Genomic DNA, 56,861 nt, shown 5'->3' on the forward strand with positions numbered 1-56,861 from the left:
CAGCACCGGCAGCGCGGTGCCCGCGTAGGCGAACACCAGCGTGTACACCGTCGAGGCGATGTGGTCGCGGCCGATACGCATACCCGCGGCGAACAATCGGGCCCGCGACTGCGTCGGGTCCGTCTGATACAACTCCCACACCGCGGAGGCCTGGGTCACCGTGACGTCGTTGAGCACACCCAACGAGGCGATCACCAGCCCGCACAGCAGCAGTCCGGACAGTTGGATCTGCCCGGCGAACGCGGACAGGTACTGATCGTCCTCGCTGCCCAACCCGGACAGGTGGAAGCCGGCCACCGCCACCCAGCCGAGCAAGGCGGTGGTGGCCAGGCCGAGCAGCGTGCCCAGCAGCGCGGTGGTGGTGCGTACCGAGACGCCGTGCGCCACGTAGAGCACCACGAACAGAATTGCCGCGCCGCCGACCACGCCCACGGCCAACGCGGAGCGCCCGTCAAGTAAGGCGGGCAGCATGAACTTGGTGAGGACCAGGGCGGCGACGCCGAGGCCGGCCAGTGCGGCCAGCCCGCGCAGTCGGGCTACCGCGACCACCAGCACCGCGAACAGCACCCCGAGGGCGACCATCGGGGTGCTGCGGGCGAAGTCGGCGAACGCGTAGCTGTCCGCAGGTGCGACATCCGCACCCTGGTCGACCTTCGACACCAGCAGGTCGTCACCGGGGTGCACACCGGCGCGGTAGATCTCCGGTTGCACCAGCACGGTGGCCTGCCGGCCGGCGTCGGCGCCGTGCCGAATACGCACCACCACCTTGCCGCAGCGCACCTGCGTGGGCTTCCCGTCCGGGCCGATGGTGCTGCCGGTGCTCTCGCAGTCGTACGGCGTCACGCTGAGCGCGGTGGCGTGCACCAGGTGGGCAGGTTGCTCGTCGGGGGACAGCGGCAGCGCGGCCCGCGGACCGTGCGGCCACAGCACGATCATCGCGACCACGGTGACGGCCGCCAGCCCGCCGACCAGTGCGGTCAGCCAGATGACCAGACGGCGATCCGCCGGACTCGCGGATCGCCGGTGTTCGTGGCCATGACCGTGTCCGGATCCGTGGTCGTGCCGCCTGGCGCTCACAGCTCCGAAATGATAATCGTTGTCAAACAGGTCACGGCCACCGGCACGGCCGCGGCGGAAGGAGAAATCGGTGAACTCTCGGTGGTGGTGCACCAGACGCGTCGGGTTGTGGTCGGTGATCGGTGCTCTTCTACTGGCCGGTTTCGGTGCCGGCCCCGCGCGGGCCGGCGCGACCACTCCGTCGACGCCGGTGACCGACCCGGCCGGTCAGCCGGGGATTCCTGTGCTGTCCGAGCACACGACGTACTCCCTCTCCCCGCAATTGGCCGCAATGCTCGGCACCGATCGATTGACCCCGGAGGGGGTGGCCAGGCTGCGCGCCGCAGCGCGGCCCGAACTGGCGGGGGAGAAGACCCCACCGATCGGCACCACGCTGCTGTGGCCGGCGCTGGACATCGTCAAGGGCATCCCGCCGGGCATCTACCTGAAGCCGTACACACTGCGTGGCATCGGGGACAAGATTGAGGTCTGGGTGGCGTCGGGCTGCGACCTGACGTCCTGCGGCACCGCGTTCCCCGCCGGTGACTGTCGCGACCGGGACGTGCCGGGCTCCACCACGATCACCGACGATCAGGTGCAGTACCTGATCCACACCTTCGACGGGACCATCTACCCGAAGGAGACCAAGGCCTTCTCCACCCCGCCGGACCACAACGGCAGCTCCACCATCCCCGGACTGGTCCCGCTGGGTCTGGACTTCTCCGGCAACGGCGAGCACACGGTCACGCTGGTGGACAACGTCCGCGACGAGAACTTCTACGACTTCCCGAAGAACCAGACCTACATCGCGGGCTTCTTCGCCCCGGTGTTCAACCAGCTCACCGACCGCAACGTGATGACCATCGACGCCTTCGACTGGGTGCACCGCACCGGCGCACACCCCAAGGACGAGCCGAACGACGACCCGTGCAAGTCCCGACCCGCACACCCGTTCACCTATGAAGGGGTCTTCGGGCATGAGTGGCAACACCTGCTGGAGCACTATCAGGACCCGAACGAGTTCACCTGGGTGAACGAGGGGCTGTCCATGTTCGCCGAGGCACTCGATCACTTCGCCGACGTGCGGCCGCGGGTCAACGAAGTCAACGGTCAATCTCAGATGCTGTGCTTCCAGGGGTGGGGCACTGTCAAGGGCAAGTCCAACCACAACCCACGTCCGTGCGGTGGACCGCAGAACTCATTGACCGTCTGGGGTGATGAGAACTCCGTCGACCCGGATTCGATCCTCGCCGACTACGGCAACGCGTGGTCGTTCATGCTCTACCTCTACGACCACTACGGGTTGGCCTTCATGTCGGCCCTGCACCGCGACGCCGCCCACCAGGGTCTGGCCAGTGTCCAGTTCCTGCTGAACACCTACGCCCCCGGCACCAAGGTCGCTGACCTGCTGCACGACTTCCAACTGGGCAACCTGCTCGGGGGATTCCTCGACCACCGGGGAAAGAAGATCGCCACCGTGTCCGGCATCGCCCGGGACAAGCTGCTGAGCACGGACCTGGACGCGACGCTGAATCTGGACGACGACACCTGCTACGCGTTGCCCGGCGCGTCGCCCAACGGTGCGGACTACGTGCGGCTGCGCGGCGCCAACGCCGGGGAATATCTGACGGGTGCCCAGCTACGGTCACTGCAGTTCACCGGCGACGCCAAGACGATCGCGGCCTCCTCTGCTGCCTCAGACCAACCGTTGAACCTCGGCGGGGATGACGCCGGGGGCCCGGCCGCGGTGGAAGGTTGGTACATCAGCCTGGTCGGGATTGACGTCAAGGACCACCGGGCGTTGGTGCTCTCCCACCCCGGCTTCTCGTGGACCCCCTCGGCCAGACAGCTCAAGCGCTTCGCGGCCTACTCCGAGGTGGTCGCGGTGGTCGCGCACGATGCCACCGCGGACGCGACCGACGACACCGGCGGTGGCGAGCAATCCGCGGACTACCAGCTGACGGCCGACGGCACGGCCCAGCCGGGCGGCTGATCCCTCGCAGGTGGGCGGTACCGTCGCGACAAGCCACGATTGTGTTTCCGCCCGGCCGGGTAGCAGGGCTGACAATCGTTTCCCACCAACGAGGTACCCGAATGACAGTTCTGGCAACCGGCCAGTTCACCGACGCCAATCGCTGGGTCCGCGGCGACGGGCTGCAGATCGTCATGGTCGTGCTCGGGGTGATCCTGCTGTCGCGCGCGGTCGGCGCGTTCGGCCGGTTGATCACCGGACGCATCGACTCCGGCACCGAACAGCAGCAGGCCGATTCCGTCAGCAAGTCCGAAGATCTGCGGCACCGCCACTCGGTGGCCCAGGTGCTCACCTGGCTGGCCAATGTGCTGCTGATGAGCATCGGCGCGGTGCGGGTGGTGAACCTGCTCGGCTTCTCCATCACCGGACTGGTCGCCCCGGCCGCGGTGCTCGGCGTCGCGCTGGGCTTCGGTGCCCAGCGCATCGTGCAGGACCTGCTGGCCGGCTTCTTCATCATCACCGAGCGGCAGTACGGGTTCGGCGACGTGATCCGCATCGCGGCGCTCGGCGACGCCAAGGGCGTGGAGGGCACCGTAGAGGAAATCTCGCTGCGCATCACCCGGATGCGCTCGGTCGACGGTGAAGTGATCATCGTGCCGAACGGACAGATCGTGCAGGTCACGAACCTGTCCCGGGACTGGGCGCGGGCCGTGGTGGACATCCCGCTGTTGCCGTCCACGGACATCGCCGAGGCCAACCGGATCCTCCAGGAGGTGACCGCGGCCGCCTGGGAGGACGAACGGCTGCGCACGCTGATGTACGACAAGCCCACGGTCATCGGTGTGGAACGCATCGACGTGCGGCAGGTGACTGTGCGGATCGTCGCGCGCACCGTGCCGGACAAGCATTGGGAGGTGCAACGCGCCCTGCGCGCTCGGGTGATCACCGCGTTCCGCAAGCACGGCATCATGCTGCCCTCGGAGGCCATCCTGCTGCCCAACCCGGTGGCGGCCCCATGAACGAGCGCAGCGAGCGAATCATGGGCACGGCATGAAGCGGTTGCCCAGCACCCTGGCCGGCGGGCGAATTCGCACATCGACGGTACTGCTCCTGATCGCCTTTCTCGGCGTGCTGACGCTGTGGGTGTCGGTGCGCCCCACCACCGAGGAACAGGTTGAACAGGTGGCGGTCCGACACAAGACCACGCACCGCACGGTGACCCGAACGATTCGACCCACGCCGACCCCGACGCCCAGCGCGGTATCCACCGCTCCGCCGGCCAAGGGCGGGCCGGCAGAGGTCCCCGCGCCACTGCCGGTCGCACCGGCGCCCACCACCACGCCGGGGCAGACGGGCCCGCCCGCCGGGTCGATCTCCCACGTGTTGGCGCCCGGCCATTCCGCGCCGGCGGCAACGCCGCCGCCGGACGGCTCAACTCCGGCCCCTCCGCCGCCGGCGCCGAACGCCCAGCCCGCGCCCTGAACTACAGCACGAGGTCGAATAGCCGGCCCAGCGCGGCGCGCCCACCTTCCTCCACGGCCTGCCGGTCGGCCTCCCGGATCTGCACGCCCGCCGGCAGGTGCGGCGCCCAGGCCGTAGCCAATGCCGCGTCCAACTCGACGTGGAACTGCAGGCCCCAGGCCCGCTCGCCGACCCGGAACGCCTGGTGCGGGTAGTGCGCGGAGCGAGCCAACAGCCGCGCGCCGGCCGGTAGGTCGAACGTGTCGTGGTGCCAGTGCATGACCGGCAGCATCGCGCCCGCGGGCCCCAGCACCGGGTCGTCGGCGAGCACCTCGACCTCGCCCAACCCCACCTCGTACACCGGCCCCCGATATACCCGCGCACCCAGCGCGGCGGCCAGCAATTGCGCACCCAGACACACCCCGAGCACCGGAATGCCGCAGGCCACCGCGGCGGCGATCAGCGCCCGCTCGGCCGGCAGGTTCGGGTGGTCGGTGTCGTCGTTCGCGCCCATCGGGCCGCCCATCACGACCAGGCCGTCAAGCTCCTCGGCGGCGGGCAGCGGATCGCCGTTCGGAATCACCCGCACGTCCACGGTGATGCCACGTTCCGTGGCCAGGCTGCTGATCAGCGCGCCGGGTTCGTGTCTCACGTGCTGGATGAAGGCCCAGGTGGGGGTCATGCTGCCGGACCCGATGTGCCGGATTCCGGCGGCCACACAAGCGTCGGCATGGCCGCATCCTGCCGGCCGGTCGTCGCGGTTACCGTTGCGGGCGTGACGATGTCGGGCGCCGGGACCGCAATGTGACGCAGCGTCGGGTAATCGTCGCGCTGCTGGCGCTGACCGCAGCCACGGTGCTGGCCGACTCGGCGGTGGTCACGCTGGCGCTGCCGCAGATACTCCGCGAACTCGGCGGCAGCGTGGCCGGGGTGGCCTGGGTGTTGATCGCGTTCAACTTGGTCCTGGCGGTTGTAGCGGTGCCGGCCGCATGGCTGCTCGCGCGACGTGCGCCCGGGCCGGGCACGGTGCTGGGCATTGCGGTGTTCGCGGGTGCCTCGGTCGCGTGCGCGTCGGCTTCCGGGTTGGGCGTGCTGATCGCGGCGCGGTGTGCGCAGGCCGGTGGCGGAGCGGTGGCGTTGGTGGGCTGCCTGGAGTTGCTGGTGGCGGTCACCGACGAACGTCGCGGGGTGCGGCTGTGGACCGTGTCCGGCGTGGTCGGCACCGCAGCCGGTCCGATGCTCGGCGGGCTGCTCACCGAGGCGTTCTCCTGGCAGTCCATCTTCATCGTGCAGGTGCCCCTGACTCTCGTCGCCATCCCCGCGGCCCTCATGGCAGGACGCACCCAACCGCACGCCGAGTGTGTTGGCTTCGCCCCACGCTCGACCGGGTTGCGGCCGGCGATCGCGCCCAATGTGGCGTTGGCGTTGCTGTCCGCGGCGTTGACCGCGGCGCTGTTCCTGCTCGTGCTGTTGTTGGTGGAGGGCTGGCGTACCGAACCGGCGACCGCCGCGGTGACCGTTTCGGTGATCCCGGTGGCGGCCTTCCTCGCGCCGTGGATCGCCCGGGCGGCCGGGGCCGGACCGCAGTCGGAGAACATCGCGGGTTGCCTGTTGGTGGCCGGTGGGCTGTGCGGGCTGGCGTTACTGGCCGGCACCGATGCGGTCGCGACGCTGGCCCCGCAGGCCTTGATCGGCCTGGGCCTGGGGTTGACGGTGGATTCTCTCACCGGGCAGGCGCTGCACGAACGGTTACCCCGAGCCCACCACGGCGCAGGCACCATCACCGCGCGGCACGCCGGGGTGGTGCTCGGCCTGGCCTTGCTCACCCCGATCATCACCGTCGATCTGAGGGATGCTCAGCTGCCGGCGCAGGAGGCGATGACCGCGGCCGTGTTGGATGCCCCGTTGCCCGGCACCACAAAGATCGCACTGGCCCAACAACTCGGGGACCGGCTGCTCGCCGAGCGCGGGCGAGTGCCCGACCTGCACCCGGCCTTCGCGGCGCTGCATTCGCCGGCGGACCAGCAACCTGCCGCAGCGGCACTGGAAACGAAACTCGACGAGCAACTCGACCGGGCCGCGCTACGTGCCTTCCGGCATTCCTTCCTGGCCGCCGCGGGGTTGGCCGCGCTGGCCCTGGTGCCGTTGTTGGCCACCCGCAGGAGGGCGGCATGACTGTCCCGCCGTTCGTGTTGCCGATGGGGGCTGCGGTGCTGGTCGCGGTGGTGCTCGGCGGTCAGGTCGCGGCCGGTGGATGGGACCTCGGTCCGGACCGCGCCGTCAACCCGTGCCGGGTGCGCGCCGTCGCCGCGGTGTCGCCCGGCCTGGAGGGCCTCGGGGAGGCCCTGGTGTTGCTCGGGTTGGACGGCGCCGCCTGTCGACTGCACATCACCCGGGAGACGCTGGTGCTGGGTCTGGCCCAGCCGGGTGCCCGCACCGACGCGGAGGTGAACGCGGTGCGCGGCGGCCTGCGGGACGCGGTGGACCGGATGGATGTCGAGGGCAAGCTGCCGCCCGCCTCGTCGTTGCTGGACGAGGTACTGGACAGCTCCGGCCTACCGACGCTGGCCAGAACCGCGGTCCGCGCTCTGCCGGACAGCCTGATCAACAACCGGTTGCCCACTGCGGACGTTTTGCGACGCGCGGTGGCCGACCTCGACGTGCGCGCGCTGCTGACCCGGGTCAGCGATCCGACCGAGGTGCAGTCCCTGGTGGTGGCCGCGGTGCGCAAGGCGGTCAAGGAGCAGTTGCTCGCCGGCCTCCCGCACCCGTTCGGCTGACGCGGCGGTTGGCGATCATGCGCCGGTCGTGAAGTGCAGGCGTGGGCCGCACAGCGGTGTGTCGGCCCACGCCTGCTTGTTCGATGGCGTGCGACTAGCGCTTCGCCTGGGGGTCGTTCGCCGCAACCATGTCCGTGCAGACCGGGCTGTGCGTCACGGCCTTCCACCCCGAGTCGTCGTCACTCGACACTGCCGAGAACAGGCAGTACGGCACCCGCGGGTTCTGGTCCTTGCCGAAGGTCCGGGGACCGGTCAGGCCGCCGAGTTCGGTGAACTTCTGGCCCTTGAACTGCCACAGTGTGTCGAGCAGTTGTTGGGTGGTCGGCTTGTCGGGGGACAGTCCGGCGGAGGCGGCGACGAGCATGGCGCCCGCTGTCCAGCCGAGGCTGGCCGCACCGCCGGTCGTGAAGCCGGGGTCGAATTTCGCAACCTGTGCCTGGTAGTACTTCTCGGCCGGTGTCGAGTCCGCCATCCAGCCGAAGACGTTAAGCGGGATGTACGTGTTGCCGAGCCACTTGCTACCGAGGAACTGCTTTTCATTGCCGACGCCGAGCGGATGCCCCAGCACCTTCGGGAAGAACCCGACTTGCTCGCAGGACCGGCCGATCCGCTTCATCGACGCGGCGTCCATGTTGAGGGCGACCGCCTCCACGCCGGCGTTCTTCATCTGCAGGCACTGTTGAACGAACGAGGGCGCGGTCAGCGAGACCTGGGCGTCGACCTTGTCAACGAGCCCCATCTTGGGCGCGAGGTCCTTGAACGCGTTGTAGGTGTCCGTGCAGGAGCGGGGCACCTCGATGCAGTAGAACAGGCCGACGTTCTTGACGTGGAAGTAGTTCTTGGCTCCGTACAGGAACCCGTAGGCCAGTGATTGCTGGGGGGCGCCCTGCGGGAACATCAACGGGTTGGTGAACCAGGTGCTGTTGGTGATGTCCGAGCCTATGATCGGGATGCCGGTGCGCCGGATGATCGGGGCCACCGCGTCGATGGTGAGGACCTCGATGTTGCCGACGAAGGCCAGGATCTTTTTATCCTGGATCATGTTCTGGACCTTCGTGGCCGCCGTCGACGGATCGCCCTGGTCGTCATCGAAGTACATGTGAATCTTGTGTCCGTTGAGCCCGCCGCACGCGTTGGTCGCGGCGACGAAGACGTTGAGCGCGTTGACCACGGGTCCGAAAAGCTCACCGAGTACGCCGGAGAGCGTGCTCACGTTCCCGATCGGAACCTCGGAAAGAGTCGCCGGCTTGCAAGGTGCGTTACCGCCGAAGATCCGGTTGCCGGAGACCAGATTCTGCACAGCGGCTGCTGAGGACGAGGTGGTTTGCCCGGTGCCGACGGCAGCCGGGGCCACCCCGGCGGCCGGCTTGCCGGCGTCGGCCGGCTTGGCGGCCTTACCGGTCGTTCCGGGGGCCTTGTTGTTCTTCTCCGGCGCCGCCGCAACCCCGCCGGCTGCCGCCGCGGCCTTGCCGGCGGTAGCAGCCGTGGCATTCGTCGGGTCTGCTGCCGTACCCGCCGCGGGTGCGGCTGGCGCGGCGGCAGCGTCGGGTGATCCGGCGGCTGTGCCCTGATCTGTTTGCGCGACCGGGGCGCCGGCGCTGGTTGCAGTGTCGGTGACGGGTTTGCCGCAGCCCGCGACGAGCGTGAGCGCGGCCACACCGGCGACCACAGTGGTCGTCAGCCTCCGCCAGGTGGGCGTGGTCATGTGGACTCCTTCATGCAGGGACGGCCGCACGGACGGGACGCCGTCGGCACCGGTTCGACGTTCATGAGTTGTCAGGCTCCTCTGCGCGCGACGGCGAAACGACCGAACAGGAGGTGGCCACCGAGCACACCCGCGCCCGCCAGAAGCAACATGGCGTAGAGCCAACCGCTGTTGTTCCCCCGCTGGGCCGCCGCCGAAACGAAGCCGAGCGTCCTCGGTAGCGCCTGTTCGGCCGTGGTGTTCACGATTCCGTCGGTAGCGGGGGCCACCGTTCCGCTCTCGGTGATGGCCGAGACAGTGGTGGGAACATTCGCTGCCTGCGAGGCAAGGCTCGGCGGGAGCGCTGCGGCGTCGAGCCCGGTTGGGATCGCGTCGGCGCCGGTGTGCGTGGTCGAGGCCCTGGCGCTGTGATCCACACCGGCGGAGGTGGTGCCCCGGGAGGACCCGTAGCCCAGCGCGGCCACGACCGCGCCCACCTGCGCGCGGCCCAGGATGTATTTGTACGTGTAGTTGCCGGCGCCGCTCGGGCTGGCCTGAGTAGTAGTCACTTCCAGGCCACCGATGGAGTACGTGGTTCGGCCGCTGGGGTCTTTGGCCGTGGTGACCGGCGCGAGACCGATCTGGATGTGCGCGTTCTGCAGCGCGGTGTTGGCCTGACTGAGCGCGTCCTGGCCGGACACGTCCTGGCCCAGGTAGTGGAAGCCGCTCTGATCGAAGCCGAACTGTTGCCCGTTGACCGCGAACCGACCGAAGGTCTTGCTGTTGATCGTCGCGGGCTGGCCGACTGCTTGCGTGATGGAGGCCACCGCGGTGGAGTTGGCGACCTCGAGCGGACCTTGAACGAAACCGGCGGAACTGCCGGACGCCACGGCGGACACCGAGTCGCCCTTGCTCTCGGTGGTCGCGTCCGCGGTCTGTTGCTGGTTCGGCGCCGGGATGCTGCCGGGCGCACCGTATGAGGCGGACGAGATGGCGCCGGTGTCGGCGCTGGTGGATTTCACCCGGCCGTAGCCGAAGTCCTGCTCGGCCTGCGGGGTGCCCTTGGATGAGCTGGACACGTAGCCCGGCAGCTGGGAGATCGGCAGCTGCACCTGGCCCAGGCCGAACTGATTCGGCACGCCGTTCACGGTGCCCGGCGCGTTCTGCGTGGTACTTCCGTAATACGGCATGCCCGCAAAACCCTCGCTCCCACCGGCGTTGGAGGTCTTGGCCGAGGCGGTCAGCGAGCCTGCGTCGTTGTTCGGCGAGACGGGAATCTCGTCGCCGTCAACCTCGAAATACCAGGCATCACCGCGGGCCTCCAGGCTGTACCGCGTGTCATCGGCGGCCGCCGAACCCGGCAGGCCGAAGACGGCTGCAGCAGTACCAACGGCAGCCAAGGCGGTGAAAGAGGCTGCCCATCGTGGCGCCTTCATGACGCCAACGACCCGAGGTAGCTGTTCAAAATGGTCTCCTCACTGATTTCCTTGGGGTCGCCCGCGAAGGTGATGCGTCCGCGATCGAGGATGTAGACGTAGTCGGCCATCTTCAGGGCCTTCGCGACGTACTGTTCGACGAGCAACTGCGCGATGCCTTGATTTGCGAGTTCGGTCAGATGGTGAAAGATCTCTTCCACGATCTTCGGCGCCAGCCCCATCGACACTTCGTCGAGCAGCACGACGCGCGGATCGCCGACGTATGCGTGCGACAGCGCGAGCATCTGTTGTTCGCCACCGCTCATGGTCCGGGCGATCTGGCGGGCCCGTTGCCCCAATTTCGGGAACGTCGCCGTCGCCGTCCGGAAGCCCTTCTTGAACTCGCCGGGCCGGCACTGCAACAAGAGGTTGTCCGCCACGTTCAGCGACGGGAATATCCCCCGGCCCTCGGGGACGTGGACGATCCCCTTCCTGGCCATCTTGTACGGCGGATAGCCGGTCACGTCCTGACCATCAATCAGAATCTGACCGGAGTAGGGTTTCAACAGGCCGGACGCCACCCGCAACAGCGTCGTCTTGCCGGCGCCGTTCGGTCCCAACAGCGCCACGGTGGCGTTGTCCGGCACTATCAGCGAGACGTCACGCAGAACGGACCCGGTGGAGTAGCCGGCGCTGATGTTCCGCAACTCAAGCAACGGAGACCTCCCCAAGGTAGGCGGCCTTGACCAGGTCACTACTCAGGGCGTCTTTCGTGGCGCCTTGATAGATGATCTTGCCGAAGTCCAGCACGTAGATCTGCCGGCAGATCTCCGAGACGAGCGCCATGTCGTGCTCGACAATCAGAATTCCGCAGCCGGTCTGCGAAACCCAGTCCGTCAGGACCTTGCCGAAGGCGTGAGTTTCGGCAACGTCCAGGCCGGACGACGGCTCGTCGAGCAGCAGAAACTTGAAGGGTGTGGCGATGACGCGGGCCAATTCGATCAGCCGTCGCTGACCGGTCGAGAGGTTGCCTACCACCTCGTTCGCCAGCCCGGCGATACCGCACCGATGCATGGCCTCGTCGGCCCGGCGGTTGACCTCTCTGGTCTCCTTGCGGGTGGAGTACACCAGACCGAGCGGTCGAAAGCTGCTGTAGTAGGCCGACGGACCACAACGCACGTTGTCGGCCACGGTCATGCTCTCGAACAACTCCATGCGCTGGAATGTCCGACCGAGCCCGTGATGCGCGCGGTTCGAGGCCCGGTGGCCGTGCAGGTCGTGGTCGCCCAGTCGTACGGTCCCTGACTGCGGGCGGTTGCGCCCGGTGCAGGCGTTGAAGAACGTCGTCTTGCCCGCACCGTTCGGACCGATCAGACCGGTGATCTCACCGGCCTTGGCATACAAGGTCGCGTCGTCGACCGCCACCACGCCGCCGAATCGGACGGTGACGTTGCGGGCGTCGAGGTCGATACTCATGACCGCGCGCCTCCCGCCCCGGTCAGCGCGGGCTCCCGGTGGTCCGGACGAACCACGGGGCGAAGCGCCGTGGCGTCGAGTCGGTCCTGCAGTCGACTGCCCGCGTCCGGGTCTTCTCGCTCCCGAGCTCGGCTGCCCAACAGCCCGTCTAGCTTCAGCGCCGGCCAGATCGCCACCAGGATCGCGAGCGCCCCGAACATGACGCCGCGGTACTTGATCATGGTCGGGTCGTCGAACGGCGGGTAGATCTTCACCACCTGGAAGGCGAACGCGGCCAACAACGGCGACAGGATGGAACGGCGGCCACAGAACCCGAGCACCGCGACCAGGATCAGCGAGCTTGTGTAGTCGAACGTCCCGCCCGGCACGCCACTCGCCGATTGGGTCACGCCCGCGAGCACACCGCCGCCAACGCCGGCCATGAACGCCGACAGACAGAACACGGCGATGCGCATGGCTTGTGTGTTCGCGCCGTGGGCCTCCAGCGCAGCCGGTGAATCGGCCATGGCGCGCAACAGCACGCCCAACCGGAGCCGGCGCACCAACAACACGATCGCTGCCATCAGCGCGAGCACGGTCAGGGCGAGGTAGTAGTAACTCTTCTCATTGTTGAAGTCGATGCCGAACAGGCCGGTCGTCTTGCCCTGCACCGGTTCCGCAGTCCCGGCGCCAGGGATGTAGAACTCCGTGCCCGGCCGGGGATGCTGGACGAGCGCGCTGGAGCTGAACATGACCGGCGCCAGGTAGAACGCCTGCTGCAGGAGGATGCCGAACCCGAATGTCGCGACCGCGACGTAGATGCCGGCCAACCGGATGGCGGGAATGGCGACGATCGCACCGAACGGCACCGCCATCACGCCGCCCAACAAAATGGCGATCGGCCAGGAGACCGTCTTGCCACCGATGCCGGGCAGCCAGTGGAAGAACCCGAGCGTCATCAGCTTGCCCGAGACCGTGGCCCCGATGGCCGCGAAACCCATGTGGGCCAGGGAAATAAGCCCGGAGGAGTACAGGAGCATGCCGAGCGACAAGAAGATGATCGCGTAGGCGAGGAAGGCGCTGTAGGTCGTGACATCGCTGCCGTGGACGATCTGTGGGATTGCGATCAGCAGTAGGACAAGTGCGCCGAGACCACCGGTGGTGACGGGCCGGGAGAACGACGTCGGTGGCTTGAACCGCCGGGCGTTGCGCACCCCGCGCTCGGTGAGCATGCGAGCGGGGACGAACAAGAACACCAACAGCAGCACCAGGAACGGGATGTTCCGGGGCAGGCTCTGCAGGAACAGCGAGTGGGTCTTCTGTGCCTGCGAGGGGAAGTAGTTGACCATGATGCCGATGGCGAACGCGCCGGCGACGGTCAGTGGCAAGTTCTCGAACAGGCCGATAGCGGCCGCCCCATAGGCCGCGATCACGATCAGCACGAGGACGTTGACCGAGACCCCGAGGTTCGGCGCCAACAGCATGCCGGAGATTGAGGCGAAGCAGGCCCCGAGCACCCAGGACAACCGTCGCACCACGGTTGGGTTGGACCTCTGCAGCCCGAGGAGATTGGGGTCGTCGACGACGGCGGTCATCGCCTTGCCCATCCGAGTGCGGCCGAAGTAGAGGAACAACAGGATCGATGCGCCGATGCAGAATCCGGTGACCATCATGTCGCCGTAGGAGACGGTTACGTCGCCGACCGTGGGACCGTTGGTGGGCAGGAAGTCGCCGCTCTTCTTGTCTGCGGACCCGAAGATCGCCGTCATCAACGACTGCAGTAGCACCAACAGACCAACCGTGGCCACCACGGTCGTCACGGTGGGCGCCGCGGCCAGCAATGTCGCCAACCGCTCCAGGAGCAGGCCGCCCACAACGCCGACCAGCAACAGGCTGAGCAGGAAGGCCACCGGCCAGGGCCAGTGCTGGTTGACGTAGCCCTCGTAGAAGAGGTAGGCGGCGGTGGCCGCGAGCGCCCCGTGCGCGAAGTTGAACACGCCGGAGGTCTTGTAGGTAAGGACCAGACCCAGCGCCGCCAGGGCGTACACCGAGCCGTCGGAGATGCCGGGGATCAAGTAGTTGAAGAACTGGTTCATGGTGTGCACACTCCGCAGGGCCGCCGCCCGGCACGCTGATGGGCAGCCAGGTTGCCGGCGGGCCAGTTGCGGTCCGCGGCCATCGGGCAGTCGGAGCGGTGGAAGTGAGTGAGACCCTCGCCGCCCACCAGGGTGGCGGAACTCGCCGGTCCAATAAGGACCTGCACCCGATTCGGCTCGGCAGCCGCGGCGCCCAACACCGCAACCCTACGGGCCGTGACGGATCGGCGGCCGGCCAGCAGCAGTAGTGCGCCCGCGGCGTTCGCCAGGACGGCACCGGCGATGGCGGCGTTGATGCCGGGCACCTGATCGTCGTAGACCGTCTTGTCCGCGACGACGCCGATGCCGATCAGGTAAACCACGGCGCCGAGGGCGGCCAGAGCCCCGTAGCCGACGTAGATCTGCGGCTGCCACGGAGAGAGCGACACCGAAGTGGGCGAGGCAATATTCCGGCGGGAGGAACGGCCTCGCTGCTGGCTACGCGTGCTCACGGGAGTACGCCACAGGAGCCAGTCCGTTGCTGTCGGCCGGAGCTTGGTGCGGCTTGACGCTCTGGTGTGCGCCTGATTGCGCAACTCGCACGTCGGCACCGGCGGACGGCTCGTTCGGTCGGGCCACAACGCCGACACTCAACGTCCGCTCGATCCGGTCCAGTTTGCGCCATTCGTCGCGCAGGTCCGCCGAGATCCACAACGTGGCACCGAGGCCGAGCAGGAAAATGCCGCCGATTCCGCCCGTCGTGATGTACCGGGTCTGTTCGGCGAGAAGTACCGAGTTGTTGACGCCCAGACAACCGCCGATCAGGAACGCCACGCCCGCGATAGTCAGGCAGATGGCGACGACGCGATCCCACTGAGCCTTGAGGGCTCTCAAGTTCATGACCACTCCGGGATTAGCAGGCCAAGTGACGAACGAACGCCCGTTAGGTGGAGTTTTGCCGACGAATCCGCCCGTGTCAACACAAGTCGGGCACCCAGAGCGCCGCCGACGCCACGGAGTTGCGCCCATAACAATCGTTCGTTAGCTTAATGGTAGCGCCGCTGGCACTCCCGACCCGAGGTGACCGATGTCCGTGCTGGAACTGTTTCGGCTCGACGGCAAGGTGGCCGTCGTAACCGGCGCATCGGCAGGCTTGGGCGTCGCGATCGCCCGGGCCCTGGCCGAGGCAGGCGCGGACGTCGGCCTGGGCGCCAGGCGCATGGACGGCCTGGAGACCACCGCGGACCTGGTGCGGGCGGCCGGCCGGAACGCGCATTGCGTCGTCGCCGACATCGCCGAGCCCGGCGACTGCCAACGTCTGGTCGCCGAAACGGTCGAGCGGTTCGGGCGGGTCGACGTGCTGGTGAACAACGCCGGTGTGGGCCGTGCCATCCCCGCCTCGCGGGAGACACCGGACAGCTTCGATGAGGTCATGCGGATCAATGTCCGCGGCAGCTTCTTGATGGCGCAGGCGGCCGCCGCCGCGATGGCGGACGGCGGCTCGATCATAAATATCTCCAGCATCATGGCGTTCTGGTCGGTTGGGATGCCGCAGGCCTCCTACATGGCCAGCAAGGCGGCCTTACTGGGGATGACGCGCGATCTGGCCCAGCAGTGGGGTGGCCGTAAGCGCATCCGCGTCAACGCGATCGCGCCGGGCATCTTCCGGACCGAGATGACCGGGCACTTCTTCGACGAACTCATGACAGCGCAGGGTCCGCGGATCCCGCTGGGCCGGGCCGGTGACCCGGCGGAACTGGCCGCCGCGGTGCTGTTCCTGGCGAGCGACGCCGCGTCCTACATCACCGGTGAGACCTTGGTCGTCGACGGTGGCCGAACCGTTCTCTAGCAAGGGAGTTATTCATGGCAACGGCATTGCTGGTCGTGCTGACGAGCCCCGTCGAGGGCCGCGAGGACGAGTACAACGACTGGTACACGAACGACCACCTTTCCGACGTCCTGAAGGCGGCGGGCTTCACCGCCGCGCAACGCTTCCGGTTCACCCCCTCCAAACTCTCCCGCCACCCCGTGGCGCCCTACCTCGCCATCTATGAGGTGGACGCCGCCGATCGCGAACAGGCGGAGAAGCTGCTCCTGGAAACTGCCATGACCCCGGCCATGCCGATCAGTGACGCCCTCGGGCCGCGCCCGATCACCTGGTGGTTCGAGAGCCTCTGCGACCGGGTCGAGGCCGTCGCGGATTCTTCCTGAAGGTCGGGTCAATCATGGGCCTTCCGGGTTGGCGCGAGGTGTTCGACAAGGTCGAGCGGGCGATCGGGGCTCCGCTCGAGGACGCGGTGGCATCACCGCGCTACGGGACGGCGGTGTCCTTCTGGGTGAAGGGGCCGGCTGCGGTCCAGCGAGCGGTGCGCCGGCAGATCGACAACAAGCTGGCCGCTGTCCTCCATCTGTTGAACGTACCGGCCCACACCGACGTGCAACGGCTGAGCAAGCAGCTGACCGTGTTGGCCTCCGAGGTGCGTGCCCTCTCGCTCCCCGCCGACCGGATCTCGACCTACGTCGAGCAGCGGCAGGCCGAACTCGACGCGCCGAAGAAGCGGGCGATCGGATCGGTCGATGGCGCCTAGGCTCCCGACGCCCAAGCTCGGACTGCCGTCGGTCTTCGACGACGTCCGCAAGGACCTCGAGCGCAACGCGCTCCGCGTGCGCAACGGGATCAAGTGGGTGGCGGGCGCGGAGTTCGCGCCGCCCGCTCCCACGCCCAGCGACTTGATCTGGTCGGACGGACCGGTCCACGTTCGCCGCTATCGGCGGGGGACGCCGGCCCGGTGGGCGCCACCGTTGGTGACCTTCGTGGGTCTGGTCGGGCGCTCGTATGTCTTCGACCTGTGGAAGGGCAACAGCGTCGTCCAACTCCAGATGGACCACGGCTTCGACGCCTTCGTTTTGGACTGGGGCGTACCCGGCGAGCTGGACTCCGGCAACACGCTGGAGACCTACCTGCAGGGCTACCTGCCCCGGGCGATCCGCGCGGTGCTCGCCGAAACCGGCGCCGACGAGGTGAACCTGATGACCTACTGCATGGGCGGCGCCATGGCGCTGCACGCGTTGGCGGCGCAGCCGTCGCTGCCCGTCCGCTCGTTGGTCACGATGGCGACGCCGGTCAACTTCGCGAACCTCGGGCCGCTGATCGACGCGCTCCGCAGCGGCGACATCAACCCGGACGATGTGCTCGACTCGACCGGCAATCTGCCGGGCTCGGTGGTCCGGGAGAGCTTCAAGTCCCGCAAACCGACCGGGGATCTGGTCAACTACGCCAACCTGTTGCAGAACCTCTGGAACGACGAGTATCTGGAGGGTCACCAGGCGATCGGGCGGTGGCTGCACGACCACATCCCGCTGCCTGGCGCGCTGTTCAAGCAGGTCGTGCCGATGTGGCTGCAGGCCAACGGTTTCGTCGCCGACTCGCTGCGCCTGGGCGGGCGACCGGCTCCGTTGTCGAACATCACGGCGCCGGTTCTCGGTGTGGTGGCGACCCGCGACGACATCGCCACCGAGCCCTCCACCTCGGCGATCACCGACATCCTGCCCGCGGCCGCCGTCGAGCTGATGCGGGTCGACGCCGGTCACGCCAGCCTGTTCAGCGGACGGCGGGCGGCCAAGACCGTGCTGCCCGGCGTCTTCGACTGGATCAGTTCTCACTGCGAGGAGATTGCGTCCCATGCCGCTTCGTGACGTGACCGGCGACGACACTGTCGCCGTGGGTGCATTTTTCGCCGCCCTGACCGACGGGGACCGGACCTTCTTCTGGGACGACATCACCGACCCCGCGGTGGCCGCCCGGTGGGTGGGAGATCCTCGCCGCAACCCGATGTGCGCCGTCGACGACGACGGCATCGCCGCGTTCGCGGCCCTCGTGCCCATGACGAACTGGAGCGACCACGTCGCCGAACTGGTGCTCGTCGTGGGTGGCTGGGCGCGGCGGCGCGGGCACGGTCGGGCCTTGGCGAGCGCCATGCTGCTCGGGGCATTGCGCGGGGGCTTTTCCAAGGTGACCGTCAACGTGGTCGCCGACCGGCCCGGTGCGATCGCCATGTTCCAGGGCCTCGGGTTCCAGGCCGAGGCGCTGCTGCGTGACCACCTGCGCACCCCGGCGACCGGGGAGCTGCACGACCTGATCGTCCTGTCCCACCTGGCGGAGGAGACCTACGCAACCATGGTCACCGCAGGCCTCGATTCGGTGACCGAATGACCGCCGTGGCCACCGAGGAACGGGTCGCCTTCGGGCGGGAGCAGATCTTGGTCCGCGAGGTGGGCGAAGGCCCGCCGGTCCTGCTGATCAACGGCATCGGCGCCCACACCCGGATGTGGGGGTTGATGGAGCGAACACTCACCGGATTCCGCGTGATCTCCTTCGACGCGCCCGGGGCAGGGCAGTCGTCCACGCCGTGCGGGCTGACCTCGATCTCCCGCCTCGCGGTGCTGGCAACCAAGGTGCTGGACCATTTCGGGATCTCCCGGGCCGACGTGGTGGGCTACTCGATGGGCGGCATCGTTCTCCAGCAGCTGTGCGTTGATGCGCCCTCCCGGGTCCGACGCGCCGTCCTGGTGTCGACCACGCCCGGCGTCGGTGCGGTGTACGGCAGGACGCGGGACGTGCTCAACGTCAGCACCCCGGTTCGCTTCCTGTCCGACCGGTTGTACCTGCGGACCGTCGGGTCGCTCCTGGGCGGTCGGGCCCGGACCGACCGGGATTGGGTCGCCGAACATCTCCCCGTGCGGCTGCTGCACAAGCCCGGCCTCCTGGGTTACAGCCAGCAAATCCTCTCGCTCGCCACCTGGTCCGGACTCGGGCTGCTCGAGCGGATCCACCACCCCGTGCTGGTCATGGTCGGGGACGACGATCCGCTCGCGCCGGTGGCCAACTCGATGCTGATGGCGCACCTGTTGCCGGACGCGCGCCTGTACGTGCTTCCCGGCGAGGGTCACCTGATGCCGCTCGATGAGAACAGTGCTACCCCCGGCCTCATCCGGGACTTCCTGGCTGCGCCCGACCACACGAGTGCCTCCGGGTGGGCCCGCGGGGAGGTGGTCAGCGCCGCGGATCTGGACTCGGCATTGGCCGGTAAACGGATGCAGATTCAGCCGCTGCCCTGGGGAGCGATCAGCACGTTGGTTCGCCGGCGCCGGCTCGGCCGCTGATGACCCCCTCGACCACGGCGCGCCGGGCCGCCCTGGAAGGCCGTCATGCGACCTGGGTGCCGCGCACCATCTCCGGCCACTTCGACCACGCCGCGGCGCAGTTCCCGGACCGGCCGTACCTGATGACCGCGGACCGCATCTACAGCTACGCCGAAATCCGGGAGTGGTCGCGCACCATCGCCTCGGGGCTCATCGCCCGCGGCATCGCGCCCGGCGATCACGTCGCGATGGCCCTCGCGAACCTTCCGGAGTTCGTCGCCATCAAGCTGGCGATCTCCCGGGTCGGCGCCGTCGCCGTCCCGATCAACTACAACCTGCGGCGCAACGAACTCGCCTACATCCTCGACCAGTCCAAGGCCCGCGCCCTGTTCGTCATGGACCAGTTGCGCGACATCGACTACCTGACCGAGCTTGACGCGATGGTGCCCGGTTGGGAAAGCGCCGCGGGCGGCGGCGTCCTGCCGGAACTCGCGCACGTGTTCGTGATCGCAACCGCCGGTGGCGAGCCGGCCCGCGGCACGGGAATCAAGGCCCTGACGCAGAGCCGGACCGCGGGCAGCGACGTCGTGCTGTCGGCTCGCGAAGCCGTCGGGGATCCGCACTTCCGATCGGACGTGATCTACACGTCGGGGACCACGGGGCGTCCGAAGGGCTCGATGTGCACGCACGACATGGTGGCGCGGATCGCCTACGCCTCGGCCTACACGCGGGCCTTCGACGACGGTCGGCGGATCATCTTCGCGCTGCCGCTGTACCACGTCTTCGGATACGTCGAGTGCATGATCGCGACGACGTTCGTCGGGGGCGCGATCATCCCGCACGTGGCTTTCGACGCTGAGCGGATGCTCGCCGAGACAGAGCGATTCCGGGCTACCGAGTGGGTCGGCGTGCCGCTGATGACGATGGCAATGCTCGACCTCCTGAAGAACCGGACGTTCGACCTGTCGAGCCTGGTCGCGGTCTTCAACTCCGGTGGGCTGTCCCCGGCCTGGATCTGGGGGCAAATCCGCACCGCCTTCGGCGTCGACGAGATCTGCACCGCGTACGGCATGACCGAAACCACTGCGTCGACCACCTGCGTCATGCCCGAGGATCCCGACGAGCGCTTGCAGAACAGCCACGGCCGGATGAAGCTCGGCGGCGTCGCCGGTGACCCGTCCCTCGGCGGAGCGCTGGCGGAGTACCGCGTGGTCGAGCCGGACACCGGGCAGGACGTGACCTCCGGGGAGCCGGGCGAGCTGATCTGTCGAGGTCCGGTCGTCACCCTCGGCTACTACAACAAACCGGAGGAGACCGCCGAGGCCTTCACGGCCGACGGTTGGTTCCGCACCGGTGACATCGGCCGGATCGACGCCGACGGCTATCTCACACTGACCGGTCGGCTCAAGGAGTCCTACCGCTGCAACGGGGAGATGGTCATGCCGAAGGAGATCGAGGATCTCCTCAACGAACACCCCCTGGTCGCCACGTCCTACGTGGTTGGCATCCCGCACGAGAAGATGGGCGAGGTCGGCTGCGTCTGTGTCGTCCCCGCGGGCCGCACCCGGGTGGACCCCGAGGAACTCATCGAGCTGTGCCGGGCCAACCTCGCCAGGTTCAAGGTGCCGCGCCACGTGGTGTTCGTGACCGCCGACGAGATCCCGATGACTGCGACCGGCCGGCCGCAGAAGTTCAAGCTGATCGAGTTGGCGAAGACTCGGCTCGCAGAGCTCCCGCCGGACTCGGTGCGGTGATCAGGGCAATCTCGTCGGCCGAGTAGCCGGCTTCGGCGAGTACTTCCTCGGTGTGCTCCCCGACGGCGGGCGGCTGTCGCATCGGCGCAGTCCGTGCCACGTCCATCGGCAGATGGAGTTGTTGGAGGCCGGGGATCCGGCCGGGTTCGGCGTCGACCACCAGCTGACGTTCGCCGGTCAGCGGGTCCGCCAGCGCCGCGGCAAGGTCGTGCACGGGGCTCGCCGGAACGCCCGCGGACCACAGCGCGTCCAGCCATTCCCGGCCGCCGCGAGCCTTCAGCCGGCTGCCGATCAGCTCGGCGAGTTCATCGCGGCGAGCAATGCGGTCAGCCAGGGAGTGGAACCGGGGATCGTCCGCCAAGTCCAACGCCCCGAGAACCTCGCACAGCGTTCGAAAAGTGCGGTCCGTGGAGGTGGCGATCATGATCGGGGAGTCGGCCGTATCCCAGACCTGGTAGGGCGCGGCGCTCGGGGCGGCCGAACCGAGCCGACCGGGGAATTGCCCACTGCCGAGATAGCCCATGATCTGATGACTCATCAGAAACAAGCCACTGTCGACGAGGCTCGCTTCGAGGGACTGCGGCCCGCACGCCGGGTCGGCGCTGCGTCGGCGAAGCGCCGCTTGGATGGACAGCGCTGCCCACATCCCCGTCGTCATGTCGATGATGGAGGGAGCGGCACGGCAGGGACCGCCGTTGGGCTCCCCCGTGGCCTCCAGGATTCCGGTGTACGCCTGAATCAGCGCGTCGTAACCGGCCCGGCCGTACCCAATGGGGCCGGTGCCGAAGGCACTGACCGCACAGTGCACAACGCTGGGATTGACGGCGGCCAGCGCGGCGAAATCCAGCCCCAGTCGGCCGGCGACCCCTGGCCGGAACGATTCGACGACCACATCTGCGCGCGAGGCCAGCCGCAGGACGGCGTCGCGGCCTTCCGGGCGGCGCGTGTCGACGGCAAGACTGCGCTTGTTGCGATTGAACGCCAGGAAGACCGTCGCCTCGTCGGGCTGCCCCGGACGGCCGGACCAGCGGGGCGGCAGACTCCGGGTCGCCTCACCCACCCCGGGGCGCTCGACCTTGATGACGTCGGCGCCCAGGTCGGCCAGGATGAGGCAGGCGAGGGGGCCGGCGATGTTCTCGCTCATGTCCAATACGCGGACATCGGCGTACGTCTCCTCGAAACGCATCGGGGGGCCTCCGAACGGACGGTCGTTAGGTGGTGATGTCGCGATGGTGCCACACCACCACGTCTCGGGGAAGTCGCAGCCGGTCGGCCACGATTGACACGTCCGCAACCTGCCAACTAACGTTCGTTCGGTGGCGGTGGTTCTGCCGCGAAGGGGGTGCGGAGTGGCCGATACGTATCTCGCCGGTGCTGCCATGACCCGCTTTGGCAAAGCTGTCGGCACGATCCCCGAGATGGCCGGCGCGGTCGTCCGGGACGCCCTGGCCGACGCGGGCGCGACGCCGGCGGAGGTGCAGCAGGTTTTCTTCGGCAACTCCGCCGCCGGCCTGCTGCAGGGTCAGGAGATGATCCGCGGGCAGGTCTACCTCGCCGAGACCGGGTTGCTCGGGGCCTCGATCGTCAACGTGGAAAACGCCTGCGCGGCCTCCTCGTCGGCGTTCGCGCTCGCCTGCGCTGCGGTCTCCTCCGGACAGGCTGACATTGCCCTGGCGGTCGGCGCCGAAAGGCTGATGGTTCCGGACAAGGTGCGGGCCTTCGCGGCGTTGGTGTCGGCCACCGACCTGGAGCGGCGCCCGGAGATGCGCGAGCTGGTCTGGGACCTGGCGCTGGGCGGCAGCCCGGAGCCGGTGATGCCGTCGAGCTCGCCGCTGATGGTCCACTACGCGGAGAAGGCAGCCGCGTACCTGGAACGGGCCGGCGGCAGCGTCGAGGACCTGGCGCGCGTCGTGGTGAAGAGCCGTCAGGCCGGTTCACTGAACCCCAATGCCCAGTTCCGGACCCCGGCCACCGTGGACGAGGTCCTGGCCGGTCGACTCATCCACCCGCCGCTGCACATGGCCATGTGCTCACCGCTTTCTGACGGTGCAGCAGCACTGGTGGTGATGAGCGAACGCGCCGCCCGCAGCCGCGGCCGGACCGGCCTACGGGTGCGCGCCACCTGCATCGCTTCCAACAATCCGCTGGCCGGGGTGACCCCGACGCAGGCCGCCTCCGCCGCCGCCTACCAGCGCGCGGGCCTTGGACCGGACGACATCGACGTGGTCGAGGTACACGATGCGGCGGCCTCCGCCGAGCTGATGCTGGTGGAAGAACTCGGGCTCACCCCACCCGGAACCGCCATCAAGCTGCTTCGCGACGGCGAAATCTCCTTGGGTGGTCGGCTCCCGGTGAATACCGGTGGCGGCCTGCTCTCGCGCGGACACCCCATCGGCGCCACCGGCGCGGCACAGCTCGTGGAGCTCGCCGACCAGCTTCGCGGGCGCGCCGGAGCACGCCAGGTCCTAGGAGCGCGGATCGGATTGGCGCAGAATGGTGGCGGGGTTTTCTACGGTGACGAAGCAACTGTCACCGTCACTATCCTCGAAGCGAGCGCCGGTTGACGAGAGGAGGACGTATGGCGGCCATGGCAAACGGTTCGGCAGCCGGGGCGTCCAACCGGTCTGTGGTGCCCGAAGCGATCGTGCGGGAGTCGATCCGGCTCTTCGCGGAGCACAGCTACCCGGTCGTGGGCATGCGCGACCTGAGCAAAGCAGTCGGCCTGCAGCCGGGCAGCCTCTACGCGCACATCAGCAGCAAGGAAGACCTGCTGATGCTGATCGTGGAGGAGGGCATCACCAACTACATCGATGCCATCTCGGCGGCAATCGACACCGACGAGCCCGCGGACGTGCGCCTACGTGCGGCCATCCACGCGCACATGCGGGTACTCGCGGATACGCTCGAACAGACGAAAGTCACCTTCAACCAGTGGCGTTATCTCGGCCCCGAAAACCGTGAGCGAGTGGTCGGTCTGCGGCACCAGTACGAGGATCTCTTCTTCTCGGTCACTGCGCAGGGCATCAAGAACGGCGAGCTACGCCCCCTGCCACACCTCAAGGCCTCGCTGCTCTCCGTGATCGGTGGGCTCAACTTCGCCGCGGAATGGTACTCGCCCGATAAGCCGGAGACGCCGGAATCCTTGGGCGACGCGATAGCAGACCTGCTGTTGGAGGGGATTGTCACGACCCGAAGGACGACACCTACTCGTCGAGCCCGACGTTGAATCGTGGAGATCTCTTCTCGAGAAACGCCGTCACGGCCTCGAGCAGGTCGGGCTGCCGGTGCAGCGCGTCCGTGACCTGGTAGCTGGTGTTCATCGCGGTCGGGAAGTCCTGAGTCCAGGACGCCCGTAGCGCCTGCTTGGTGGCCTCCAGCGCGCGCCACGGCTTGTTGGCGATCTTTGCCGCGAGTTCCAACGCGGTGGGCACCAGGTCGTCGGGCTCGACGACGCGGGAGACCAAGCCCAGGGTGAGCGCCCGCTGCGCGTCGATGACCTCACCGGTCAGGGCCAGCTCGGCGGCGATGCCCGCGCCGACCACTTTCGGTAACAGCCAACTCCCACCGTTGCCGGGCGCGAGCCCCATGTTGATGTAGGTCTCCCCCAGCTTGGCCGCGGTCGAGGCAATGCGCAGGTCGCAGGCCAGCGCGAAATCCAGGCCGCCCGCCGTCGCGCCGCCGTTGATGGCGGCGAGGAACACCAGCCGGGAGGCGACGATGCGCTGGGTGAGCGGGAAGAGCGCGCGTGCGTTGAACGGCTCGCTGCGTATGGGTAGCTCGTTGATCAGGTAGTCGCGCATGGCGACCAGGTCGGCCCCGGCGCAGAACTGCTTACCCGCTCCCGTGAGGACCACGACCCGCACCGACGGATCGGGCTCCCACGCGTCGAGCAGGCCGAACAGGTCACGGACGAACTCGACGACCACGCCGTTGCCGCGATCCGGCCGGTTCAGCGTCACCAGGGCCACGCCCGGCGCGGGCCGCTGGTAGTAGAGCGTCTCGAGATCAACGCGATCGTCCGCCATCTGACCCACTCTCAGGCCCCCGCGCCACCGGCGATGGCGCGATCTGTGGCCCAGTATCGGGCGCGGACCTCGCGCCGCAGGATCTTGCCGTAGGCGCTGGTGGGCAGATCGTCGACGAAGTCAACGTCCTTGGGCTTCTTGTAGCCCGCCAGGTACCCGGCGCAGTAGTCGATCAACTCGTTGGCCGTCGGCGCGGTGCCCCCCTCCGCCACCACGACGGCCCGCACCGCCTCGCCCCAGTATTCGTCGGGAACGCCGACCACGCAGACGCCGGCCACCGATGGATGGGTGATCAGCACCTCCTCGACCTCGCGAGGGTAGACGTTGTTGCCGCCGGAAATGATCATGTCCTTGGTCCGGTCGAGCAGGAAGAGGTAGCCGCCGGCATCGAACTGCCCGACATCGCCGGTGTGCAACCAGCCGCCGCGCAGCGTCTCGGCAGAGGCCTCCGGGTTGTTCCAGTAACCGGTCATCACAATGTCCCCGCGCACCACGATTTCGCCGCTGACGCCGGGCGGGCATTCGTTGTCCTGCTCGTCGAAGATCTTCACCTCGACGTCGGTTCGGGTGAACCCCGCCGAGGCCAGCCGAGGGTCGTCGTTCTTCACCAATTCCACATGCTCTGAGCGCGGGAGCACGGTGGCGGTGATCGGGCACTCGCCCTGGCCGTAGATCTGCACGAAGACCGGGCCGAACGTTTCGACCGCTTTCTTCAGATGCTCGACGTAGATGGGGCCGCCGCCGTAGCAGACGGCCTGCCACGACGACAGGTCGTACTTGCCGGGTTCGAATTCCTCCAGGCATTTCACGATCTGCGTGGGCGCCATGAACGCGATGTGGGTGACCCCGAGGCGCTCGACGTCAGCGAAGGTGGCGTCCGGAGAGAAGCCGGTCGCGGTGCAGATCGCGTTGTTCGCACCGCGGGCCACGGCGGGTAGCGCCACGATGCCGCTGCCGTGTGAGAGCGGCGCGACGTGCAGCATCACGTCCTCGTGGGTGATGTTGTAGCAGTCGGCCAGATAGTTCATCACGCACACCCGAACCACGCGGTGGGTCCAGGTCGCGCCCTTGGGCTTGCCGGTCGTGCCCGAGGTGTAAAAAAGCCAGCAGGGGTCGGTCTCGGTGACGTCGATCGGCGCGGACAGGGGATTCTGACTGCCGGTCAGCTCGGTGTAGCTCGCCAACGCCGCCGAGCAACCGACCCCGAAGCGGTGCTCGATGCCGGCGAACTCTGCCCAATGCTCGTCCAGCGGGCCCTCGAACTCGGCGCTGTGCACCAGCGCTCTGGCCCCGGAGTTCTGCACCAGGTACGCCATTTCCAGCGGGTGCAGGCGCGCGTTCATCGGCACCACCACCAACCCCGCCGCGAAGCACCCGAAAATCACCTCGAGTATCTCGGGCCGGTTCGACATGACGAACGCGACGCGGTCGCCCTTGCGCAGCCCGCGGGCCAGTAGCTCCCCGCCGAGGGCGAGCGAACGGTCGGCGAATAGACGGTAGGTGGTGATCTCGTCGCCGAATTGCAGCGCCGGCCGGTCCGGGAACCGCACCGCCGACTTGGTCAGGAACGTCGCCGCGTTCACGTCGTCAGGCGGCCGTGAACCATGCCGCGGGTCGCTGTGCGACCTCCGCGGCGTCGGCCGGCGCGAAGCTCACCCGCTGGTCGCACACGTAGGAGTTCCAGGTGCCGTCCGCGCCCGGATGTAACCGGCACATCAGCTGCGGCCCCTCGTCGAGCTTCACGATGCCGATGCAGTACGGCGGTTCGACGTCGAACGCGCTGGGCGCACCCATGCGCAGAATCGTGAAGGTCTGTAGTTGACCGGCGCCGCTCACCTGCTGCCAGTCGAGGCTGCCACTGAAGCAGTTCGGGCAGCGGTACTTCGGGTACATGATCGCCGTCGCGCAGTCGTTGCATTTCTGCACGATCAACCGGCCCTCGGCCAACGCGGCCGCGAACGGCCCCGTCAGCTCGTCGGCATTTTGGATGTAACCAGTGTCGACGCTCATCGCTGCACCCTCGATCGCCCGCGCGGGCCGTAGGTGGCGGGCACTGTGACATTGATTCGTTCGCTACGCTCGCTCATCGGGTCGCCCTCTCCAGCATCATGATCTGCGCGTCCATGTACGAGCCGCCGCTGCCGCCGACGATGCACCGTTGCGCATTCGGCACCTGGCGCTCCGGGCCGGCCCGATGCAGCAGTTGGCGGATACCTTCAATCAGCAGCGCGGTGCCGCCGCCGACGCCGGTGTGCCCGGCGGAGAGCAGACCACCGTTGGTGTTCAACGGGAACTGCCCACCCGGGGAGAACCGGCCCTTGTAGAACTCCCGCGCCGCCTCGCCCTTCGGGGAAATGCGCAGGCCTTCCACGGCGATGGCGAGCACGGCGGCGTAGGAGTCGTAGACCTCGCCGAGGTCGGCGTCCTCCGGACCCCAGCTCGCCGCCTCGTAGGCCTCCTTCGCCGCTTCCACCCAACCGAGCACGCCCAAGTCCGCGTCCTGACCGGCGGAGTAGTGCGACACGCAACCGCCGGAGCCGCCGATGCGCACCCACGCGTCGTGGCGCTTCGCGGCCTCCGTCGCGCTGGTCATCACGAACGCACCGGCGCCGTCGGCGAGGAACGGGCATTCGTAGGCGTGAATCGGGTCGGAGATCAACTTGGAGGCGAGAATCTTTTCCGCGGTCAGCGCCTTCTCGTAGTACATGGCGTTCGGGTTCAGGTTCGCCCAGGCGCGCAGCGCGACGCAGATGGCGGCCATTTCCTCGGCGCTCGATCCGGACTGGTGCATGTACCGCTGGGTGATCAGACCGCCGATCGCGTTGAATTGCAGGCCGGTCGGCGCCTCCCACTCCTTCGGAATGCCGTTGACCGAGAGCATGTCGATCATTGCCTGCAGATCGGCCGAGCCCCACCGCTCGGAGTACACGACGAGCACGTTACGGGCCTGCCCCGAGGCAACCAGGCCGGCGGCCATCCGGGTGGCGTTGTCCGAGGTGGAACCCCCGGAGTGCACCATCACCGAGCTCTTCACCCGGCCGTGCAGACCGAGCTCCTCGGCGACCCGGCTGAAGATCAGGTCGGCCTGGTCCGCAATGCCGTGCAGACAGGGAATGAGCACGATCTGGTCGATGTCCGTGTGCGCCAACTGCGCGTCGGAGATCGCCCGCGCGGAGGCCTCGACGATTTGCGCCATGAAGCCGCGTTCGCGGTACACCCCGGACGGGATCTCTCCGATGCCGATGAATGCGGCGTCGTTGGCGCTGCCCGGCTCTGGATAGGGCGGGGTCCACACTTCGGTCATGTCTCAGCCCTCCAGGGGCGTGCGGCGGCGGGCGAGCATGATCCAGTGGAACGTCATCACCGTCTCGTCCTTCTGATTGATCACGTCGTAGTCGACGTGGAGAACTCCGTACTTCGGGCTCTTGTGCGCCTGGACCTCGGAGACCGTGGCCCGTACCCGCAGCGTGTCGCCGGAGATGACCGGCGCAGTGGCCTTCAACGAGCGGCACTCCAGCAGCGCCTCGATGCAGGTGCCGTACCAACCGCTGGTGCCGACCAGGCCGACCGCGATGCACATGGTCAGCGGACCGTGTGCGATTCGAGTGCCGAATCGGGTCCCGGAGGCGTACATCTCGTCCACGTGCAACGGATACTGATCACCCGTCAGACCCGCGAACAGGTTAATGTCGGCGGTGTCCACGGTCCGGCCGTTGGTGATGATGAAGTCGCCCGCCGCGAAGTCCTCGAAGGCGCGCTGCGGTGGCGCCCACTGGCGTTCGGTCATCCGGACAGCCCCATGTGGCGCGCGATCACGGTCTTCTGGATCTCGTTGGCCCCGCCGCCGACCATGCCGTGCTTGGCCTCGCGGAAGTACCGCTCCATGTCGTACTCCGGCAGTTGGGCGTAGCCGCCGTAGGCCTGCATGCCGTTGGTGGCGATCCGGAACGCGGTCTCGGCAGCGAACACCTTCGCCATTGACACCTCCTTGGAGGCCTTTTCGCCGCGCTGCATCTTGGTCGCCGCGTTGAAGACCAACAAGCGGGCGGCAGTCAGCGCCGTTTCGTCCTCGGCCATCCGGTGCTTGAGCACCTGCAGGCTCGACAGCGGCCGGCCGAAGGCGATCCGCTCTTTCGTGTACTTGATGGTGTCGTCCAAGGCAGTGCGCGCGTTGCCGACATAGCTGGCGGCCAGGCCGAGGCGCTCGTAGTCAAGGTGCTCGCCGATGTACTTCCAGCCCTCGCCGATCGCGCCGACGACGTTCGAGTCCGGCACCCGCACGTCGGTCAGGAAAATCTCGGTGGTGCCCAAGCTCCGTCGCACCATCGTGGGCATCTTGCGGATGTCCAGCCCTTCGGACGTGTTCGGCATCAGGAACGTGCTGAGCCCGCCGTGGCGGTCCGGCCCGGTGCGGGCGAGCATGAAGATCCAGGCGCCGGGCAGATGGGCACCCGAGCACCACGTCTTGTTCCCGTTGAGCACCCAGTCCCGGCCGTCGTGCTCGGCTTTGGTGCTGACGTTGGCAGCGTCCGACCCGGCTTCCGGCTCACTGATCGAGATCGAGAACCGCCGCTCGCCGCTCAGGAACGCCGGGATGTGCTCGGCCCGCTGCTCCGGTGTGCCATGCGCCACGACGTTGCTGATGGTGAACATTGACGTCATCAGGCAGGCGGCGGTGTCCAGGCTGTACTTGGCGATGGCCTCGCAGAAGATCGCGTACATCACCGGGTCCGCGTCGACCCCGCCCAGCTCCTCGGGGACCAACATCCCGAGCCAGCCGTTGGCGGCGGCCTTGCCGTAGATCTCGTCGGGAAAATCCCGGTTCTGGTCGTGCTCGCGGGTGTACTCGCGCCCCACCTCTTTCTCCATGAAGCGGTGGAGTGTGTCCTTCCACGCGATCTGTTCGTCGGTGTGCCGGAAGTCCACAGCAACTCCTCGCGATGGGGGCGGGATGGAGATCTACCGCCCACCCTAGACAATCGTTCGTTAGAGGGGAAGAGTGGACCATGACAACCCGTACGCCGCCGCCCGGAGGACGCCCAATGACGCGCATCGCCCCGACCTTCGACGACTACAAGGACTCCTTCGCGAACGTCGAGTTCGAACGTCACGACGGCGTCCTCGAGATGACGCTGCACACCGAGGGCAAGCCGCTGGTGTGGAGTTCGACCTCGCACGACGAGATCGCTTATGCCTTCGACAATGTGGCGAACGACCCCGACAACAAGGTCGTGATCCTCACCGGCTCCGGTGATGCGTGGTGTCCGGAGATCGACTTCAGTTCGTTCGACCTCTCGACGGCCGGCGCCTGGGCGGAGGTCATCCACGAGGGTCAGCGCCTGCTCAATTGCATGCTGGCGATCCAGGTGCCGATCATCGCCGCGGTCAATGGGCCAGTGCTCAACCACCCGGAGATCCCGGTGCTGGCTGACATCGTGCTGGCCTCGGAAACGGCGACTTTCAGCGACTCCCCGCACTTCGCCTCCGGCATCGTCCCCGGCGATGGCGCCCACATCGTGTGGACCCATGTGCTGGGCCCCAACCGCGGCCGATACTTCTTGCTCACCGGGCAGGAACTGAACGCCCGACAGGCGCTGGAGTACGGCGTCGTGTCGGAGGTGCTGTCGCCGGATGCCCTGCTGCCGCGCGCCCGCGAGCACGCCGCCAACATCGCGGCCAAGACGCCCCTGGCCCGTCGCTACGCGCGGGCTGTGCTCACCCGCGAATGGAAGCGACTCATGCACGACAACCTGGGCTTCGGCATCGCGCACGAGGCGCTCGGGGTGCTCGATCTGATGGACCACATGAAGGCACAGGCAGACGCCTGATCGGCACTGATGCCGCGGCCCCCACACGGTGACGTGTGGGGGCCGCGGCGTTGCTCACAGCTTGGCCATGAATCCCGCGTCGACGGGCAGGGTCACCCCGGTCACATAGCGCGCCTCGTCCGAGGCGAGCCACAACACCGCGTTGGAGATGTCGACGGCCTGCATCCACGGGATCGGCAGCAGGTTCATCGCGGTGAAGGTGTCGCCGAAGTCCTCGAGGCGCGGGTTTTCCACGCCGGGCGCGAACGCGGCGTGGATGGCCGCGTTGTCGATCATCTTGGTGAACGTGGAACTCGGGTGCACGCTGTTCACCCGGATGAAGTGCGGCGCGAGCTCGTTGGCCAGCGTGCGCATCAAACCGACCACCGCATGCTTGGCCATGTTGTAGTGCACCTGGTTCGGGAAACCCTTCAGGCCGGCGACCGAGCTGGTGAGCACAATCGACCCGCCGGTCCCCTGCTCGATGAGCCGCGGCACGGTGGCCTTGCAGGCGTAGTACGCGCCGTGCATCTGCACGTCGATCATGTCGCGGTAGGTGTCCTCGGGCAGCTCGGTGAAAAGCCCGGCGGACCAGATCCCGGCATTCGAGCTGACGATGTCCAGTCGGCCGAGTTCGGCGATGCCGGAGTCGACGGCGGCCTGCAACTGACCGAGATCTCGGACGTCGGCCTTGGCGATCACCATGCGGCGGTCGAGCTTCTCGACCAGCGCCGCGGTTTCCTCGAGCTCGTCCAAAGTGCCCAGCTCGTAGGGGACGGACCCGATCGGCTCGCAGATGTCGACGCCGATGATGTCGGCGCCCTCTTCGGCCATGCGGATGGCGTGAGCGCGGCCTTGGCCCCGCGCAGCCCCGGTGATGAAAGCGACCTTGCCCTTAAGACGTCCAGCCACGTGTGTGCTCCTTGTGATAGAGGTCGGTCAGGAATTGCGCCAATGCTCCATGGGCGACCCGGCGACCGGAGATCGCAACACGTAGACGGCCGGGTTGCCCAGGCCGCCCAGGTACAGCGTCTTCAGGTCCGGTCCGCCGAAAGCAAGGCTGGACAGGTTGGCCATCCGGGACCCACGGCTCTGCGCGATCTGATCGAAGGTCAGATCGCCCATGGCGTAGGCCGCGACCGCCTCGTGGGCCCGGGGACCGACGTCGGAGAACACAACGCTCCACGTCAGATCCGCTGCCACGCGGATCAGGCGGTTGGTGATGACGCTGGTGACCCAGAGGGCACCCTCGGCGTCGAATGCCAGGCCGTCGGGGAAGGTGTCCCCGCCGAAATTGATCGGAACCGGATTGGACAACGCGCTGTCCGGCGCCACGTCGAAGCGCGTGGTTCGGCACGCGAAGGTCTCGTTGACGAACAGGTGCCGGCCGTCGGGTGAGATCCGCAGCTCGTTCGTCCAGTTCAACCCGTCGGCCGCCACGCTGACCGTGCCGTCCTGCACCAGCAGGATCTGGCCGCTGTTCTCCTCGGCGGTGTAGTGCTGGTGGTTGCGCGTCCGGGCACTGATGGTGATCCAGGCCCGGTCGCCGTCCAGCAACACGAAGTTGGTGTGGGGGACCCGGCGGCCGTCGAGCTCCGTCGCAAACGGGCGGGCCTCGCCGTGGCGGCCAACCCGCCAGACACCGCCGCCCCTGCCCAAGTTGGCGAACAGGAAGTCGCCCCCGGGCGTCAGCGCGAACCCGTTCGGGCGGAAGCCCTGTCCGATGAGATCCGCCTCCACGGCGGGACCGGTCGTCCCGTCGGGTGCGATCCGCGCGATGCCCAACGTCCAGTCGCAGGTGTAGAGCGCACCGTCGGGCGCGGCCAGTACGCACTCCGGCCGGTTCAGTCCGTGCCCAAGTGGCGCGAGGTCCTCGAGCCGGAACGGCTCGATCTCGGTCAGGGTCATAGCGCCAGGTAGCCGCCGTCGACGGGGATCGTGACCCCGGTGACGTAGGTGGACATGTCGGAGGCCAGAAAGAGGGCGGGACCGGCGATCTCGTGCGTCTCCCCCACCCGGCCCAGTGGCACTCGCTGGAGGAACTTCGCGTTGCCGTCCCCCTCGACCGTCATCAGGCCGCTCTTCATCCGCCCCGGTGCCAGCCCGTTCGCTCGCCCGCCGGTCGGCCCCAGAGTGCGGGCGAAATATTGCACCAGGGAGCGGATGGCCGCCTTGGTGGCGCCGTAGGCGGCGCTGGACCGCGGCGCCGAGAACCCGGCGATCGACGACAGGAAGATCATGCTGGCGCCGGGGTGCTTCATGGCGTCCAGCACCGAGACGGACATGTCCCACTGCCCGGTGAGATTGACGCTGAGAACTTGGTCCCACACCTGCATCTGATCGGGATCGCCCGGTCGGCTGCGGGGCGATATGCCGGCGTTGTTGACCAGCACGTCGATCTTGCCGTGATACTGCTCGGAAATCCGGGCACCGAACGCCATGACGGCCTCGCGATCACCGATGTCGAGGGTCTCGGCAACGGCGGAACCACCATCGGCCACGATCTTGGCGGCCATCGTCTCGGCGGCGTCGGCGTGCCGATCGACGACCACGACGTGCGCCCCTTCGCCGGCCAGGGCGATCGAGATGGCCGAGCCCAATCCGCCACCGCCGCCGGTCACCACCGCCGTCTTGCCGGCCAACGAAATCATCGGAGTTCCCGGCCCGACATGAGGTAGCCCTTGTAGTCGTGCTCGCGCACGTCGTCGCAATATTCCCGGAACCGTGGATTGCCACCGACGAACAGCAGCACCTCTCGCTTGTCGCGGCCCTCGAGGTTCTGGTTGACCCCGGTGAACCAGGAGTTGGTCTGACCCAGGAGCAGCTTGCTCTGCAGCTTCCCGGCGTAGGCCGTAAAGGCCTCAGCGGCGGCGACCTCTGCTTCGATGCGCTCGACACCGTTCTTCTGCGCGTGCTCCATCATTTCGCTGAGCCAGTCGACGGCCAGCGCCGAGCAGCGCGGGATGTTGCAGAAGGTGGCACCGCTCTGCGGTCCGACCAGCGTGAAGAAGTTGGGGAAGCCGGGAGTCTGCATGCCCATGTAGGTCCTGATGCCCTGGTCCCAGTCATCCTTCAGCGCGGTGCCGCCCGTCCCGCGGATGTCGATGTGGTTCCACGATCCCTTGATCGCATCGAAGCCAGTGGCGTAGATGATGACGTCGAGCTCGTGCAGGCCTTCCGGGGTCTCGATGCCGTCGGGGGTGATGCGGGTGATCGACGTTGAGTGCAGGTCGACAGCCGTGACGTTGTCCTGGTTGTAGACCTCGTAATAGTTGGTCTCGAGTGGGACCCGCTTCATCCCGAACCCGTGGTCCTTGGGGATCAGGATGTCGGCGACCCGGGGGTCGTTGACCCGATCCCGGATCTTCTGCGCCACGAACTCGGACACGTACTTGTTCGCCTCGGGGTCGGACAGAACGTCCTGATAATTCCCGAGCCACAGCGAGAAGCCGGGTCCCTGATAGAGCTCCTCCAGCTTGGCGTCGCGCTCCTCTTTGGGGACGTCGAACAGGTTCTGCAGGATGAACTCGTGCCGGTAGCCGGCGAGGGACGCATCGCACTGGGCAATGAACTCGGGATAGTTGGACTTGATGTCGTCCATCCGCTCCTGCGTCATGGGCCCGTTGCCAAGAGGCGTGCACCAGCTGGGGTCACGCACGAACACCGTCAGGTGCCCGGCGACCTTTGCCAGCTCCTGGATCACCTGCACGCCGGTCGATCCCACGCCGACCACGGCCACGCGCTTGCCGGTGAAGTCCCGTTCGGCAGGACCCAGCCCGTTGGGGTCGCGCGGCCAGGCAGCCGTGTGAATGCTCTCGCCCTTGAAGGTGTTGATGCCGGGGATCTTGGGCATCTGGGGCCAGGACAGGGGCCCGAGTGCCGAGAAGACGAAGCGCGCCGTCACCGGCGAGCGGTGCGGCTGCACGAAACCCAGTGTCCAGTGGTTGTTCTCCTCGTCCCAGATCGCGCTGTTGACCTTGGCGTTGAAGATGAAGTCCTTGCGGATATCCATGATCTCGGCAGCGCGATGGATGTACGCCAGGACGTCGGGCTGGGCAGCAAAACGCTCCGGCCAATCCCACTCCTGCATGAGCTGGTCGTTCCAGAAGTAGCCGTAGATTTCGCTCTCGGAGTCGGTGCGGCAACCGGGGTAGCGGTTGTGGTGCCAGACCCCGCCGATGTCGTCAGAACCCTCGACCCCGAGCACCCGATAGCCCATCTCGCGCAGTCGGTAGGCCTGGTAGAGCCCGGTCAGCCCGGCGCCGATCACGACGGCGTCGAAGTCTGCGGCTTTCGTCATGTGCACTTCCTTTTCAGCAGCTGGGCGCCGCGCTCCCGACCGAAGGAGGAGTGCAAGTCGCAGCCTCACGAACGATCGTTCGTCTTACGGTACACGGGCAGGTGGCCATGCTCAAGTGGCTTGCGTGACCCTTGACACAACAATACAAACGAACGTACGTTCAGACGCGGATCGTCCCCCATTGAACGAGTGGAGTACAGCCCATGTCCGGACGCCTGGACGGCAAGGTTTCGATCGTCACTGGCGCGGGGTCCGGCATTGGCGCCGCGACCGCCCGCCGCTTCCACGCCGAGGGCGCCAAGGTCGTCCTCGCCGACATCTCCGGCAACCAGGAGACCATCGCGAAGGAGCTCGGCGACGGTGCACTGTCCGTCCACGCCGACGTCTCCCAGGGTGAGAGCGTGCAGGGCATGATCCGCGCCGCGCTCGACAACTTCGGCCGCCTGGACGTGCTTTACAACAACGCCGGCATTGACGGCGAGATCGCCAAGGTTGCGGACATGACCGAAGAGGGCTGGGACAAGGTCCAGTCCATCAATCTCCGGGGCGTCTTCCTCGGGATCAAGTACGCGGTCCCGGCCATGTTGGGCACCGGTGGCGGTTCGATCATCAACACCGCCTCGATGGCGGCCACCGTCGCCTTCCCGCAGATGGCCAGTTACTGCGCGGCCAAGGGCGGGATCGTGATGCTGACCAAGACCGCCGCCGCGGAATACGCGGCCGACGGCATCCGGGTCAATTCGATCAGCCCCGGCACCATTCAGACCGCGATTACCGACAGCCTGCCGCAGGACATGATCAAGGCCATCATCGCGGCGAATCCGGTCGGCCGCATCGCGCAAGCGAGCGAGGTCGCCAGCCTGGCGCTGTTCCTCGCCAGTGACGAATCGAGCTTCATCACCGGTTCCGATTACCTCATCGACGGCGGCTACACGCTGCTCTGACCGATTGTCCCGACCCCGCACTCAGTGAACCGCTCGGGCTCGCCCCGGCCAGAGGAGGACTGACCTACATGGGATTCAAGGCACAGGAAACTGACTTCCACCCGCCGTCACAGGCCGACATCGAGGAATCGATCGCCAAGTACGGCCGGGACATTTACAACGACTTCGACCTCGACGCTCCCATCTTCAACGAAAAGCATGTGGAGATCATCGACGACCTCGTCGAGAAGTGCCCGGTCGCGCACAGCAAGATCGGCGAGGGGTACTACCTCGTCGCGCAGAACAAGCTGGTGCGTGAGGTCGGCCAGAACTGGCGCACGTTCTCGGCGGCCAAGGGCTACATGCCCAATCGCCCGGACGGGCTGCCCTACCTCTACCCCGAGGAGTCGGACCCGCCCCTGCACACCGCATGGCGAACCGCGCTCAACCCCTTCATGGGTCCGGGGACGATCGCGCCGTACGAGGACACCATCCGCGCGGACGCCAATGCACTGATCGACCGATTCATCGACCGGGGTGAGTGCGACTTCGTCTCCGAGTTCGCCGCCCTGCTTCCGGGGTGGGCGTTCTTCAAGAACGTGCTCGGCGTGCCGATCGACGACCTCGACCGTCTGGTGGACGGGGTCGAGGACGGGACGTTCAACCCCGACCCGGAGGTGCGCGGCCAGAAGTTCGGCTTCGTTTTCCAGTACCTGGGTGACTACCTCAAGAAGCGCTCCGAGGAGCCGCCGCGCGGCGACATGGTGGACATGATCGCGGCCGGCGTGACCTACGAGGACGGCAGCGACTCAGCCTGGGCGGACCGGGTGTCTGTGCTGGTCGACATGACTTTCGGTGGGATCGCGACGACGACCTACGTCATGGCCTCGGGGATGAACTGGTTGGCCGAGAACCCCGAGGCGCGCAAGCTCCTGATCTCCGACCCGGAGACCTACATGCCGCGGGCCATCGAGGAGTTCGCCCGGGTGTACGCGCCGGTGGTCGCGCTGGGCCGAACCTGCACGCGGGACGTGGAGATCGGCGGTCGCGAGCTCAAAGAGGGCGACTTCATCATGATGCTTTACGCGGGTGCCTCCCGCGATCCGCGCGTGGTGGATGACCCGAAGCGGATCGATATCACCCGGGAGACCGTGCTGCACTCCGCCTTCGGGGTCGGTATCCATCGCTGCATCGGATCCAACCTGGCTCGGTTGGAGTTGCGGGCGACCTTCGAGGAGTTCCTGCGTCGGATTCCCGAGTACAAGGTGAAGCCCGGCGGCGAACCGAAATATGTGTCGGGCTTCCTGCGGTCCATGCGTTCTGTGACCTTCGAGTGGTGACCAAGGCTGACGCCCCCGGACCACGGAACGAGGTGACTGTCATGAAAGCCCACGTCGCATTGGGCATCGACGGCGGCCAACAGGGCTGCACCGGCCACGGGCGGTGTGCCGTGATGGCCGGTGACGTCTACGAGCTCGACGACAACGGATACAACGTCGCGCGCGGCACCTACGTGGAGGTCGCGCCTGGCCTGGAAGCCACGGCGCGACTGGGTGCAAAAGTCTGCCCGGAACGAGTAATCACGATCGAGGAATGAGCCGTCGGCCCGGTCCCACCGTCAGGGGGACGTGACGGGGTGCCGGGCCGACATTCTGAAGGGCGGCGACGTGAGCGTCACCGAAAAGGCTGAGATCGTGGTGGTCGAGGGCCGCGCTGAGGAGTTCGAGTCGGTGTTGCCCAAGGCACTCCCGCTGGTGCGAGAGGCCGACGGTTGCACGGGTGCCACCATCGGCCGCGGCGTCGAGTACCCGAACACCTTCTTGTTGTTGATTGAATGGTCTTCTCGAGAAGCGCACACCGCTTTCACCGGTACGAGCGAGTTCAGCGAATTTGTCGGTCTGATCAAGGAATTCTTCGCCGCCTCGCCCGGCACCGTGCACTACGCGCCGCTGAGCGTGTGACAGCCTCCCGCATGCGAACGTTGGTGTCCGGTGTCGCGCCGCGCATCCAACGCGTCGACCACGTGGCCCTCGCCTTGCCCGACATCGCTCCCGCCGTTCCGCTGTTCTGCGATGCGTTGGGCGCCACCTTCATCGCCGGCGGCGACAACCCGCTCAACGGCTTGCGCACCGTGCATCTGCAACTGCCGGGGATGAAACTCGAGTTGCTCGCGCCGATCGGGGAGCACTCGATCTTGACCCGCGGTCTGGCAGAGCGCGGACCCGGCCTGCACCACATCACGTTCTTCGTCGACGACCTGGCCGCGACGATCGACGCCTGGTCCCAACAAGGCCTGTCTACGGTGGGTACCAACGACAGTCAGCCGAACTGGCAGGAGACCTTCCTGCGCCCCACGGACACCTTCGGTGCGCTCCTACAGTTCGTGCAGACCACCCGCGACTGGAGCACGCCGACAACAGAGTTCGGCATCGACGACGTGTTGGCCGGCCGCGTGCAGTGGCGGGACCACGTACCGTGCCTCGACCCGTGACCGTCGCGGTCAGCTCACGCCGGCAAAGGCGAGCGCGTCGGCCCAGCTGCCGTGTTTGCCGATCATCCGTCGGTACTTCATGATCTCCGACGGCCGGTCGATGGTCAGCGCCCCGGTGATCCGCTCGCCGCGTCGATACAACGCGAGGAACGGCTCCTCCGCGACCACCAGGATCTCCTCCGCCGCGGGGATCCCGACGAACTGGATGCGCGAGTCGTACCAGTCCGACCAGAAGTAGGGCACCGCGGCGGACGCCTTCGCCTCGGCCGGGTTCAGCGCGTTACGCGCGGCCAACTGACCTTGCTCGGCGGCGTTCGTCCAGTGCTCCAGGCGCATCAACACCCCGTCGAACAGGGCGCTGGGGAAGCGCGCCACATCCCCGGCCGCCCACACGCCTGCCAGGCTGGTGGCCAGCGTCTCGTCGCAGACGATTGCGCCGTCCTCGTAGAGCGCCATGCCGGAGGACGCCAGCCACTCGGTGGCCGGGCGCACCCCGATACCCACCACGACCAACTCCGCGGGCAGCACCTCACCGTCGGCCAGGCGCACCCCGGTGACCCGCCCACCATCGGAGACCAGCCCATCGATGGCCACCCCGCAGCGCAGATCCAAACCGTGCTTGAGATGCAGGGCCGTCGCGGCCCGCCCGGTGGCCTCACCCACCGAGCGCACCAGTGGCACCGGCAGTGCCTCCAACACGGTCACCGGGACGCCGCGCTTGTGCGCCCCGGCCGCGATCTCCGAGCCGATGAACCCGGCCCCGATCACCACGGTGCGTCGACCGGCGTCCAACGCGGCGCGGATGGCCACGGCGTCGTCCAGCGTGCGCAGCGTGTGTACCCCGGACAGATCGTCGGCGCCGGGCAGGGTGCGGGGCGTGCAGCCGGTGGCCACGATGAGCCGGTCGTAGTTGACCGCGTCGCCACCCAGCAATACCTGAGTCGGCGTCAGGTCCGTGGCGGGCTTGCCCAACCGCAGCTCAATGCGCGACTCGGCGAAAAACGCCTCGTCCCGGAAGTGGCCCGGATCCGGAACACCCTCCACGTCCTCCTCGGGATTCAGGTACGCCTTGGACAACGGCGGCCGGTCGTAGGGCAGGTGCGGTTCGGCCCCGATCAGCGTGATCTCGACGTCCGCGTCGGCCTTGCGCGCTGCCTCCGCCGCCCGTAACCCGGCCAGCGAGGCGCCGACAATGACCAGCCTCATCGGGTCGGGTCCAAGATGATTTTGGTCGCCTGTCGTTCGTAGAACATCCGGTACGCCTCCGCGGCCTGCGACATCGGCATCCGGTGGGAGATCATCCGTGCTGGGTTGAGCTTGCCGGCCGCGATCAGGGCCAGCGTCTCGTCCATGTAGCGCGGGATGTTCATCGCGCCGCTGCCGTTCAGCCGGATGCCCTTGAGCCAGATCTCGCCCCACGGCAGGTCCAGCGACTCGTCGACGTAAACCGCGGGCACACTCAGCGACCCACCCGGCCGCGGTAGTCGGAACGCGGTCTGCAATGCCGACGGGTGACCGGCGGCGTCCACCACAATGTCCGCGCCGCGCCAGTCGGTGAGGTCGAGCACCGCGTCGACCGGGTCGGTCTCGTCGGGGTTGACGGTGATTGCGCCGTAGGTCTCGGCCTCCTTGAGTCGCTCGGCGACCTTGTCGATCACCACGACCTGACGGGCGCCCAGCGCCACCGCGGACATCGCCGCGGCGAGGCCAACCGGACCGGCCCCAACGATGGCGACGGTGTCGCCGGGTTCGAAGGACGTGCGCACCGCCTCGTAGCCGGTGGTCATGATGTCGCCGACGAGCAGGTAGTCCTCGTCGGTGCCCGCCCCGCCCTGCGGGATGCGCCGGCAGCAGATATCCGCGTTGGGCACCACCACGTACTCGGCCTGCCCTCCGTCGAGGTCGCCGAAGGTCAGGCCCAGTCCGAAGATCATCACCCCCGCGCACTTGCCCGGCAGTTGCTTGCGGCAGAAGTAGCAGTGCCCGCAGTTGACCACGCAGGACACCACGACGCGGTCGCCCGCCTCGAACAGGTTCACCCCGGCGCCGACGTCGGTGATGGTGCCGAAGAACTCGTGCCCCAGGCGCACGTCGTCCTCGAGTTCCAGCTTGCCGGTGTAGGGGCCCAGGTCGGTGCCGCAGATCGCGGTCTGCTCGACCTTCAGCAACACCTCGCCGGAGCCCAGCTCCGAGGGCCTGGCGACTTCTTGGACGGCGATCTCATAAGCCTTCTTCAGCACCACGGCCTGCATCGTCGCCACGGTACGCCTCCGTTCAGATGGGAACGGAGGTGAGTTTGCCGGCTTACTGGTAGCTGATCATCACCGGCGTCGGCTTCTTGGACATGGTGGCCTCGGGCGAGATCATCGGATGGTCCTTGGTGTAGAAGTCCTTCCACCCCAGCCACTTCACACCCGGCGGGATCACGCTCTTCACCACCTTCCAGGTGGCGTCCTTGTCGTACGGGAAGCCCTGACCGTCCATGTGCACGAGCACCGCGAGGTTGTCGTGCGAGGTGTTCAGGTCGGACTCGTCGAGGACCATCGACTTGCGGAACTGGTGCACCACGAACAGCTTCTGCGGCAGGTCATAACGGGCCGTCAGATCCGAGAGCCAAGCGCTCACCGAGTTCAACTCCCAGGAGTAGATGGAGCCGATCTGCCCCAGCGGGTGCTGACCGGGCTGCAGTTTCCACTCCGGGTCCACCGCCAGACCCACGTAGGGCAGCTTGAGCAGGTCGGTGTAGATCTTCGCCTGGCTCAACGCATTGGCCCGACCCGGCTGCAGGTCCAGCACCACGTACATGCCGGCGGCGCCGGCCTGCTCCACCCACGGGCGTAACTGCTCCACCGTGGACTCACCGGAGTAGTCGCCGTCCGTGCCGGGCACGCCCTGGGCGGTGGTCGCGATGATCTCGAAGGTCGGCACCACGGGCACGTCGGACAGGTGGGTGTACTGATCGGCGACCCGCTTGGCCCGGGCGATGCTGGCCTCCAGACCCTGCGCACCCAGCACACCCAACTCCGGGGCGCCCGGATGCCCGTACAGCGCGACCAAGCGGCGACCCGGGAAGAACAGCGCGCCGCCGCCGGGGATCTGCAGACCGGTCTCCGCGGTGGCCAACCGGGTGGCCATCAGCGATGCCGAGCCGAATGCCCCGCCCACGCCGAGGATCTGCGTGGGCGGCTTGGAGGACAGCGTCTGCACTGCGCAGAACCCGGCCCGCGGGTCGGCCACCGGCACCGTGACCACGCGGGCACCGGCGGCCAACGCGGTCGCGGTGGTCGCGATGTTCACCGCCCGGTCCACGCTCGGCGCGACGTCGGTGGCCTGCTGCACGAACACGGTCAATCCGTCCAGGGCCTTGCCGGGCTGGGCCTGCGGCAGTGCCTCGGCGTTGTCCACCACCTGAACCTCGGGCACCGCGGCGGCCAGGTCCGCGGCCACCGCAGGGTCGGTGGCCAGCACGGCCTGCGGGTGCAGCCGACGGATCTCCTGCGCCCATGCGCTGTCGGACAACGACCGCGCCGATGCAGTGGCACTGGGGGTGGCCGACGCGGTTTCACTCGGCGTTGCGGTATCGGTCGGGCTGGTCGACGCCACGTCGCTCGGCGTGGTCGACGGCGACGGGGATGACGACGGGGCCGAACCCGGGGTCGGGCTCTGCGTCGGCTCCGGCGCAGTGAGCGGGATCGAGGTCGGCACGCAGTCGTCGGCGGAACCGTCGGTCGGTGCGGCCACCGCCACCGACGGCATGTCGCTGGGCTCCGGGCTCTCGGTGGGCTCCGTCTCGGTGGCACCGTCCGATGGCTCCGCGGTGGCACCCGGCGTGACGTCGGACGGGCTCAGCCCCGATGTCAGGTCGGTGTTCTCCTGCGCGCTGGCGCCGGGCGTGGGGGTGGGTCCCGCGGTCTGCTCGTCGGTCGGCTGCGTCGTCGGCGACACACACGGCGCGGAGCTGTTCGCGGTCGGCACCGCGGACGCGGTCGTGCTCGGGGTGGGCGTCGGCGAGGCGGTCTGCGACCTGCCCGGCGTCGACGTCGGCGACGCCGAGTCGGCCGGCACGGCGTTGGTGTCCAACAACACCGGGGCGCCGATGGTCCGGGCCTTGTCCGCAGCCGCGCGCAACGCGGCGCCATCCGCGGCCGCGGCGAGCACCACCACCGGGGCGCTGTCGAACAACTGGGTGGACAGTCCGGCGGTCACCAGCTCAGGGTCGGCGCCGCCGACCACGGTGGAGCAGTCCGTGGGCAGGTGCAGCGACGCGGCGACACCCTTCGCCGACAGGCCCTGCTGCTTGTCCGGGGCGCCGGAGTCGCTGCCGCCGCAGCCGGCCAGGGCCAGCGCGACCACCGCGCAACCGGCAGCGGCGCGCAACCGGCGGGCCTTCCCGAACGCAGACCCGGTCGACACGCAGCCCCCACCCTAGGAAATTTTCAAGATCGTTCACGTCACGGTACTGGTGTGCCGACCCCTGCGCGGCCCATCCGCCGGCGACGGTCAGGATTGCGGCGTGTCGCCCCAACCGTTCCCCGTCCGTGCCGCCGACCTCCGCGATGTGCCGGCGTTGTTGGCGCTGGTGCACTCCGCCTACCGGGGCGAGTCCTCCCGGGTCGGCTGGACCACCGAGGCCGACCTGTTGGATGGCCCGCGCCTGGATGCCGACCTGTTGCTGGCGGAACTGACCGACCCGGCGACCACGGTCCTGCTGACCGCGGACGAGCACGGGCCGGCGGGCTGTGCAACGGTCACCGACCGCGGGGACGGGTTGTTCTACTTCGGCCTGTTCGCGGTGCGCCCCGGCGCCCAGGGCCGCGGCATCGGCTCGGCGCTGCTGGACGCCGCCGAGGCGCACGGTCGTGTCCGCGGCGGCACGACGATGGAGATGACGGTGATCAGCGTGCGGGCCGACCTGATCGCCTGGTACGCCCGCCGCGGCTACCGCGGCACCGGCGAACTTCGCCCTTTCCCGTACGGCGATGAGCGGTACGGACTGCCGCGCCGCGACGACCTCGAGTTCAGCGTGCTGCGCAAGCAGCTGGCCGCTAGCGTGCAGTAATGAGGTTGCCGGCGGTCGCGGTGGCGACCGCCGTGCTGGCCGCGCCGAGCCTGGCGCCGTCCGGTGTCCCGGCCTCCTCGGTTGGCTGCCCGAAGCCGGCCACGCACACGGTGCGCGCGGCGCCCGGCTCCGGGCACACGGTGGCGCTCACCTTCGACGACGGGCCCAGTGACTGGACGCCGAAGATCCTCGCGGTGCTCGCCCGGAAGAAGGTGCACGCCACGTTCTTCGACACCGGCAAGCACGCCGCGCAGTACCCGCATTACGTGCGCGCCGAGCTCGCCGCCGGACACGTCGTCGGCGACCACACCTGGGACCACCGCTATCCGCGCACCACCCCGTGGACCGAGGCATACCTGCGTGACCAAATCGGCCGCACGGCCAAAGAGCTGCACGAGATCACCGACGCCCCGGTGTGTCTGTTCCGCCCGCCCGGCGGGTTCTCGTCGCGCACCCTGGCGCCGGTCGCGCGCGAGTTCCGGATGAGCGTCATCGACTGGAGCGTCGACCCGCAGGACTGGAGGCAACCCGGTTACCGCTCGGCCGCGGCGACCGACCGCATCGCCACCGCCGCCCGGCCCGGCGGCCTGGCCCACCCCATCGTGATTCTGCACGCGGGCAAGGCAAGCCACGAGCCGGACTCGCAGGTGTCGTCCTACCGCGGCAACACTGTCGCTGCGCTACCGACGATCATCGACTGGTACCGCGCGCACCACTACCGGTTCGTCACGCTGCACTGAGGCGGCGTCAAATCGCTTCCACCACGGCCCGAATACGCTCCAACGTCTGGCGCATGCCCCGCACGTTGGTCTTCGTGCGCCTGGCCCCGAACAGCGTCCAGTACGCCCGGATGATCAGCGAGTCGGACAACGCGAACGACTCGGTGACCTCGGTTGCGGCCTCGTTCGCGCGCAGCGCGTAGCGCCAGGTGTTCACCCCGGAGGTGCCCGGGGCCTCGACCACGAACGCAAACACCCGTTCCGGCTCGCACTCCACCACCCGGCAGCTGGTCCAATACATGGGGCCGCGGCCGTTGCGCTTGACGTGACCCTGGAACTTCGCCCCGACCGCAGGGCCGGTGGCCCCGCCGATCCAACGACCCGCCAGTGTCTCCGGGGAGAACTCACCGATCCGGGTGACGTCGCTGACCAACGCCCACACTTCGCGCGCCGGTGCACGCATGCTCACCGTCACCGATTCCGCCAGGGGCATCATGCTGCCACCCTATGAAGCATCGCTTCGGAAGATCCGGGAAGTCTGTCGACTTGGACCGGAAAACAGCCCTCCAGCACGGTTGAAGGAGCACTGGTGACGCGAGAAGTCCGCATCGGCATCCAACTGCAACCGCAGCACGCCAGCTATCGGCAGATCCGCGACGCGGTGGCCCGGGTGGAGGACCTCGGCACCGACGTCGTCTACAACTGGGACCACTTCTATCCGTTGTACGGCGAGCCCGACGGGCTGCACTTCGAGGGCTGGACGATGCTCGGCGCCTGGGCCGAGGCCACCTCCCGCATCGAGATCGGCTGCCTGGTCACCTGCAACAGCTACCGCAATCCCGAACTGCTCGCGGACATGGCGCGCACCGTCGACCACATCTCCGACGGCCGGCTGGTGCTGGGCATCGGCTCGGGTTGGTTCCAGCGGGACTACGACGAGTACGGATACGAGTTCGGCACGGTCGGGTCGCGACTGGATGTGCTCGCCGAATCGCTGCCCCGTATCCAATCCCGGCTCAACAAACTCAACCCCGCGCCAACCCGACGCATCCCGATCCTCATCGGTGGCGGTGGAGAACGCAAAACGTTGCGTCTGGTCGCCAAGCATGCCGACATCTGGCACGGCTTCGGCTCACCCGACGAGATCGCGCACAAGTGCAAGGTCCTCGACGGCTGGTGCGCCGAGGTCGGTCGCGATCCGGCGGACATCGAGCGCTCGGTCGGGGTGGGGGAGAAGGACCCGACCGAGGTCGCCGATGACCTGCTGGCCGCCGGGGTCACCCTGTTCACCGTGGCCGCCGGCGGCCCGGACTACGACCTGAGCAGGCTCAAGGAGTGGATCCACTTCCGGGACGCCCACAACGGCTGACCGCGGCAAAATCGCCCGCGACACGTTCGGCCGTTTGACCCGCGGATGTCCGTTTGGTCCGTTACTTTGAAGCGAACGTCACATCTGATACCCGGGGAGAGGTCGATGCGTCGAGCGTTCGGGACTTTGATGGCCGCAATGATGCTCGCGGTGCTGGCGGCCGGCTCGGCGATGGCCGCGACCGCTCCGGCGGGGCCACCTGCGGCCCCCGGTGGCCCGTCGCTCCCGTTGTGCCTAGGCGTCGACGTGCTCGGTCTCGACCTAGGCCAGGGCAGCGCGTGTGCCTCCGGAGTCGCCCCGGCCTGAGGTGAGCGTTCCCCCGGACCCCTGGGCGGAGTGGCTGCTCCACCGACGCGACGGTGATGACCCGGCCACCCGGGAGGTCACCGCACGCGCGCTCGCGCGTATTCGGGACAAGGTGCTCAACGATGCGGCGGTCGCCCCCGGCGATCGCGTGCTCGACGTCGGCTGCGGCGACGGGCTGATCGGGTTGCGCGCGGCCGAGCTGGTCGGCCCCGACGGACATGTGACGTTCACTGATGTGTCCGCGTTTTTGTTGCGTCATGCCGCGGACGCCGCCGCGGCAGCCGGTCTGGACAAGCGCTGCTCGTTCGTGCAGAGCGCCTTGCCGGACCTGGCGGAGCTGCCGGACGCGTCCTTCGACGTGGTGACCATCCGCTCGGTGCTCATCTACGTCGCGGACAAGGCCGCCGCGCTGGCCGCGGTGCACCGGGTGCTGCGACCCGGCGGTCGAGTGGCGCTGTTCGAGCCGATCAACAGCTTCGGGCAGCCCGCCGACCCGAACCGGCTGTGGGGCTTCGCGGTGGACGGTGCGCTGGCCGAGGCGGCTGCGGTGAGTCGGGCCGCCGCGGCCAATGCGCCGGAGCACGCCACCATGCTGAACTTCGACGAACGTGACCTGTTCCGGCTCGTGCAGCAGGCCGGGCTGGTCGATGTGCGGATGGATTACCACGCCGAGGTCGGCGCGGGCACGCCGCCCGCCACGGACGTCGATTCCTTTCTGGCCACCGCGCCGAACCCGTTGGCGAGCAGCTACGGCGAACTGCTTGCCGCTGCGCTTGCCCCGGACGCGGCCGGCCGACTGCGTGCGCGGTTGGCCCGCGCGCTCATCGAACGCGACTTCGTGCGTCGGGCCGCCGTGGTCCACCTGGCCGCCCGCCGGCCCAGCTGAGCCGAGGGTCTGACGCCGCCTCAGTGCAGGCGCAACCGGGCGCCCAACCCACTGGCCCGGGCGGCCGGGTGCTGGACCGCGCGGGCAACCGCGTCCGCGGACCCGATCAAGCGCACCGAATCGGTGGCCCGGGTGATCGCGGTGTAGAGCGTCTGTCGGGTGGCCAGCGGAGAACTCGCCGCGGGCAGCAGCACGCTGACCGAGGCGAACTCGCTGCCCTGAGCGCGGTGCACGGTCATCGCATGCACGGGACGGTGGGCCGGCAGCCGGCCCAGCGGCACCAGGCGCACCGCGTTGCCGCGACGGAAAGCCACCCGCGGCCCGTCCTCGGTGGCCACCACCACGCCGGTGTCGCCGTTGAACAGCCCGAGATCGGCGTCGTTCTCGGTGATCAGCAACGGCTCTCCCACCCGGTGCGCGGCCACCCGCCCCGCCTCGGTCAACCAGCCGCTGACCCGTGCCGTCCAGTGCCGCACCCCGCGTGGTCCCAACCGGTGCGCGCACAACACGCGGTGCGCGTCGGCCGCCGCCAACGCCGCCGCGCCGTCGCCCGCGGTGGCGGCGTCGAACATGGCCGCGCCGGTGGTCAGCACGTCCGCGCGCAGGTCGGCCAGTACGGCCTCGGGCAGGTCGGCGTCATCGGCGACCTCCACGAACGCCACCGTGCCCGCGCCGTCCCGCAGTGCGTCCAGCGTGGCCTGTGCATCACCCCGGCGCACCGCCGCGGCCAGCGCGGCGATCTCCCCGTGTTCGTGAAACCGTCGGGTGCGGCGCAACCGCACTACATGTCCGCCGAGGGCGGAGGATTCCGGGTCGGCGGTGAGGTCGCCGAGCACGGCGCCGGCCTCCACCGACGCCAGTTGATCGGCGTCGCCGACCAGCACCAGTCGTGCGGTGGGCCGCACCGCCTCGATCAGTCGGGCCATCAGCGTCAGGGACACCATCGAGGTCTCATCGACGATCACCACGTCGTGCGGCAGGCGGTTGTCCCGGTCGTGGGAGAACCGGCTGCGGCTACCGGGCCGGAACCCGAGCAGCCGGTGCACGGTGGTGGCCGCGGGCTCGCCGACCCGGCTGCGGTCGTCCTCGCCGAACCCGGCGACCGCGCCGCGCACCGCCTCGGTCAACCGGGCCGCGGCCTTGCCGGTGGGGGCGGCCAACGCAATGCGGGGGGTGGGCCCCGGTTGGTCGTGCAGCAGCGCGAGCAGCCGGGCCACCGTGGTGGTCTTGCCGGTGCCGGGCCCACCGACGATCACCGCCAGCCGGCTGCGCACCGCCTGTTCGGCGGCCGCGCGTTGGTCGGCGTCCGCCTCCGCGCCGAACAGCCGGGCCAGCCCGGCGGCCAACCGTGCCTCGTCGAGGTCCGGAGCTGCCGCGGCGGCGCGGCTCAACAACCCGTCGGCCACCTCGCGCTCCTGGCCGAAGTAGCGGTCCAACCACATCGAGGTGCCGACCAGGCGCAGCGGCCGACCGGGCGGGTCCTCCTCGCCGGCGACCAGTGGGCTGGCCGCGCACCGCGTCACCCAGTCCGCCGGGTCCGGCCAGGGCAGCGGGATCGGCTCGAGCAGGACGCCGGTCTCCTCGCTGTCCGGGCTGGTGGTCTCCGCGGCGGTGGCCAGATCCACCACCACCGAACCCTGTCGGGTACTGCGAACGACCAGCGCCGCGGCCAGCAGCACGACCTGGTCGGTCTCCCCGCCCAGCCGGCCCAGCGTGCTCGCCACGTGCACATCCGCGGCGGTCAGCACGCCCGCGGCGTTGAACTGCGCGAGCAGGCCATCGGCCCGGCGTGCGGTGTCCGGGTGGTGTTCGGGCAGGGTGCCGATCATCTTTCACCCGCCAGGAACTCCGAGGTGGCCACCACGGCTGCCGGGGCGGGCCGCCAGGCATACACGCCGGGGACGTCCGGGCCCGCGTCCGCGCCGGACATGCCGCGTAGGAACAGGTACAGCGCACCGCGTAGGTGCCGAGCCGGGTCGTAACCAGGCTGACGCCACGTCAGATAGCGGTGCAGCGCGACCTGGTAGAGCAGCGCCTGCAGCGGGTAGTCCGCGGCGAACATGGCCGTCTGCATGGCCTCGGTGCGGTAGTGCCAGAGGTTCGGCTCCTCCTCGGCGGGATGCAGCCGGTTGGTCTTGTAGTCCACCACCAGGTAGCCCGGCGCCTCGGGGTCCGAAACCCGCAGCACCACATCGATACTGCCGGTCAGATATCCGCGCAGCGGCTGGTCGGCGAGATCGGGCGAGCTGAGCCGCGGTAGCCAGGCGCGCACCGGGTCCGCGGCGGCCAGGTGCGTCTCCAGCACCGGAGCCAGCTCGGCCAACCGGATCAACCGTCCGGGCCGGTCGCCGCCGGCCAACGGCAACTCGAACTCCAGCTCAGAAAGCCGATCGGCGGCGAAGGCACGCAGTGCCCGCCCGCTCGCGCTCACGCCCAACGGGGTGTGCAGCGCGGGCAGCAGCGCGGTCCCGAGCTCGTTCCCGGTCAACTCCGCGATCGGGGTGCGGGCCAGCGCGACGGTCGCCGCGGTCACCAGCGCGGCCACCGGGTCGGCCGCGGCCAGATCGACGGTCTCCAGCACGGTGTGCACCACCGTGCCGAACGCGGCACCGGCGGGCAGCAGGGCGAACGCCGGCGCCGGCACCACCGCGACGGGCTCGACCGGTGGGACGGCGGTGTCATCGGCGTCGGTGGGTTCGTCGACGGTGCCGGGGGATTCGGCCTCGGCGAGCCCGGCGAACAACGCCGGCCCGGCCTCGTGCGCGACCGCGGTCAACGAGCTGTACGAGCTACGCCGCCACGCGGTGTCCAGGGTGCGGTCGAAGCGGGCCGCCACCGGCTCGCCCACCGGCGCCGCGGCCGGGGTCCACCGTGGCGTCGCGGAGAGCACCGCGGTGACCACCGCCAGGCTGCCGGCGGACGCCGCCGCGCGTTCGCCGATCAGCGTGCGGGCGCCGGACTCGTCGGGCACCGGCACCCGGGCCGGTGGACTGCCGGGGCCGCGCGGGCGGCACAACAAGCGGTGCACCGCGGACTCCGCGGTGATCGTGGATCGGGCCCACCACACGGTCAACGCGGACCGCGCCCTGGTCGTCGCGACGTAGAGCAGTCGCAGGTCCTCCCCGGCGTCCTCCCGCTGGTGCGCCCGCACCGCCTCGACCCAGCCCGCTCCGCTCGGCCCGCCGACGTCGCGGCAGCGGCGACCCTGCTTGTCGTGGAACAGCGCCACCGCCGGTTCGCTCACGTTGCGGTCCCAGCCGAACGGCACGTACACCAGCGGGAACTCCAAGCCCTTGCTGGCATGCACCGTGACCACCTGCACCGCGGCCGCGTCGGAGTCCAACCGGCGGCTGCGTTCCGGGTTGCCCTGCGGTGTCGCCGCCTCCTCGATGCGGCGGCGTAGCCAGGTCAGCAGAGCGGGCAGGCCCAGCCCGTCGCGCAGCGCGGCCGCGTGCAGGATCTCCCCGACGTGACGCAGATCGGTGGCGTGCCGTTCCCCCCCGACCTGGCCGAGCAAACCGGCCATCGTGGCGTGGGCGGCGTCCACCGCGGTGAGCAACGCGGCCACCCCACGCTCGGCCAGCACTGCGCTCCACCCGCGCAGCTGGTGCGCCAGGACGTCGTGCGCCGCTTCGCCACCGGCGTCCAACGCGGCCGCGTCCCAACCGATGAACGCGGAGACCGCCAACCGGCGCACCCGACCGACCCGATGCGGTTGTTCCACTGCCTCCAGCAACACCAGCCAGTCCCGCGCGGCCGCGGTGGCGAACACGTTGCTGGTGGCCCGCAGCACGCTGGGCACTCCGACCGCGACCAACGCGTCGCGCGCCTGCTCGGCCTGCAGATTGCTGCGCACCAGCACCGCGATGTCGCCCGGCCGCACCGGCCGCCATGGACCTGACGGGTCATCAGCGATGGTGCTGCCCTCGCCGAGCACCTCGACGATGGCGGCCACCAGATCGCGGATCACCAACGGGCGCACGCCGTCCACCAGCGGCGCACCGTTGCTCTTGGTGGGCAGCCCGGCGGTGGGCACGATGCGCACCTGCACGGGTGGGCGGGCATCGGGGGTGCGCAGCAACGGTGCCGGTCGCCCGGCGGCCACCGGGCCGACCACGATCTCGTCCTCGCCCAACGCGGCGCCGTCGAACAGCGTGTCCAGGCCGCGCAGCAGCGCGGCGTCGCTGCGCCAGTTGAAGTGCAGCGTGGCACGGGTGTCCGCGACCGTGGCGGCGGCGAGGTAGCTGTGCACGTCCCCGCCGCGGAAGGCATAGATGGCCTGCTTCGGGTCGCCGATCAACACCAATGTGGCGTGGCCGTGGAAGGCGCGGTGCAGGATCTCCCATTGCACCGGGTCGGTGTCCTGAAACTCGTCGACCAGCACGAATCGGTAGCGGCCACGCAGCCGCGCGGCCACGGTCGGGCCGTCCTCGGAGTGCGCGAGCACCGCGGCCAGGTGGGCCAATAGGTCGTCGAAGCTCATCGCCCGACGCTCGCGCAATCGGCGGGCGACTTCGGTGCGTACCGCGGTGGCGAACCGGGACCGGGTGCCGGCCCGCTCGTCCGGCTCGTCGCCGTCGGGCAGCAGTCGGGCATGGGTGTCCGTCGCGGCCTCGCGGGCGATGGCCAGGGCGTCCTTGGCACCGAACAATGGATCCCCGGTCGGTGCCCAGCGCCGTAGGTACAGGTCGAGAGCGACCTCCTGGACCAGATCGCCGAGATCCTCGAGCAACTCCGTCGAGGGATCCGCGTCCGCCGCGGTGCCCAGCGAGCGGATCACCAACTGGCAGAAGCCGTGCGTGGTGGCGATGGTGGCCGCGTCGAAGTCCACGCACGCCCGGGCCAACCGGACCTGCCGGGCGGCCACCTCCGGCGGGCTGCCCGCGGCCAGGTGGGCCAACAACGGATCGGGGTGCGGGCCGGGTCCCAGCGCCAGCACGTCGCGTGCTTCGCTCAACCGTTCGCGGACCCGCTCGCGCAGCTCGCGGGTGGCGGCGCGGCCGAAGGTGATGAGCAGGACGTCGCGCAGGTCGGCCGCACCTTCCGCGACGAACCGGGTCAGCAGTGCGGCGATCGTCCAGGTCTTACCGGTGCCCGCGGAGGCCTCCAACAGCGTGGTGCCGGTGGGCAAGGCACCGAGCACGTCGAACGGCACCGGGGAAGGTGAGTGTGTGGTCATGGCGACCCGCGCCGTTCCGCGGCGAACACCGGCGCCCACACGGTGGCAGCCATCGTCGCCAACCGCGCGATGCCGAGGTCGGCCAAGGTCGCGTCCCGACCCCAGACCAGTCGGTGCGCGTCCTCGACGACCTCCCCGCCCCAGCGGGTACGCCATTCCCGTTCCGCCGCGGCCAACGCGTTGTCCGGGTTCATGCCGCGGTGCACGGCGAGGGCGTAGGCGTGCGCGGTGTTCACCGGCAACGGCAGCGGAGCGCGGCGGCCCTCGTCGGCGAGCGCGATCAACTCGGCCAACGCCGCGGTGGCCACCTCGGCGGACACCGGTCCGAACACCTTGCGTGCGGCGTCCTTACGGTCCCGACCGGCCACCACGGCCTGCCAGGCCCGGCCGGGTCGCGACACGGTCAATGCCAGCAGGTCCATCCACGCGCCGAGCAGATGCTTGGCCGCCACCTTCGAGTACGAGACCCGCAGCACCGTGTCCCCGCGCACGCCACCGACCGTGCCGCGTAGCGTGCGTGCGACGCCGACCACGCGCAGGTCCACGTCGACGTCCAGGTTCTCCGCGGAGACCGCCAGGTAGGGCCGGGCCAGCACCGCGACGGTCTCCGCCGTGCTGCCGATGCGTTTCGCCTCCCGCTCGCCCAATGCGGCCGGCGGCAACGCGCCCCGGCGTTGCTCGATCGCGATGCAGTGACCCGGTGGTACGTCCCGCAACCGGGCGGCCAAAAACCGATCGCCGATCTCCCACTCGGCCAGCCCGCTGAGCTCCACCGGCAGCGTCGCGGGTGGTTCGGGGTCCTCGGTGGACAACCGCACGCCGAGGCGTTGCTCCAGGAATCCGCGCGCCGGGCTGAGCAGCATGCGGCGCAGGTCGTTCAGCTCCACGTCGCCCGCGGGCAAAGCCGGCAACGGCTCGGCGACCAGCCGGGGCCGGGGGCGGCGTTCGGAGAGCATCGCCCGGGCGCCGGCCAACGCGGCGGGGTCAAAGCTGACGGTACGTCGGATCGTGCCGCCGGCGCCCACCCCAAAGTTGCGTGGGTCGAACGGCTGCAGCGGGTGACGCACCGTCACGGCATCGCGTACCCGGCCGCCATCGGGCAGCCGGGCCACGGTGCCCAGTGCATCCGCCAGTTCACCCAGCGGAACGGCGGGCGGCACCGCCAAGCCGGTGCGTTCGTCGGCCCCGGTGTACAGCACGATCAGGTGCTCGCCGGCCGCACACACCGCGTCCAGCAACAGTTGGCGGTCCTCCGCCCGCGGGTCGCGTTCCCCATCGCGCGGGGCGCGGGCCAGCAGGTCGTCGCCGTCCACCACCCCCGCCCGGGGGAACGCCGCGTCGTCCAGTCCGAGCAGCACCACCACCCGGTGCGGTACCGAGCGCATCGGCACCAACGTGCAGACAGTCAAGGTGCCGGTGCGGAACCCGGATCGAGTGGGCCGGCCGGAGGCGCGGGCGGCCCACAACGCGGTCATGTCCTTCAGGCTCAGCTCGATGTCGGAATCGCCCGCCGCTTCGGCGATCTCGGCCACCTCGGTGGTGAGCGCCGCGCCCTGCCAGGACTCCAGCGGCGCGGCCACCGCGAGTACCGCGTCGGCGAGTGACCGGGTCCATTCGGCCACCGGCTGCGCAGACGTGAACGCGAGCACCGCGGCATGCACCCGGTCAATGAATTCGGCGAACCGGCCGAGGCGGTCCAGGTCCGCGGAGTCCACGTCGTCCACCGGGACCGCGTCGGCCAGCCACCCGCTGCCGTCCTCCATGGCGGCGCCGAGCAACAACCGGTCCAGCCCGTCCCGCCAGGTGCCCTGCGCGGTGTTGGACAGCTTGTACCGCGCGCGGTGTGGGCCGTCGAGCCCCCAACAGATGCACGCATCGGCGACCCAGCCGCGCAGCCGCGCGACGTCGTCATCATCGAAACCGAAGCGGCGGCGCACCGCGGGGGAGGAGGCCAGGTCCAACATGTCCGGCACGGTGACCCGACCGGCGGCCAGCCGTAGCAACGTCGCGGCCACCGCGAACAACGGATTTGCGCTGTGCGCGGACCGGTCGGCCAGCCGCACCGCGAGTGCGGCGGCCGGGTGCGCGAGCGCCGCGTGCTCCTCGGCGTCGACCCCGCCGCCGAACGCCGCGGCGATCAACGGCGCGAACTCCTCCACGTCCGGGCACATCACCACGATGTCCCGTGGCTGCAGACTCGCATCGGCCGCCAGCCGTTCCAACACCACCTCGCGCAGCACCTCGACCTGCCGGGTGCGGCCGTGGCAGGCGTGGAAGGCGACGCTGGTGTCGTCGCGATCCAACGGCAGGGCAGTGGCGGGCACCGCGTCCAGGGCCAGCGCCACCTGTAACCGGCCGAGCAGGGTGTCCGGCCGGGGCGGCGCCGGAAGCACGTGATCGACCAGGTCCGGCGCGAGCGCCAACAATCGTCGCTGCAACGCCTGGACATCGCGGGACAACGAGATCAGCAACGGGTGGTGGCCCTCCCGGCCCTCGGCCACCGCGGCCCACAACGCCGGGGAGGCGTGGTTCAGCCACAGGTGCACCTCGCGGTGCCCGGCCAACGCGGCCAGCACCTGCAGCCGGGAGGTCGACAACCGGTTCGCGCCATAGACGGAGAACCGCTCCGGCAACGCCGCCAGCTCCGGGTGTGCGTGCAACCGGGCCAACGCCGCGGGCAGTTGCTCGGCCGGCGCCGGCCCACCGATCCGCTCCCGCAGCATCCGCCAGATCCGCGGCTGCCAGCGCAGATCCGGCGGCAATGGGTCGGTCTCGGTGTCGTCCAGCCCGGCCGCCCAGCCGGCCAGCATCCCCGGCCGCTCGCGGCCGTAGCGCACGAACGTCGCGGCCAACCGCGCCGCGGCGGGGAACCGGCGGTCGCCCTCGGCGAGCCGGCGGGCGAGTCGTTCGTCGGCGCCGTCCAGCACCGCGAGCAGCGGCCACACCAACCGCTCGGCGTCCCACGGATCCCCGTCATCGGCGGCATCCGGCAGGGCCGCGGCCAATGCCGCGTCCAGCAGCGGACCGGGCGCGGGGAACAGCACGTTCGCGCACACCCCCGCCCCGCCGTCGCCCGCACCGAGCACGTGCGACAGCCGCTGGGCGAGCCAGCGCTCCACACCCTTGGCGGGCACCGCGACGATCTCCGCGGCGAACACATCGCCGACCGGAGTGCCGAGCAACGCGGCCAGGCCCTCGACCAGAACGTCCGCATCCGCGGACCGGTGCACGTGCAACATCGCCGCTCACCTTCTCAGCAGCCACCGACAACTCCTACGTCGCATCCACCACCCACCCCCCGTCCGCCCTTGGCGTGTGGGGCTATCACGCGCCGTGGATAGCCCCACACGCCATGAGAGGTGTGGTGTTGGCGGGGTGGAACGATGCGCGGATGCTGCTGCCCGACGGACTGCGCACCCCGGCGCTGCTGGTCGACCTGGACCGGCTGGAGGCCAACGTGGCGGGCATGGCCGCTCGGGCGGCCGAGGCCGGCTTCGCGCTGCGCCCGCACGCCAAGACCCACAAGTGTCTGCAGGTCGGGCAGCGACAACTGGCCGCCGGCGCCGCTGGACTGACCGTGGCCACGGTCGCCGAGGCCGAGGTGTTCGCGACGATCTGCCCGGACCTTTTCATTGCCTATCCGCTCTGGGTGGACGCCGAGCGCGGCGCCCGGCTGCGCGGGCTGCGCGAGCGGGTCAGGTTGTCGGTGGGCGTGGACTCCGCGGAGGGCGCCGCGGCCCTGGCCCGGCAGGCCGGCGCCGGCCTGGACGTCCTGGTGGAGATCGACAGCGGTCATCACCGCACCGGGGTCACGCCCGACCGGGCCGGTGAGGTAGCGGCCGCTGCGGCCCGGGCTGGGCTGGTGGTGCGCGGGGTGTTCACCTTCCCCGGCCATTCCTACGCGCCCGGCGCGGGCGCGCCCGCCGCGCATGACGAAGCGCAGGCGTTGGCGGCCGCAGCCGCGGCGCTGCACGCCGTGGGCCTGGACGCGGTGATCCGCAGCGGCGGCTCCACCCCGAGCATCGGCCACACCTCGGGTGGGACGGTCACCGAGGCCCGCCCCGGTGTCTATGTATTCGGTGACACCCAGCAGCTCGAACTCGGCGCGATCGGTCCGGACCACCTCGCGTTGGTCGCGGTCGGCACCGTCGTGCACCGCGGCCCGGAGAAGGTGGTGCTGGACGCGGGCAGCAAAGTGTTGGGCGCGGACCGACCGGCGTGGGCGTCCGGATTCGGTTACCTGCCGGCCCACCCCGAGGCCGCGGTCATTGGATTGTCCGAACACCACGCGACATTGCGCTGGCCGGGTGAACTTCCGGAGCTCGGCAGCCCGGTTGCGGTGGTCCCGAACCACGTCTGCAACGCGGTGAACCTGGCCGATGAGCTGCTGATCACGCGTGCGGGCCGCGTGATCGAGGCCTGGCCGGTCGCCGCACGCGGGGCAAATACCTGACGGGACGAAAACTCGGGCGCCGCGCCCTTGCCGGGTCCGAACGGGGCAATCCCGGACCGCTTTCCACAATTCGTCATTCCACGACGGTGCCCACATTTGCGCGCATAGCCTGCGCGCACGGTTCAGGGCAGTTGAGGGGATGTCGCGACACCGGGGGGAGCGGGATGCAACGTGGCCATTGAGCGCGTGCGGGTGCGTCTGGTCGCCCTTGCGGCATTTGCCGCGCTCGGCGTCGCCGCGTTCGGCCCGGCCGCGGCCGCGACCCGGGCGGTGCCCGGCCCGCGCTGGGTGCAGGTACAGGCCGCGCAGCGCGCGGATGCGCACCCGTTCCGCTCGGAGGTGCTGCACAACCGGTACCTGATCACGTTCGACCCCCGGACCAGCAACGACGAGGTGGGCAGCGCGCTGCGGCACGCCGAGGCGGCGGGTGGCGAGGCCTACTACCGCTACTCCCGCGCGGTGAAGGGCTTCGCGGCCGAGCTCACGCCGGAGGCGCTGCGCCGACTGCGCACCGATCCGTCGGTGGCCGGCATCGAGCCGGACGCAACGA

General features: G+C 69.0%; 54 protein-coding genes (1 of these 54 running past the window's edge). 27 read left to right on the forward strand and 27 right to left on the reverse strand.

The window, feature by feature from the left end:
- A partial coding sequence (locus VGJ14_16620) for a YibE/F family protein (GenBank protein ID HEY2834054.1) occupies positions 1-1,077 on the reverse strand: 1,077 nt, incomplete at its 3' end.
- Between the two features lie 70 nt (positions 1,078-1,147).
- Here VGJ14_16620 and VGJ14_16625 point away from each other — a divergent pair.
- The 3 genes from VGJ14_16625 (at position 1,148) to VGJ14_16635 (ending at position 4,510) form a co-directional block, all read left to right on the forward strand.
- Positions 1,148-3,049 (forward strand): hypothetical protein, encoded by a 1,902-nt coding sequence (locus VGJ14_16625; GenBank protein ID HEY2834055.1) that lies wholly within the window; start codon positions 1,148-1,150, stop codon positions 3,047-3,049.
- Between the two features lie 101 nt (positions 3,050-3,150).
- Positions 3,151-4,047: a mechanosensitive ion channel family protein gene (locus VGJ14_16630; protein HEY2834056.1), complete on the forward strand. Its 897-nt coding sequence runs from the start codon at positions 3,151-3,153 to the stop codon at positions 4,045-4,047.
- 31 nt (positions 4,048-4,078) lie between these two features.
- Positions 4,079-4,510, forward strand: a complete 432-nt coding sequence (locus VGJ14_16635; protein ID HEY2834057.1) for a hypothetical protein — start codon at positions 4,079-4,081, stop codon at positions 4,508-4,510.
- A gap of 1 nt (position 4,511) precedes the next feature.
- Here the strand turns inward: VGJ14_16635 and VGJ14_16640 are convergent, their stop codons facing one another.
- The gene (locus VGJ14_16640) at positions 4,512-5,171 is read right to left on the reverse strand and encodes a type 1 glutamine amidotransferase (GenBank protein ID HEY2834058.1); all 660 of its coding nucleotides are present in this window, start codon (positions 5,169-5,171) and stop codon (positions 4,512-4,514) included.
- A gap of 122 nt (positions 5,172-5,293) precedes the next feature.
- On the opposite strand from VGJ14_16640, the gene VGJ14_16645 reads away from it, so the two are divergent.
- Complete coding sequence (locus tag VGJ14_16645) at positions 5,294-6,664, forward strand: MFS transporter (protein HEY2834059.1); 1,371 nt, start codon at positions 5,294-5,296, stop codon at positions 6,662-6,664.
- Positions 6,661-7,269 (forward strand): hypothetical protein, encoded by a 609-nt coding sequence (locus tag VGJ14_16650; GenBank protein ID HEY2834060.1) that lies wholly within the window; start codon positions 6,661-6,663, stop codon positions 7,267-7,269. Before VGJ14_16645 ends, VGJ14_16650 begins: the two co-directional genes overlap by 4 nt.
- Positions 7,270-7,363: 94 nt before the next feature.
- On the opposite strand, the gene VGJ14_16655 is transcribed toward VGJ14_16650, so the two are convergent.
- From VGJ14_16655 to VGJ14_16685, 7 genes are all read right to left on the reverse strand, one after another.
- Positions 7,364-8,974, reverse strand: coding sequence for an ABC transporter substrate-binding protein (locus VGJ14_16655; GenBank protein HEY2834061.1), 1,611 nt, complete (start codon positions 8,972-8,974; stop codon positions 7,364-7,366).
- A gap of 71 nt (positions 8,975-9,045) precedes the next feature.
- Positions 9,046-10,389, reverse strand: coding sequence for a hypothetical protein (locus VGJ14_16660; protein ID HEY2834062.1), 1,344 nt, complete (start codon positions 10,387-10,389; stop codon positions 9,046-9,048).
- Positions 10,386-11,084 carry an ABC transporter ATP-binding protein gene (locus VGJ14_16665; protein HEY2834063.1) on the reverse strand — a complete coding sequence of 233 codons (699 nt, stop codon included), beginning with the start codon at positions 11,082-11,084 and terminating at the stop codon, positions 10,386-10,388. The genes VGJ14_16660 and VGJ14_16665 overlap by 4 nt, the downstream gene beginning before the upstream one ends.
- Positions 11,077-11,844 (reverse strand): ABC transporter ATP-binding protein, encoded by a 768-nt coding sequence (locus VGJ14_16670; GenBank protein HEY2834064.1) that lies wholly within the window; start codon positions 11,842-11,844, stop codon positions 11,077-11,079. Before VGJ14_16670 ends, VGJ14_16665 begins: the two co-directional genes overlap by 8 nt.
- The gene (locus tag VGJ14_16675; GenBank protein ID HEY2834065.1) at positions 11,841-13,919 is read right to left on the reverse strand and encodes an ABC transporter permease; all 2,079 of its coding nucleotides are present in this window, start codon (positions 13,917-13,919) and stop codon (positions 11,841-11,843) included. Before VGJ14_16675 ends, VGJ14_16670 begins: the two co-directional genes overlap by 4 nt.
- The gene (locus VGJ14_16680; protein ID HEY2834066.1) at positions 13,916-14,347 is read right to left on the reverse strand and encodes a hypothetical protein; all 432 of its coding nucleotides are present in this window, start codon (positions 14,345-14,347) and stop codon (positions 13,916-13,918) included. The genes VGJ14_16675 and VGJ14_16680 overlap by 4 nt, the downstream gene beginning before the upstream one ends.
- Before the next feature lie 49 nt (positions 14,348-14,396).
- The gene (locus VGJ14_16685; protein ID HEY2834067.1) at positions 14,397-14,732 is read right to left on the reverse strand and encodes a hypothetical protein; all 336 of its coding nucleotides are present in this window, start codon (positions 14,730-14,732) and stop codon (positions 14,397-14,399) included.
- 253 nt (positions 14,733-14,985) lie between these two features.
- Here VGJ14_16685 and VGJ14_16690 point away from each other — a divergent pair, with 253 nt between their 5' ends.
- The 7 genes from VGJ14_16690 to VGJ14_16720 are packed head-to-tail and all read left to right on the forward strand — an operon-like array spanning position 14,986 to position 20,794.
- Positions 14,986-15,747, forward strand: coding sequence for a glucose 1-dehydrogenase (locus tag VGJ14_16690; protein ID HEY2834068.1), 762 nt, complete (start codon positions 14,986-14,988; stop codon positions 15,745-15,747).
- 14 nt (positions 15,748-15,761) lie between these two features.
- Positions 15,762-16,109 carry a hypothetical protein gene (locus VGJ14_16695; protein HEY2834069.1) on the forward strand — a complete coding sequence of 116 codons (348 nt, stop codon included), beginning with the start codon at positions 15,762-15,764 and terminating at the stop codon, positions 16,107-16,109.
- A 14-nt stretch (positions 16,110-16,123) separates the two neighbouring features.
- Positions 16,124-16,486 carry a hypothetical protein gene (locus VGJ14_16700; protein HEY2834070.1) on the forward strand — a complete coding sequence of 121 codons (363 nt, stop codon included), beginning with the start codon at positions 16,124-16,126 and terminating at the stop codon, positions 16,484-16,486.
- Complete coding sequence (locus VGJ14_16705; protein HEY2834071.1) at positions 16,476-17,594, forward strand: alpha/beta fold hydrolase; 1,119 nt, start codon at positions 16,476-16,478, stop codon at positions 17,592-17,594. The genes VGJ14_16700 and VGJ14_16705 overlap by 11 nt, the downstream gene beginning before the upstream one ends.
- Positions 17,581-18,111 carry a GNAT family N-acetyltransferase gene (locus tag VGJ14_16710; protein ID HEY2834072.1) on the forward strand — a complete coding sequence of 177 codons (531 nt, stop codon included), beginning with the start codon at positions 17,581-17,583 and terminating at the stop codon, positions 18,109-18,111. The genes VGJ14_16705 and VGJ14_16710 overlap by 14 nt, the downstream gene beginning before the upstream one ends.
- Positions 18,108-19,061: an alpha/beta hydrolase gene (locus VGJ14_16715; protein HEY2834073.1), complete on the forward strand. Its 954-nt coding sequence runs from the start codon at positions 18,108-18,110 to the stop codon at positions 19,059-19,061. The genes VGJ14_16710 and VGJ14_16715 overlap by 4 nt, the downstream gene beginning before the upstream one ends.
- A complete protein-coding gene (locus VGJ14_16720; GenBank protein HEY2834074.1) occupies positions 19,061-20,794 on the forward strand; it encodes a class I adenylate-forming enzyme family protein in 1,734 nt (577 codons plus the stop codon). Before VGJ14_16715 ends, VGJ14_16720 begins: the two co-directional genes overlap by 1 nt.
- Here the strand turns inward: VGJ14_16720 and VGJ14_16725 are convergent.
- Complete coding sequence (locus VGJ14_16725) at positions 20,733-21,980, reverse strand: CoA transferase (GenBank protein HEY2834075.1); 1,248 nt, start codon at positions 21,978-21,980, stop codon at positions 20,733-20,735. The two genes, VGJ14_16720 and VGJ14_16725, sit on opposite strands and share 62 nt — an antisense overlap.
- A 130-nt stretch (positions 21,981-22,110) precedes the next feature.
- Between VGJ14_16725 and VGJ14_16730 the strand changes: the two genes are divergently transcribed.
- Complete coding sequence (locus VGJ14_16730) at positions 22,111-23,358, forward strand: thiolase family protein (GenBank protein ID HEY2834076.1); 1,248 nt, start codon at positions 22,111-22,113, stop codon at positions 23,356-23,358.
- Between the two features lie 14 nt (positions 23,359-23,372).
- Positions 23,373-24,020: a TetR/AcrR family transcriptional regulator gene (locus VGJ14_16735; protein ID HEY2834077.1), complete on the forward strand. Its 648-nt coding sequence runs from the start codon at positions 23,373-23,375 to the stop codon at positions 24,018-24,020.
- Here VGJ14_16735 and VGJ14_16740 read toward each other — a convergent pair.
- The 6 genes from VGJ14_16740 to VGJ14_16765 form a co-directional block, all read right to left on the reverse strand.
- Positions 23,998-24,819, reverse strand: a complete 822-nt coding sequence (locus VGJ14_16740) for an enoyl-CoA hydratase-related protein (protein HEY2834078.1) — start codon at positions 24,817-24,819, stop codon at positions 23,998-24,000. The two genes, VGJ14_16735 and VGJ14_16740, sit on opposite strands and share 23 nt — an antisense overlap.
- Before the next feature lie 11 nt (positions 24,820-24,830).
- Entirely contained in the window at positions 24,831-26,402 is a 1,572-nt protein-coding gene (locus VGJ14_16745; GenBank protein HEY2834079.1) for an AMP-binding protein, read from the reverse strand.
- 4 nt (positions 26,403-26,406) lie between these two features.
- On the reverse strand, positions 26,407-26,829 hold the full coding sequence (locus VGJ14_16750) for an OB-fold domain-containing protein (protein HEY2834080.1): 423 nt from the start codon (positions 26,827-26,829) through the stop codon (positions 26,407-26,409).
- A gap of 73 nt (positions 26,830-26,902) precedes the next feature.
- Complete coding sequence (locus VGJ14_16755) at positions 26,903-28,123, reverse strand: thiolase family protein (protein HEY2834081.1); 1,221 nt, start codon at positions 28,121-28,123, stop codon at positions 26,903-26,905.
- A gap of 3 nt (positions 28,124-28,126) precedes the next feature.
- Positions 28,127-28,606, reverse strand: a complete 480-nt coding sequence (locus VGJ14_16760; protein HEY2834082.1) for a MaoC/PaaZ C-terminal domain-containing protein — start codon at positions 28,604-28,606, stop codon at positions 28,127-28,129.
- Complete coding sequence (locus VGJ14_16765; GenBank protein HEY2834083.1) at positions 28,603-29,745, reverse strand: acyl-CoA dehydrogenase family protein; 1,143 nt, start codon at positions 29,743-29,745, stop codon at positions 28,603-28,605. The genes VGJ14_16760 and VGJ14_16765 overlap by 4 nt, the downstream gene beginning before the upstream one ends.
- 116 nt (positions 29,746-29,861) lie before the next feature.
- Between VGJ14_16765 and VGJ14_16770 the strand changes: the two genes are divergently transcribed.
- Positions 29,862-30,647, forward strand: coding sequence for an enoyl-CoA hydratase/isomerase family protein (locus VGJ14_16770; protein ID HEY2834084.1), 786 nt, complete (start codon positions 29,862-29,864; stop codon positions 30,645-30,647).
- A gap of 54 nt (positions 30,648-30,701) precedes the next feature.
- Here VGJ14_16770 and VGJ14_16775 read toward each other — a convergent pair whose 3' ends face one another.
- The 4 genes from VGJ14_16775 to VGJ14_16790 are packed head-to-tail and all read right to left on the reverse strand — an operon-like array spanning position 30,702 to position 34,926.
- Positions 30,702-31,538 (reverse strand): mycofactocin-coupled SDR family oxidoreductase, encoded by an 837-nt coding sequence (locus tag VGJ14_16775; protein ID HEY2834085.1) that lies wholly within the window; start codon positions 31,536-31,538, stop codon positions 30,702-30,704.
- Between the two features lie 27 nt (positions 31,539-31,565).
- A complete protein-coding gene (locus tag VGJ14_16780; GenBank protein HEY2834086.1) occupies positions 31,566-32,534 on the reverse strand; it encodes an SMP-30/gluconolactonase/LRE family protein in 969 nt (322 codons plus the stop codon).
- Positions 32,531-33,277, reverse strand: coding sequence for an SDR family oxidoreductase (locus VGJ14_16785; GenBank protein HEY2834087.1), 747 nt, complete (start codon positions 33,275-33,277; stop codon positions 32,531-32,533). The genes VGJ14_16780 and VGJ14_16785 overlap by 4 nt, the downstream gene beginning before the upstream one ends.
- Positions 33,274-34,926: an NAD(P)/FAD-dependent oxidoreductase gene (locus tag VGJ14_16790; protein HEY2834088.1), complete on the reverse strand. Its 1,653-nt coding sequence runs from the start codon at positions 34,924-34,926 to the stop codon at positions 33,274-33,276. The genes VGJ14_16785 and VGJ14_16790 overlap by 4 nt, the downstream gene beginning before the upstream one ends.
- A gap of 203 nt (positions 34,927-35,129) precedes the next feature.
- On the opposite strand from VGJ14_16790, the gene VGJ14_16795 reads away from it, so the two are divergent.
- The 5 genes from VGJ14_16795 to VGJ14_16815 all read left to right on the forward strand — a co-directional run bounded on the left by VGJ14_16795 (position 35,130) and on the right by VGJ14_16815 (position 38,340).
- Complete coding sequence (locus VGJ14_16795; GenBank protein ID HEY2834089.1) at positions 35,130-35,870, forward strand: SDR family oxidoreductase; 741 nt, start codon at positions 35,130-35,132, stop codon at positions 35,868-35,870.
- Positions 35,871-35,938: 68 nt separating this feature from the next.
- Complete coding sequence (locus VGJ14_16800) at positions 35,939-37,189, forward strand: cytochrome P450 (protein HEY2834090.1); 1,251 nt, start codon at positions 35,939-35,941, stop codon at positions 37,187-37,189.
- A 41-nt stretch (positions 37,190-37,230) separates the two neighbouring features.
- Positions 37,231-37,446 (forward strand): ferredoxin, encoded by a 216-nt coding sequence (locus VGJ14_16805; protein HEY2834091.1) that lies wholly within the window; start codon positions 37,231-37,233, stop codon positions 37,444-37,446.
- A 70-nt stretch (positions 37,447-37,516) separates the two neighbouring features.
- Positions 37,517-37,810: an antibiotic biosynthesis monooxygenase family protein gene (locus tag VGJ14_16810; protein HEY2834092.1), complete on the forward strand. Its 294-nt coding sequence runs from the start codon at positions 37,517-37,519 to the stop codon at positions 37,808-37,810.
- Between the two features lie 11 nt (positions 37,811-37,821).
- Positions 37,822-38,340, forward strand: a complete 519-nt coding sequence (locus tag VGJ14_16815) for a VOC family protein (GenBank protein ID HEY2834093.1) — start codon at positions 37,822-37,824, stop codon at positions 38,338-38,340.
- Between the two features lie 9 nt (positions 38,341-38,349).
- Here VGJ14_16815 and VGJ14_16820 read toward each other — a convergent pair whose 3' ends face one another.
- From VGJ14_16820 to VGJ14_16830, 3 genes are read right to left on the reverse strand one after another with little or no spacing between them, the layout of a single operon-like run.
- A complete protein-coding gene (locus VGJ14_16820; protein HEY2834094.1) occupies positions 38,350-39,546 on the reverse strand; it encodes an FAD-dependent oxidoreductase in 1,197 nt (398 codons plus the stop codon).
- A complete protein-coding gene (locus VGJ14_16825) occupies positions 39,543-40,592 on the reverse strand; it encodes an alcohol dehydrogenase catalytic domain-containing protein (protein ID HEY2834095.1) in 1,050 nt (349 codons plus the stop codon). Before VGJ14_16825 ends, VGJ14_16820 begins: the two co-directional genes overlap by 4 nt.
- 52 nt (positions 40,593-40,644) lie before the next feature.
- Positions 40,645-42,753, reverse strand: a complete 2,109-nt coding sequence (locus VGJ14_16830) for a hypothetical protein (GenBank protein ID HEY2834096.1) — start codon at positions 42,751-42,753, stop codon at positions 40,645-40,647.
- Positions 42,754-42,853: 100 nt separating this feature from the next.
- On the opposite strand from VGJ14_16830, the gene VGJ14_16835 reads away from it, so the two are divergent.
- Complete coding sequence (locus tag VGJ14_16835) at positions 42,854-43,399, forward strand: GNAT family N-acetyltransferase (GenBank protein HEY2834097.1); 546 nt, start codon at positions 42,854-42,856, stop codon at positions 43,397-43,399.
- A complete protein-coding gene (locus tag VGJ14_16840) occupies positions 43,399-44,139 on the forward strand; it encodes a polysaccharide deacetylase family protein (GenBank protein ID HEY2834098.1) in 741 nt (246 codons plus the stop codon). The genes VGJ14_16835 and VGJ14_16840 overlap by 1 nt, the downstream gene beginning before the upstream one ends.
- 7 nt (positions 44,140-44,146) lie before the next feature.
- On the opposite strand, the gene VGJ14_16845 is transcribed toward VGJ14_16840, so the two are convergent.
- A complete protein-coding gene (locus VGJ14_16845; GenBank protein ID HEY2834099.1) occupies positions 44,147-44,614 on the reverse strand; it encodes an SRPBCC family protein in 468 nt (155 codons plus the stop codon).
- Positions 44,615-44,707: 93 nt separating this feature from the next.
- On the opposite strand from VGJ14_16845, the gene VGJ14_16850 reads away from it, so the two are divergent.
- From VGJ14_16850 to VGJ14_16860, 3 genes are all read left to right on the forward strand, one after another.
- Complete coding sequence (locus tag VGJ14_16850; protein ID HEY2834100.1) at positions 44,708-45,487, forward strand: LLM class F420-dependent oxidoreductase; 780 nt, start codon at positions 44,708-44,710, stop codon at positions 45,485-45,487.
- Positions 45,488-45,592: 105 nt separating this feature from the next.
- The gene (locus tag VGJ14_16855) at positions 45,593-45,793 is read left to right on the forward strand and encodes a hypothetical protein (protein ID HEY2834101.1); all 201 of its coding nucleotides are present in this window, start codon (positions 45,593-45,595) and stop codon (positions 45,791-45,793) included.
- Between the two features lies 1 nt (position 45,794).
- The gene (locus VGJ14_16860; protein ID HEY2834102.1) at positions 45,795-46,679 is read left to right on the forward strand and encodes a methyltransferase domain-containing protein; all 885 of its coding nucleotides are present in this window, start codon (positions 45,795-45,797) and stop codon (positions 46,677-46,679) included.
- Between the two features lie 20 nt (positions 46,680-46,699).
- Here the strand turns inward: VGJ14_16860 and recD are convergent, their stop codons facing one another.
- From recD to recC, 3 genes are read right to left on the reverse strand one after another with little or no spacing between them, the layout of a single operon-like run.
- Positions 46,700-48,508: an exodeoxyribonuclease V subunit alpha gene (gene recD, locus VGJ14_16865; GenBank protein ID HEY2834103.1), complete on the reverse strand. Its 1,809-nt coding sequence runs from the start codon at positions 48,506-48,508 to the stop codon at positions 46,700-46,702.
- Positions 48,505-51,834, reverse strand: coding sequence for a UvrD-helicase domain-containing protein (locus VGJ14_16870; protein ID HEY2834104.1), 3,330 nt, complete (start codon positions 51,832-51,834; stop codon positions 48,505-48,507). Before VGJ14_16870 ends, recD begins: the two co-directional genes overlap by 4 nt.
- A gap of 20 nt (positions 51,835-51,854) precedes the next feature.
- Positions 51,855-55,097 carry an exodeoxyribonuclease V subunit gamma gene (gene recC, locus VGJ14_16875; protein HEY2834105.1) on the reverse strand — a complete coding sequence of 1,081 codons (3,243 nt, stop codon included), beginning with the start codon at positions 55,095-55,097 and terminating at the stop codon, positions 51,855-51,857.
- Between the two features lie 152 nt (positions 55,098-55,249).
- Here recC and VGJ14_16880 point away from each other — a divergent pair, with 152 nt between their 5' ends.
- Together VGJ14_16880 and VGJ14_16885 are read left to right on the forward strand one after the other, a co-directional pair.
- Positions 55,250-56,311, forward strand: coding sequence for an alanine racemase (locus VGJ14_16880; protein HEY2834106.1), 1,062 nt, complete (start codon positions 55,250-55,252; stop codon positions 56,309-56,311).
- Between the two features lie 171 nt (positions 56,312-56,482).
- Positions 56,483-56,861 carry the 5' end (the start) of a S8 family peptidase gene (locus tag VGJ14_16885; protein HEY2834107.1) on the forward strand. It continues 1,547 nt past the right edge of the window, so 379 of the gene's 1,926 nt are visible here — the first part of the coding sequence; it begins with the start codon at positions 56,483-56,485; the stop codon falls past the right edge of the window.

Source organism: Sporichthyaceae bacterium, from assembly GCA_036493475.1.
Taxonomy (GTDB): Bacteria; Actinomycetota; Actinomycetes; order Sporichthyales; family Sporichthyaceae; genus DASQPJ01.

Bases quoted from the DNA above. Each gene is read 5' to 3' on its own strand.
- VGJ14_16630 (HEY2834056.1), top strand. From the start codon at position 3,151: ATGACAGTTCTGGCAACCGGCCAGTTCACCGACGCCAATCGCTGGGTC.
- VGJ14_16635 (HEY2834057.1), top strand. From the start codon at position 4,079: ATGAAGCGGTTGCCCAGCACCCTGGCCGGCGGGCGAATTCGCACATCG.
- VGJ14_16640 (HEY2834058.1), bottom strand. From the start codon at position 5,171: ATGACCCCCACCTGGGCCTTCATCCAGCACGTGAGACACGAACCCGGC.
- VGJ14_16650 (HEY2834060.1), top strand. From the start codon at position 6,661: ATGACTGTCCCGCCGTTCGTGTTGCCGATGGGGGCTGCGGTGCTGGTC.
- VGJ14_16655 (HEY2834061.1), bottom strand. From the start codon at position 8,974: ATGACCACGCCCACCTGGCGGAGGCTGACGACCACTGTGGTCGCCGGT.
- VGJ14_16660 (HEY2834062.1), bottom strand. From the start codon at position 10,389: ATGAAGGCGCCACGATGGGCAGCCTCTTTCACCGCCTTGGCTGCCGTT.
- VGJ14_16670 (HEY2834064.1), bottom strand. From the start codon at position 11,844: ATGAGTATCGACCTCGACGCCCGCAACGTCACCGTCCGATTCGGCGGC.
- VGJ14_16675 (HEY2834065.1), bottom strand. From the start codon at position 13,919: ATGAACCAGTTCTTCAACTACTTGATCCCCGGCATCTCCGACGGCTCG.
- VGJ14_16690 (HEY2834068.1), top strand. From the start codon at position 14,986: ATGTCCGTGCTGGAACTGTTTCGGCTCGACGGCAAGGTGGCCGTCGTA.
- VGJ14_16695 (HEY2834069.1), top strand. From the start codon at position 15,762: ATGGCAACGGCATTGCTGGTCGTGCTGACGAGCCCCGTCGAGGGCCGC.
- VGJ14_16700 (HEY2834070.1), top strand. From the start codon at position 16,124: ATGGGCCTTCCGGGTTGGCGCGAGGTGTTCGACAAGGTCGAGCGGGCG.
- VGJ14_16705 (HEY2834071.1), top strand. From the start codon at position 16,476: ATGGCGCCTAGGCTCCCGACGCCCAAGCTCGGACTGCCGTCGGTCTTC.
- VGJ14_16710 (HEY2834072.1), top strand. From the start codon at position 17,581: ATGCCGCTTCGTGACGTGACCGGCGACGACACTGTCGCCGTGGGTGCA.
- VGJ14_16715 (HEY2834073.1), top strand. From the start codon at position 18,108: ATGACCGCCGTGGCCACCGAGGAACGGGTCGCCTTCGGGCGGGAGCAG.
- VGJ14_16720 (HEY2834074.1), top strand. From the start codon at position 19,061: ATGACCCCCTCGACCACGGCGCGCCGGGCCGCCCTGGAAGGCCGTCAT.
- VGJ14_16725 (HEY2834075.1), bottom strand. From the start codon at position 21,980: ATGCGTTTCGAGGAGACGTACGCCGATGTCCGCGTATTGGACATGAGC.
- VGJ14_16735 (HEY2834077.1), top strand. From the start codon at position 23,373: ATGGCGGCCATGGCAAACGGTTCGGCAGCCGGGGCGTCCAACCGGTCT.
- VGJ14_16740 (HEY2834078.1), bottom strand. From the start codon at position 24,819: ATGGCGGACGATCGCGTTGATCTCGAGACGCTCTACTACCAGCGGCCC.
- VGJ14_16750 (HEY2834080.1), bottom strand. From the start codon at position 26,829: ATGAGCGTCGACACTGGTTACATCCAAAATGCCGACGAGCTGACGGGG.
- VGJ14_16755 (HEY2834081.1), bottom strand. From the start codon at position 28,123: ATGACCGAAGTGTGGACCCCGCCCTATCCAGAGCCGGGCAGCGCCAAC.
- VGJ14_16760 (HEY2834082.1), bottom strand. From the start codon at position 28,606: ATGACCGAACGCCAGTGGGCGCCACCGCAGCGCGCCTTCGAGGACTTC.
- VGJ14_16770 (HEY2834084.1), top strand. From the start codon at position 29,862: ATGACGCGCATCGCCCCGACCTTCGACGACTACAAGGACTCCTTCGCG.
- VGJ14_16780 (HEY2834086.1), bottom strand. From the start codon at position 32,534: ATGACCCTGACCGAGATCGAGCCGTTCCGGCTCGAGGACCTCGCGCCA.
- VGJ14_16785 (HEY2834087.1), bottom strand. From the start codon at position 33,277: ATGATTTCGTTGGCCGGCAAGACGGCGGTGGTGACCGGCGGCGGTGGC.
- VGJ14_16790 (HEY2834088.1), bottom strand. From the start codon at position 34,926: ATGACGAAAGCCGCAGACTTCGACGCCGTCGTGATCGGCGCCGGGCTG.
- VGJ14_16795 (HEY2834089.1), top strand. From the start codon at position 35,130: ATGTCCGGACGCCTGGACGGCAAGGTTTCGATCGTCACTGGCGCGGGG.
- VGJ14_16800 (HEY2834090.1), top strand. From the start codon at position 35,939: ATGGGATTCAAGGCACAGGAAACTGACTTCCACCCGCCGTCACAGGCC.
- VGJ14_16805 (HEY2834091.1), top strand. From the start codon at position 37,231: ATGAAAGCCCACGTCGCATTGGGCATCGACGGCGGCCAACAGGGCTGC.
- VGJ14_16815 (HEY2834093.1), top strand. From the start codon at position 37,822: ATGCGAACGTTGGTGTCCGGTGTCGCGCCGCGCATCCAACGCGTCGAC.
- VGJ14_16820 (HEY2834094.1), bottom strand. From the start codon at position 39,546: ATGAGGCTGGTCATTGTCGGCGCCTCGCTGGCCGGGTTACGGGCGGCG.
- VGJ14_16825 (HEY2834095.1), bottom strand. From the start codon at position 40,592: ATGCAGGCCGTGGTGCTGAAGAAGGCTTATGAGATCGCCGTCCAAGAA.
- VGJ14_16840 (HEY2834098.1), top strand. From the start codon at position 43,399: ATGAGGTTGCCGGCGGTCGCGGTGGCGACCGCCGTGCTGGCCGCGCCG.
- VGJ14_16845 (HEY2834099.1), bottom strand. From the start codon at position 44,614: ATGATGCCCCTGGCGGAATCGGTGACGGTGAGCATGCGTGCACCGGCG.
- VGJ14_16855 (HEY2834101.1), top strand. From the start codon at position 45,593: ATGCGTCGAGCGTTCGGGACTTTGATGGCCGCAATGATGCTCGCGGTG.
- recD (HEY2834103.1), bottom strand. From the start codon at position 48,508: ATGATCGGCACCCTGCCCGAACACCACCCGGACACCGCACGCCGGGCC.
- recC (HEY2834105.1), bottom strand. From the start codon at position 55,097: ATGTTGCACGTGCACCGGTCCGCGGATGCGGACGTTCTGGTCGAGGGC.
- VGJ14_16880 (HEY2834106.1), top strand. From the start codon at position 55,250: ATGCTGCTGCCCGACGGACTGCGCACCCCGGCGCTGCTGGTCGACCTG.